Source organism: Streptomyces yerevanensis (genome assembly GCF_000716805.1).
Classification (GTDB): Bacteria; Actinomycetota; Actinomycetes; order Streptomycetales; family Streptomycetaceae; genus Streptomyces; species Streptomyces flaveus.
Genome location: NZ_JNWJ01000007.1, coordinates 226510 through 283549, shown reverse-complemented (window position 1 = coordinate 283549; position 57040 = coordinate 226510). Strand labels below are relative to the sequence as shown.

At 68.1% G+C, this 57040-nt stretch carries 55 protein-coding genes and 4 tRNA genes (2 of these 59 running past the window's edge); 16 read left to right on the top strand and 43 right to left on the bottom strand.

The window, feature by feature from the left end:
- The 3 genes in view from fusA to rpsL are tightly spaced (at most 39 nt apart) and all read right to left on the bottom strand, a layout consistent with a single transcriptional unit that may run on beyond the window.
- Positions 1 to 940, bottom strand: the 5' end (the start) of a protein-coding gene (fusA, locus tag OP79_RS09815; protein ID WP_033319626.1) for an elongation factor G. Its footprint begins 1187 nt before the window's first position; 940 of the gene's 2127 nt are visible here — the first part of the coding sequence; it begins with the start codon at positions 938 to 940; its stop codon lies off the left edge, out of view.
- A gap of 39 nt (positions 941 to 979) precedes the next feature.
- Positions 980 to 1450, bottom strand: a complete 471-nt coding sequence (gene rpsG, locus OP79_RS09810) for a 30S ribosomal protein S7 (protein ID WP_003974303.1) — start codon at positions 1448 to 1450, stop codon at positions 980 to 982.
- Between the two features lie 2 nt (positions 1451 to 1452).
- Positions 1453 to 1824: a 30S ribosomal protein S12 gene (gene rpsL / locus OP79_RS09805; RefSeq protein ID WP_003948652.1), complete on the bottom strand. Its 372-nt coding sequence runs from the start codon at positions 1822 to 1824 to the stop codon at positions 1453 to 1455.
- 411 nt (positions 1825 to 2235) lie between these two features.
- Between rpsL and OP79_RS09800 the strand changes: the two genes are divergently transcribed.
- From OP79_RS09800 to OP79_RS09775, 6 genes are all read left to right on the top strand, one after another.
- Positions 2236 to 2949: a Crp/Fnr family transcriptional regulator gene (locus OP79_RS09800; RefSeq protein ID WP_033319625.1), complete on the top strand. Its 714-nt coding sequence runs from the start codon at positions 2236 to 2238 to the stop codon at positions 2947 to 2949.
- Between the two features lie 131 nt (positions 2950 to 3080).
- A complete protein-coding gene (locus OP79_RS09795; protein ID WP_033319624.1) occupies positions 3081 to 3887 on the top strand; it encodes a hypothetical protein in 807 nt (268 codons plus the stop codon).
- Complete coding sequence (locus OP79_RS09790; RefSeq protein ID WP_063741899.1) at positions 3884 to 6175, top strand: hypothetical protein; 2292 nt, start codon at positions 3884 to 3886, stop codon at positions 6173 to 6175. Before OP79_RS09795 ends, OP79_RS09790 begins: the two co-directional genes overlap by 4 nt.
- Positions 6168 to 7559 carry a hypothetical protein gene (locus tag OP79_RS09785; RefSeq protein ID WP_051744542.1) on the top strand — a complete coding sequence of 464 codons (1392 nt, stop codon included), beginning with the start codon at positions 6168 to 6170 and terminating at the stop codon, positions 7557 to 7559. The genes OP79_RS09790 and OP79_RS09785 overlap by 8 nt, the downstream gene beginning before the upstream one ends.
- Positions 7556 to 8086: a Pycsar system effector family protein gene (locus tag OP79_RS09780; RefSeq protein ID WP_033319623.1), complete on the top strand. Its 531-nt coding sequence runs from the start codon at positions 7556 to 7558 to the stop codon at positions 8084 to 8086. Before OP79_RS09785 ends, OP79_RS09780 begins: the two co-directional genes overlap by 4 nt.
- A gap of 25 nt (positions 8087 to 8111) precedes the next feature.
- Entirely contained in the window at positions 8112 to 9155 is a 1044-nt protein-coding gene (locus OP79_RS09775) for a M48 family metalloprotease (protein ID WP_033319622.1), read from the top strand.
- A 58-nt stretch (positions 9156 to 9213) separates the two neighbouring features.
- Here the strand turns inward: OP79_RS09775 and OP79_RS58010 are convergent, their stop codons facing one another.
- The 14 genes from OP79_RS58010 to OP79_RS09715 form a co-directional block, all read right to left on the bottom strand.
- Positions 9214 to 9345, bottom strand: coding sequence for a hypothetical protein (locus OP79_RS58010; protein ID WP_281193158.1), 132 nt, complete (start codon positions 9343 to 9345; stop codon positions 9214 to 9216).
- Between the two features lie 149 nt (positions 9346 to 9494).
- Entirely contained in the window at positions 9495 to 10703 is a 1209-nt protein-coding gene (locus tag OP79_RS09770; RefSeq protein WP_033319621.1) for an RNA-guided endonuclease InsQ/TnpB family protein, read from the bottom strand.
- Positions 10700 to 11131, bottom strand: coding sequence for an IS200/IS605 family transposase (gene tnpA / locus OP79_RS09765; protein WP_033319620.1), 432 nt, complete (start codon positions 11129 to 11131; stop codon positions 10700 to 10702). Before tnpA ends, OP79_RS09770 begins: the two co-directional genes overlap by 4 nt.
- A 234-nt stretch (positions 11132 to 11365) precedes the next feature.
- Positions 11366 to 11911 (bottom strand): DUF1707 and DUF4190 domain-containing protein, encoded by a 546-nt coding sequence (locus OP79_RS09760; RefSeq protein WP_245685264.1) that lies wholly within the window; start codon positions 11909 to 11911, stop codon positions 11366 to 11368.
- 160 nt (positions 11912 to 12071) lie between these two features.
- Positions 12072 to 15971 (bottom strand): DNA-directed RNA polymerase subunit beta', encoded by a 3900-nt coding sequence (locus OP79_RS09755; protein WP_033319619.1) that lies wholly within the window; start codon positions 15969 to 15971, stop codon positions 12072 to 12074.
- A 97-nt stretch (positions 15972 to 16068) separates the two neighbouring features.
- Positions 16069 to 19557, bottom strand: coding sequence for a DNA-directed RNA polymerase subunit beta (gene rpoB, locus OP79_RS09750; protein ID WP_033319618.1), 3489 nt, complete (start codon positions 19555 to 19557; stop codon positions 16069 to 16071).
- 632 nt (positions 19558 to 20189) lie between these two features.
- Positions 20190 to 20573, bottom strand: a complete 384-nt coding sequence (gene rplL, locus OP79_RS09745) for a 50S ribosomal protein L7/L12 (RefSeq protein ID WP_033319617.1) — start codon at positions 20571 to 20573, stop codon at positions 20190 to 20192.
- Between the two features lie 125 nt (positions 20574 to 20698).
- Positions 20699 to 21226, bottom strand: coding sequence for a 50S ribosomal protein L10 (gene rplJ / locus OP79_RS09740; RefSeq protein ID WP_033319616.1), 528 nt, complete (start codon positions 21224 to 21226; stop codon positions 20699 to 20701).
- A 601-nt stretch (positions 21227 to 21827) separates the two neighbouring features.
- A complete protein-coding gene (locus tag OP79_RS58240) occupies positions 21828 to 21962 on the bottom strand; it encodes a hypothetical protein (protein ID WP_342669512.1) in 135 nt (44 codons plus the stop codon).
- Between the two features lie 282 nt (positions 21963 to 22244).
- Positions 22245 to 22970, bottom strand: a complete 726-nt coding sequence (gene rplA, locus OP79_RS09735; RefSeq protein ID WP_033319615.1) for a 50S ribosomal protein L1 — start codon at positions 22968 to 22970, stop codon at positions 22245 to 22247.
- A gap of 104 nt (positions 22971 to 23074) precedes the next feature.
- A complete protein-coding gene (gene rplK / locus OP79_RS09730) occupies positions 23075 to 23509 on the bottom strand; it encodes a 50S ribosomal protein L11 (protein ID WP_033319614.1) in 435 nt (144 codons plus the stop codon).
- 168 nt (positions 23510 to 23677) lie between these two features.
- Entirely contained in the window at positions 23678 to 24547 is an 870-nt protein-coding gene (gene nusG, locus OP79_RS09725) for a transcription termination/antitermination protein NusG (RefSeq protein WP_033319613.1), read from the bottom strand.
- A 78-nt stretch (positions 24548 to 24625) separates the two neighbouring features.
- Positions 24626 to 24913: a preprotein translocase subunit SecE gene (secE, locus tag OP79_RS09720; RefSeq protein WP_033319612.1), complete on the bottom strand. Its 288-nt coding sequence runs from the start codon at positions 24911 to 24913 to the stop codon at positions 24626 to 24628.
- Positions 24914 to 25021: 108 nt separating this feature from the next.
- Positions 25022 to 25094, bottom strand: a tRNA-Trp gene (locus OP79_RS09715).
- A gap of 203 nt (positions 25095 to 25297) precedes the next feature.
- On the opposite strand from OP79_RS09715, the gene OP79_RS09710 reads away from it, so the two are divergent.
- Positions 25298 to 26524, top strand: a complete 1227-nt coding sequence (locus tag OP79_RS09710) for a pyridoxal phosphate-dependent aminotransferase (protein ID WP_033319611.1) — start codon at positions 25298 to 25300, stop codon at positions 26522 to 26524.
- Positions 26525 to 26648: 124 nt separating this feature from the next.
- The gene (locus OP79_RS09705; RefSeq protein WP_033319610.1) at positions 26649 to 27677 is read left to right on the top strand and encodes an adenosine deaminase; all 1029 of its coding nucleotides are present in this window, start codon (positions 26649 to 26651) and stop codon (positions 27675 to 27677) included.
- Positions 27678 to 27686: 9 nt separating this feature from the next.
- On the opposite strand, the gene OP79_RS09700 is transcribed toward OP79_RS09705, so the two are convergent.
- The 9 genes from OP79_RS09700 to OP79_RS09660 all read right to left on the bottom strand — a co-directional run bounded on the left by OP79_RS09700 (position 27687) and on the right by OP79_RS09660 (position 32938).
- Positions 27687 to 28748, bottom strand: coding sequence for a UDP-N-acetylmuramate dehydrogenase (locus OP79_RS09700; protein WP_245685263.1), 1062 nt, complete (start codon positions 28746 to 28748; stop codon positions 27687 to 27689).
- Between the two features lie 56 nt (positions 28749 to 28804).
- The gene (locus OP79_RS09695; protein ID WP_033319609.1) at positions 28805 to 29182 is read right to left on the bottom strand and encodes a DUF3291 domain-containing protein; all 378 of its coding nucleotides are present in this window, start codon (positions 29180 to 29182) and stop codon (positions 28805 to 28807) included.
- Between the two features lie 87 nt (positions 29183 to 29269).
- Positions 29270 to 30715 carry an MFS transporter gene (locus OP79_RS09690; RefSeq protein ID WP_033319608.1) on the bottom strand — a complete coding sequence of 482 codons (1446 nt, stop codon included), beginning with the start codon at positions 30713 to 30715 and terminating at the stop codon, positions 29270 to 29272.
- A gap of 81 nt (positions 30716 to 30796) precedes the next feature.
- Positions 30797 to 31357: a TetR/AcrR family transcriptional regulator gene (locus tag OP79_RS09685; RefSeq protein WP_033319607.1), complete on the bottom strand. Its 561-nt coding sequence runs from the start codon at positions 31355 to 31357 to the stop codon at positions 30797 to 30799.
- Between the two features lie 125 nt (positions 31358 to 31482).
- Entirely contained in the window at positions 31483 to 31911 is a 429-nt protein-coding gene (locus tag OP79_RS09680) for a MaoC family dehydratase (RefSeq protein WP_033319606.1), read from the bottom strand.
- A gap of 5 nt (positions 31912 to 31916) precedes the next feature.
- Positions 31917 to 32369, bottom strand: coding sequence for a MaoC family dehydratase N-terminal domain-containing protein (locus tag OP79_RS09675; protein ID WP_033319605.1), 453 nt, complete (start codon positions 32367 to 32369; stop codon positions 31917 to 31919).
- Between the two features lie 126 nt (positions 32370 to 32495).
- Positions 32496 to 32660 (bottom strand): 50S ribosomal protein L33, encoded by a 165-nt coding sequence (rpmG, locus tag OP79_RS09670; RefSeq protein ID WP_003948671.1) that lies wholly within the window; start codon positions 32658 to 32660, stop codon positions 32496 to 32498.
- An 87-nt stretch (positions 32661 to 32747) separates the two neighbouring features.
- Positions 32748 to 32820: transfer RNA gene (locus OP79_RS09665), tRNA-Met, on the bottom strand.
- Between the two features lie 45 nt (positions 32821 to 32865).
- Positions 32866 to 32938 (bottom strand) — tRNA-Thr (locus tag OP79_RS09660).
- 254 nt (positions 32939 to 33192) lie between these two features.
- Between OP79_RS09660 and OP79_RS09655 the strand changes: the two genes are divergently transcribed.
- On the top strand, positions 33193 to 34446 hold the full coding sequence (locus OP79_RS09655) for an amidohydrolase family protein (RefSeq protein WP_033319604.1): 1254 nt from the start codon (positions 33193 to 33195) through the stop codon (positions 34444 to 34446).
- A gap of 149 nt (positions 34447 to 34595) precedes the next feature.
- Here OP79_RS09655 and OP79_RS09650 read toward each other — a convergent pair whose 3' ends face one another.
- A complete protein-coding gene (locus OP79_RS09650) occupies positions 34596 to 35684 on the bottom strand; it encodes a hypothetical protein (protein ID WP_245685262.1) in 1089 nt (362 codons plus the stop codon).
- 100 nt (positions 35685 to 35784) lie between these two features.
- Between OP79_RS09650 and OP79_RS09645 the strand changes: the two genes are divergently transcribed.
- Both OP79_RS09645 and OP79_RS09640 read left to right on the top strand, forming a co-directional pair.
- Complete coding sequence (locus tag OP79_RS09645) at positions 35785 to 36441, top strand: SDR family oxidoreductase (RefSeq protein ID WP_033319703.1); 657 nt, start codon at positions 35785 to 35787, stop codon at positions 36439 to 36441.
- A gap of 121 nt (positions 36442 to 36562) precedes the next feature.
- Positions 36563 to 36943, top strand: coding sequence for a nuclear transport factor 2 family protein (locus tag OP79_RS09640; protein ID WP_245685261.1), 381 nt, complete (start codon positions 36563 to 36565; stop codon positions 36941 to 36943).
- Between the two features lie 126 nt (positions 36944 to 37069).
- Here OP79_RS09640 and OP79_RS09635 read toward each other — a convergent pair whose 3' ends face one another.
- Positions 37070 to 37279, bottom strand: coding sequence for a hypothetical protein (locus tag OP79_RS09635; protein ID WP_033319603.1), 210 nt, complete (start codon positions 37277 to 37279; stop codon positions 37070 to 37072).
- Positions 37280 to 37800: 521 nt separating this feature from the next.
- Positions 37801 to 37882 (bottom strand) — tRNA-Tyr (locus OP79_RS09630).
- A gap of 200 nt (positions 37883 to 38082) precedes the next feature.
- Between OP79_RS09630 and OP79_RS09625 the strand changes: the two genes are divergently transcribed.
- Complete coding sequence (locus OP79_RS09625) at positions 38083 to 38571, top strand: YajQ family cyclic di-GMP-binding protein (RefSeq protein ID WP_033319602.1); 489 nt, start codon at positions 38083 to 38085, stop codon at positions 38569 to 38571.
- 87 nt (positions 38572 to 38658) lie between these two features.
- On the opposite strand, the gene OP79_RS09620 is transcribed toward OP79_RS09625, so the two are convergent.
- Entirely contained in the window at positions 38659 to 38925 is a 267-nt protein-coding gene (locus OP79_RS09620; protein WP_033319601.1) for a GlsB/YeaQ/YmgE family stress response membrane protein, read from the bottom strand.
- Between the two features lie 190 nt (positions 38926 to 39115).
- Here OP79_RS09620 and OP79_RS09615 point away from each other — a divergent pair, with 190 nt between their 5' ends.
- Positions 39116 to 40456: an APC family permease gene (locus OP79_RS09615; RefSeq protein ID WP_078491696.1), complete on the top strand. Its 1341-nt coding sequence runs from the start codon at positions 39116 to 39118 to the stop codon at positions 40454 to 40456.
- Between the two features lie 336 nt (positions 40457 to 40792).
- On the opposite strand, the gene OP79_RS09610 is transcribed toward OP79_RS09615, so the two are convergent.
- The 13 genes from OP79_RS09610 to OP79_RS09550 all read right to left on the bottom strand — a co-directional run bounded on the left by OP79_RS09610 (position 40793) and on the right by OP79_RS09550 (position 53517).
- Complete coding sequence (locus OP79_RS09610) at positions 40793 to 41926, bottom strand: barstar family protein (RefSeq protein WP_033319600.1); 1134 nt, start codon at positions 41924 to 41926, stop codon at positions 40793 to 40795.
- Between the two features lie 12 nt (positions 41927 to 41938).
- Positions 41939 to 42337, bottom strand: coding sequence for a YccF domain-containing protein (locus OP79_RS09605; protein WP_033319599.1), 399 nt, complete (start codon positions 42335 to 42337; stop codon positions 41939 to 41941).
- On the bottom strand, positions 42334 to 43197 hold the full coding sequence (gene htpX, locus OP79_RS09600) for a zinc metalloprotease HtpX (RefSeq protein WP_033319598.1): 864 nt from the start codon (positions 43195 to 43197) through the stop codon (positions 42334 to 42336). The genes OP79_RS09605 and htpX overlap by 4 nt, the downstream gene beginning before the upstream one ends.
- A gap of 257 nt (positions 43198 to 43454) precedes the next feature.
- Positions 43455 to 44978: an NADH-quinone oxidoreductase subunit N gene (locus OP79_RS09595; protein ID WP_033319597.1), complete on the bottom strand. Its 1524-nt coding sequence runs from the start codon at positions 44976 to 44978 to the stop codon at positions 43455 to 43457.
- A complete protein-coding gene (locus OP79_RS09590; protein ID WP_033319596.1) occupies positions 44975 to 46549 on the bottom strand; it encodes an NADH-quinone oxidoreductase subunit M in 1575 nt (524 codons plus the stop codon). The genes OP79_RS09595 and OP79_RS09590 overlap by 4 nt, the downstream gene beginning before the upstream one ends.
- Positions 46550 to 46555: 6 nt before the next feature.
- A complete protein-coding gene (locus OP79_RS09585) occupies positions 46556 to 48547 on the bottom strand; it encodes an NADH-quinone oxidoreductase subunit 5 family protein (protein ID WP_033319595.1) in 1992 nt (663 codons plus the stop codon).
- Complete coding sequence (gene nuoK / locus OP79_RS09580; RefSeq protein WP_033319594.1) at positions 48544 to 48939, bottom strand: NADH-quinone oxidoreductase subunit NuoK; 396 nt, start codon at positions 48937 to 48939, stop codon at positions 48544 to 48546. Before nuoK ends, OP79_RS09585 begins: the two co-directional genes overlap by 4 nt.
- Positions 48939 to 49613 carry an NADH-quinone oxidoreductase subunit J family protein gene (locus OP79_RS09575; protein WP_051744540.1) on the bottom strand — a complete coding sequence of 225 codons (675 nt, stop codon included), beginning with the start codon at positions 49611 to 49613 and terminating at the stop codon, positions 48939 to 48941. Before OP79_RS09575 ends, nuoK begins: the two co-directional genes overlap by 1 nt.
- The gene (locus OP79_RS09570) at positions 49610 to 50248 is read right to left on the bottom strand and encodes a NuoI/complex I 23 kDa subunit family protein (RefSeq protein ID WP_051744539.1); all 639 of its coding nucleotides are present in this window, start codon (positions 50246 to 50248) and stop codon (positions 49610 to 49612) included. The genes OP79_RS09575 and OP79_RS09570 overlap by 4 nt, the downstream gene beginning before the upstream one ends.
- A gap of 2 nt (positions 50249 to 50250) precedes the next feature.
- Positions 50251 to 51219: a complex I subunit 1/NuoH family protein gene (locus OP79_RS09565; protein WP_033319593.1), complete on the bottom strand. Its 969-nt coding sequence runs from the start codon at positions 51217 to 51219 to the stop codon at positions 50251 to 50253.
- Positions 51216 to 52454, bottom strand: a complete 1239-nt coding sequence (locus OP79_RS09560) for an NADH-quinone oxidoreductase subunit C (RefSeq protein ID WP_033319592.1) — start codon at positions 52452 to 52454, stop codon at positions 51216 to 51218. The genes OP79_RS09565 and OP79_RS09560 overlap by 4 nt, the downstream gene beginning before the upstream one ends.
- Entirely contained in the window at positions 52451 to 53104 is a 654-nt protein-coding gene (locus tag OP79_RS09555; protein ID WP_033319591.1) for an NADH-quinone oxidoreductase subunit B, read from the bottom strand. Before OP79_RS09555 ends, OP79_RS09560 begins: the two co-directional genes overlap by 4 nt.
- On the bottom strand, positions 53095 to 53517 hold the full coding sequence (locus tag OP79_RS09550; protein WP_033319590.1) for an NADH-quinone oxidoreductase subunit A: 423 nt from the start codon (positions 53515 to 53517) through the stop codon (positions 53095 to 53097). Before OP79_RS09550 ends, OP79_RS09555 begins: the two co-directional genes overlap by 10 nt.
- Positions 53518 to 53874: 357 nt before the next feature.
- On the opposite strand from OP79_RS09550, the gene OP79_RS09545 reads away from it, so the two are divergent.
- From OP79_RS09545 to OP79_RS09535, 3 genes are all read left to right on the top strand, one after another.
- Entirely contained in the window at positions 53875 to 55071 is a 1197-nt protein-coding gene (locus tag OP79_RS09545; RefSeq protein WP_033319589.1) for a sensor histidine kinase, read from the top strand.
- 298 nt (positions 55072 to 55369) lie between these two features.
- Entirely contained in the window at positions 55370 to 56830 is a 1461-nt protein-coding gene (locus tag OP79_RS09540) for a sensor histidine kinase (RefSeq protein ID WP_245685260.1), read from the top strand.
- Positions 56782 to 57040, top strand: the 5' end (the start) of a protein-coding gene (locus tag OP79_RS09535; protein WP_033319588.1) for a response regulator transcription factor. The gene runs 401 nt beyond the window's last position; the window shows 259 of its 660 coding nt (coding positions 1–259); it begins with the start codon at positions 56782 to 56784; its stop codon lies off the right edge, out of view. Before OP79_RS09540 ends, OP79_RS09535 begins: the two co-directional genes overlap by 49 nt.

Genomic DNA, 57040 nt, shown 5'->3' with positions numbered 1-57040 from the left:
GCTTGACGACCAGCTCCGGGTCCTTGACGTCGTGGCCCTCGATGGCCTCGACGTCGAGCGGAGTCGGGAGGTAGCGCACGACCGCGTCGAGCAGGGGCTGGACGCCCTTGTTCTTGAACGCGGTGCCACAGAACACCGGGGTGACCGTGGTGTCGTTGGACTTGCCGGAGGCGATGGTGATGCGACGGATCGCGGCGTACAGCTGCTCCTCGGTGGGCTCCTGGCCCTCCAGGTACAGCTCCATGATCTCTTCGTCGTTCTCCGCGACGGCCTCGAGCAGCTTGCCGCGCCACTCCTCGGCGGCCTCGGCGTGCGTGGCCGGGATGTCGACGGTGTCGTACATCTCGCCCTTCGCCGCCTCGGCGGACCACACGAGCGCCTTCATGCGGACCAGGTCCACAACGCCCTTGAAGTCGGCCTCGGCACCGATCGGCAGCTGCATGACGATCGGCTGGGCACCCAGACGGTCCGAGATCATGTCCACGCAGCGGTGGAACTCGGCGCCGGTACGGTCCAGCTTGTTGACGAAGCAGATGCGCGGCACGCCGTAACGGTCGGCCTGACGCCACACCGTCTCGGACTGCGGCTCGACACCGGCGACACCGTCGAACACCGTCACGGCACCGTCGAGTACGCGCAGCGAGCGCTCCACCTCGACGGTGAAGTCGACGTGCCCCGGGGTGTCGATGATGTTGATGGTGTAGTCGTCGTTGTCCAGCGGCCAGTGACAGGTGGTGGCAGCGGAGGTGATCGTGATGCCACGCTCCTGCTCCTGCTCCATCCAGTCCATGGTGGCAGCGCCGTCGTGGACCTCACCGATCTTGTAGGAGACGCCGGTGTAGAACAGGATCCGCTCGGTGGTGGTCGTCTTGCCCGCGTCGATGTGGGCCATGATCCCGATGTTGCGGACCCTGGCCAGGTCAAGTGAAGTGGTAGCCATAAGGCTTCGGTCTTCTCTCGGTCTCGATGTGGGTAGCGACTACCAGCGGTAGTGCGCGAAGGCCTTGTTGGACTCGGCCATCTTGTGGGTGTCCTCGCGCTTCTTCACAGCGGCACCAAGGCCGTTGGAGGCGTCGAGAAGCTCGTTGAGCAGACGCTCGGTCATGGTCTTCTCGCGACGGGCGCGGGAGTAACCGACCAGCCAGCGCAGCGCCAGGGTGTTGGCACGACCGGGCTTGACCTCGATCGGAACCTGGTAGGTGGCGCCACCGACACGGCGGGACTTGACCTCGAGGGTCGGCTTGATGTTCTCCAGCGCGCGCTTCAGCGTGATGACCGGGTCGTTGCCCGTCTTCTCACGCAGACCCTCCATGGCGCCGTAGACGATGCGCTCGGCGGTGGAGCGCTTGCCGTTCAGCAGCACCTTGTTGATGAGGGAGGTCACCAGAGGAGAACCGTAGACCGGGTCGATGATGACCGGGCGCTTCGGGGCGGGGCCCTTACGAGGCATTCTTACTTCTCCTTCTTGGCGCCGTAGCGGCTGCGGGCCTGCTTGCGGTTCTTGACACCCTGGGTGTCGAGCGAGCCACGGATGATCTTGTAACGAACACCCGGCAGGTCCTTCACACGGCCGCCGCGCACGAGCACGATGGAGTGCTCCTGCAGGTTGTGTCCCTCACCCGGAATGTAAGCGGTGACTTCGATCCCGCTGGTCAGACGCACACGCGCGACCTTACGCAGGGCCGAGTTCGGCTTCTTCGGGGTGGTCGTGAACACACGCGTGCAGACGCCGCGACGCTGGGGCGAACCCTCGAGTGCGGGCGTCTTGTTCTTCTCGACCTTGTCCTGCCGGCCCTTCCGGACCAGCTGCTGGATCGTAGGCACTACTTCTCCGGTTTCTGTGTGCCGAATGGTGAAGCTAACCTGGAACGTCGCCGACCCACGCGGTCGGGTGTGTCGAATGCTGCAGACTCCCGCCGCAAGGCAGAAAGGGCGCAGATTACGGTGGCCGGTCACGGTTCCCGTTGCGGTCTGAAGGCACGCACGGAAGCCAGGGCACACCCCAGGCACAAGGTCTGAGCGTACCTACCTCAGGGACTCCGGTCAAAACAAATGCAGTCCAGCGAGACAGGCCGGACTTCTTGGCCCCGAATCCTGGCCAAAGCGCCCTCCCAGTGCACCCAAAGCGCCCCCTCGTGTTTCCGTTCGTGAGTCCGTCTGGCCCACATTCGGTGTTCATGTCATGCACGCATTCAGTACCTTGATCGGTCCGCTGTGTAACGGATCGGGGGACAGATGATGGAGTCGCGCTTACGGGGCGGTGGCCTGGACGACCAGGTGCCTTTCCTGGCCCGCTTAGAGACCGAGGACCGCTCCGCGCTGCTGGCTCTAGGGCATGAGCTGACTTTCGCGCCTCGTGTCGTGATCCTGCATGAGCACGAACCGTCGTCGCACGTACTGCTCATTGTTCAGGGCTGGTCCAAGGTGACCGCGGCTGCGCCCAACGGATACGAGGCGCTCCTCGCGCTGCGCGGCCCCGGCGACATCATCGGCGAGTCGGCCGCGCTGACCGGGCGACCACGCTCCGCCACGGTCACCGCACTGGAGCAGGTGCGCGGCGTGGCAGTGGAACGCAAGCGCTTCACGGACTTCCTCGCCCACTCTCCCGCTGTGTCGTTCGTTCTGCTCGGACTCACATCCGACCGCACACGGGCAGCCGACCGACGAAGGCTGGAGTTCGCGTCCATGAGCGTGCGGGAGCGATTCGCCGTCCTGCTGCTCGACCTGGCCCGCGCCCATGGGCGTCGTACGGACGAGGGCATCGAGCTCTCCGTTCCCCTGAGCAAGCAGGAGCTGGCCGGGTCCATCGGTGCGTCCCGGGAGATGGTCCAGCGCCTGCTGAAGGACTTGCGCACGCGGCACGTAGTGGTCACCGGACGACGCACCCTGCTCATCATCCGCCCCGACATCCTTCGCCGCATAGCCCGCGCCGAGCATCCGGGCTCCTGAGCCCTTATCCCTCCGGGGCCGGATGCTTCAGTGCACACGGTCACAGTTCGAGTGCGTCATCCTCCCTCACCGCGCCCGGCGCCTCGCCGCCAAGCTGCTGCACGACACAGCTCCTCGGCTGAGAGGTAACCATGACCCACCCCGTGAGCAGGACGATTCTTCTCTTCGACATCGAGAAGTACAGCGGCCGAGACGATGTGGAGCAGGCGTATCTGCGTCGCATGCTCTACGGCATCGCCGACCGCGTTCTGGAAAGCGCCGGCATAGACGAAACACGGCGTCTGCGCGCTGACCGCGGCGACTCGGTCATCGAACTGATCGACGCCGACGCCTCGATGATCGCGCTGCTCCGCGCCCTGTTGGCAGAAGCTCCTGTGGAGCTGCGCGCCGTGAACCGCATGGCGTCGAAGTCCGCGCAGATCAGGCTGCGCGCCGTGCTCGCCACCGGATACGTCGCGATCGACGAACTCGACGGATGGGTGGGCTCCGACCTCAACCACGCCTGTCGGCTGCTCGACGGCGCCATCCTGCGCGCAGCGCTGAAAGAGCGCCCGGACGACTTCGCCCTGTGCGTCTCGGAGAGCGTGCACCACGGAATCGTCCAGCACGACTACCCGGGTATCCCCAAGGACGACTTCCACGAGATGACTGTGTCCAGCAAGAACGGGCCGTTGCGGGCGTGGTTGCACGGGCCGGTGCCAGAGGTCGCTGCAGGCGCGGCCCGCCCGGCAGACGCGGCAGACGCCGAGGAGCAGCCCGCCGCGCCCAGCCGCCCGCCTGCACCTTCCACCCCTGCCTCGGTCAACTTCCTCGGCGGCTCCCCATCTTTCGGCGGCAGTTTCGTGAACGGCGACCAGCACGGCGTGTCCGGCGGAACGGTGCATGGGGACGTGCACCTCGGAGGCAGCAGCACCCCTGGGCAGGGTGAGCGGGAATGACGGCGGGCGAGCCGGGTCCCCCACAGGGAGCGGCAACGGGCGGCGGACCACAGCAGCGCGGAAGCAACAAGGAAAGCGACGCCTCGCAGCAGCACGGCACCGAAGCCCCGGACGCCGAGAACAACGACGACACGGAGAAAGAGCAGGATCGGCCCCAGGACGCGTGGTCCGCCCGCCGGGACCTGGTGGACCACAGCCCGAAGTCCATGCACGTCGACGCCAACTCACGGTTCGGCGGCAGCCTGGTGGCCCGAGACCAGCACGGTGTGAGCGGCGGGCGGGTCGCCGGAGACGTGATCATGGGCAGCAAGACCGAGATCTACCACTTCGGTCTCGGCATCTCCGCGGCGAACCACGGCTCCGGCGAGGTCCCACAGTCGACGCTTGACCGTCTCGCCCCTTACTTCGTCACCGATGAGAGCGTCTTCGAGGACCTGGTGGCACGGCTCCGCAGGGAACGGGTCGTCGTACTGTCCGGACCCGACTTCACCGGTCGGCGCACGGCCGCATTGATGCTGCTCCACCGCCTGGAGGCGTCTCCGGTCCGCATCCTGCTCCGCGACACCACCCCGGCACAGCTCGTCCAGCAGTTGGGCGACGACCAGCACCCGGCCAAGGGGTACGTGCTGTGCGACCTGACCACCCGCCGCGACCAGCCCCTGCGGGAACCGCATCTCCTCGCCGCCCGAGACCAACTGGTCAAGGATGACGCCTACTTGGTCATCACGGTCGGCCCCACGGCGGCCCTCGAGGAGATCGACGACATCCCCTGGGAACCACCGAGCGCCCGTGACGTACTGGCGGCACATCTGAGTGAACTGACCGACGAGGTCACGGCGGAACAGCTGCTGACGCTTCCGGCCGTCGCGGAGTTCCTCGGCCGCGACCACCAGCTGCGCGAAGTCGCGGCCTTCGCGAAGCGCCTCAAGGAGTACGCGGAGGGAGAGGTCGACGAGACGGCTGTCGAGAACTTCTCGCTGCTCAGCCTCGAAAGCCAGGTACAAGAGTGGTTCGCGGAGGACGAGGAGCGGATCCATTTGCGGGACAAGGCGTTCCTCGTCGCCCTGGCCGCCTTCGACGGAGGCCCGTACGCACTCACGGCGGAGCTGAGCGACCTGCTCTACGCCTTCCTTCAGGGCACCGAGAACTCCGCGCTTCGCCCGCAGGTCCCCGTGTTCGGCACACATATCGGCAAGCGTCTGCAGCTCGCCCGCGCCAGGCCGTACCAGGAACAGGAGAACACGGAGTGGGGCCCGGTATTTCAGGCCAAGGCCGCCTTCCGCGACGAACGAGTCTCCCTCGTGCTCCTGCGCGAGGTGTGGACCGGCCACCCATCGGCAAGGCCCGCGCTGGTCCGGTGGCTCCAGCGACTCGCCGACGACGGACGGCCCCTGGTCCGCACCCGCGCCGCATCGACCGTCGCCGTCCTCGCCTATGCGGACCTGCCTTCCACCATGGCTCTTGTCATCGAGCCGTGGGCCATGTCCCACCTGTTCCGCCGTCGCCTCGTCGCCGTCAACGCGCTGACGCTTGCGCACGTGCTCGAGGCACCCAACATCCCGCGCATCCTCGATGCCTGGTGCGCGAGCGAGGAGAAGGGCATGCGCTGGGTGGCCATCCGCGCGTACGGCCTGATCGGTGCGGAGCGACCGAAGCAGACCCTCGCCGCACTGCGTGGGGCCATCCGCAAGGAGTACCGACACAGCGACGGCGAGGAGGATCCCGACGAACTGATGGTCGAGCAGCTCGCCGAGTCGGTGGAGCTGCTGCTTCTCTCCCCTGCCAGAGACGAGGTCCTCGCCGAACTGCTGCACAAGCTCGACGACGACCGGCCGGCCCATGACCTCGCTGTGTGCGGCTTCTTGAGTGCATGCAGGCGGACCAAGGATGGCGAGCTCTACGAACAGCCGCTGCTGCTCGACTGGTACGCCGTCTCGGCGAGGGAGGGCGGACGCGCGGCCGGTGAACTCGCAAAGCTCTGGTGCGAGGCGCTCGACGACCGCAGCCGTACGAGGCTCGCCCTCGAAACGCTGAGCCAGTGGGTTCGTATCGCCGACCGGAATCCCACGACCGAGTGGGCGCTGGCTTCCCTGCTCCGGGCCATGGTCACCACGCCGGCCGAACACCAGCGTCTGAGTCACCTCCTGCGCACCCTGCGGGGCGAGGACGGAGCACCCCGACCTCAGGTTGCGGCTCGTCTGCTGAGCGTGCTGCCGACGACCGCCGAGGGGCCCGAACCGGTCACTCAGACCCTATGGACCGTTCAAGGAGACAAGCGTCATGGCTGACTTCCGCCAGCAGCCGGACTGGCTGCAACCGGCCGACCGCCACACACAGCTGATCGATCCCGTCATCACAGTGCGGCAGCTCTCGCGCTTCGGTTTCGCACGCAAGTCACTGACCCGCATTGACCACGCCCTGGTTTTCTCGACCTCCAAGGGCGAGTACGACGCCTACCTGCCGCCCGTGCGCCCGAGCCGTGGTGAGGCGGCCGCCAAACGCTACACAGCGGTCTACGAGGTGGACATGGGGGTCCATCCCCATCAGGCCGACATCCGTCTGCCGAGCGACAACGACGCCTTCGAGTTCACGGCCACGGTTGAACTGTCCTGGCAGGTCGACGACCCCGCCGCCTTCGTGAGGAGCGGTCACCGGGACGTGCCTACGCTGCTCCTCGGCGAGCTGCAACAGGCAGCCCGGTCTCTCACCCGGCAGTTCGCCATCCACGAGAGCGCGAGCGCCGAGACGGAACTGCTGCGGACCCTGACCGCGCCCCATCGGGCACCGCTCGGCGCTACCGCGGGCCTCAAGGTGATCTGGACCTTGCGTCTGCGTCGCGACGAGCAGGAAATCGAGCACCAGCGACGGCTGCAGTCCATCGACCACGCCTCCGCCGAGCAGATACGCACGGAGCAGCTCGGCCGGGAGTACGACGCAGAACTCGACCGGCGCGCCCGGCACCAGGACGAACTCCAGATGGGGCGGGCCATGGAGTACGGGGAACTGGAGCACGAGCTCACCCTCAAGCGGCAGGAGTGGCAACAAGAACAGGACCAACTACGGGTCCGCCATCAGACGGAACTCCAGCGGCTCGAGGCCGAGAAGATCGCGTTCTACCAGAAGTACCTGGAGGAGGGCGGTGTCGTTGCCTGGGCCATGCACCTCGCCGCCAACCCGGAGGACTCACGACTGATCATCAACAGCATGCGTGAGGACCAACTCAGGCTGACCCAGGCCAAGATGGAAACGGCACGGGAGTTGCTGAGCGGGGACAACGCCGAGGACTACGAGCTGGAAGCGCCCAAGCGACTCGCTCTGGACAACCTGTACGAGATCTTCAATCAGCAGTTGCCGGGCATACCCCGCGGACAGTCGGCCCCTCCCCCGCCCACGACGCTCTCGTCGCCGTCGGACGTGCCGCTCACCAAGAAGAGCGACGACAACCCGCCCGCGAGTGATCCCCAGCCAGCACACCCGAGCCAGGAAGAGACCACCGAGACCACCAAGGCCCCAACGCTCACGGACCAGGATCCCGCCCCCGAAGCGTCGGCCGGAACCTTCCCCGGCTGGCGACCACCCCCTGGCTACGGCAGCTCTCCCGTGCCCACCGCGGACGCGCCGGCCGCGGAACCGAAGCACAACGGCATTGAGCAGGAGGGCCCCAACCCATGACCGGCGTCACCCCGTCACCCCCCGTGCCAGACCCCGAGCCCGGTGTCAGGGCCGCGGAGCGTCTGCTCGCGGACCTGCGCAGCGAGATCGCCCGCGCGGACGCCAAGGCGGCCGTACTCGTGGCGGCTCTCGGTGTGGCAGCAGGCGTCTTCGGCGGACTCATGGCCAGAAGTGAGTGGGCGCCGGCTCGCCTGTCGACGTTCGGCGGCTTGGCGTGGTGGTCAGGAATAAGCGCGCTCGCTCTGGCCCTGATCGCCCTGCTCGTGGCCGTTGTGCCTCGCTACGGCACCAGCACATGGGCCCCCGGCGCCCCCTTGTCGTACTTCGGCGACATCCAACGCGCCGCCCGCGGTGGCCACTTGGCAGACGCGCTGGCGGAGACCGAACGTGTCCCGGCAGCAGGCGCGATTGCGGCCCTCACCGAGACCAGTCGTATCGCCGCTCGCAAGCACCAGTGGATACGTACCGGGCTCATCGCATTCTGCGTCGCCGTGGTGCTGATCCCCGGCTCCCTGCTCATCGGCTGACGTCCCTACTCCCCGGAGACCGATCATGTCTCAACCGACAGACCCACAGTTCCCGGAGGAAACCCCATCCCCTGAGGAAAACCGGCACTCCCAGCAGCCGCCCAACGATGACCTGAACTATCGGCACCGGACAGGCCGCCTCCACTTCCTCGCTCACCAGCGCGGACTCGACGCCACAGCCTTCGGCCAGTTACTTCTGCACCTCCCCGGCACCCTCATGAGCCTGCTGGTGCTCATCCTGATATCCGTCGGCCTCGACGCCTGGCCAGGAATTCCGTTCTGGATACTCCCGCTGACCTGGCTGGCTTCCGGGGCCCTGGTCTTCCATCGCAGCACCGAGGACCTCTTCGCCCGCTACTTCCTGCGGCTGCAGCGCCCCATGCCCGAGGAGTACGCACGGCTGGAACCCGTCTGGCGCGAGGTGACCGCGCGGGCGGGCATCGACGGAAGGGCGTATGAGTTGTGGATCGAGGACAGCGAAGACCTCAACGCGTACGCCGCCGCTGGGCACATCGTCGGTGTCACTCGGTTCGCCCTGGAACATCTCTCGAGCGCTCAGCTCGCCGCCGTGCTCGCCCACGAACTGGGTCACCACACCAGTGGCCACGTCTGGACCTCGCTGCTGGGCCACTGGTACGCGCTGCCAGGTCGGGCCGCTTGGCATGCCATCCGACTGGTCGTCGTCTTCGCCGTGGCGTTCACGAGCTACTTCTCCTGGCTGGCCACCGCGGTGCTGGTGCTCGTGATCGGCATCCTCACGTACTCCACCATCACTCAGCTCTACGGTCTCCCCCTCTTGCTGTTGGTCACCCCGTATCTGATCGCAGCTATGGGACGACGGGCCGAACTGCGTGCTGACCAGCACGCAGCCGCGCTGGGCTTCGGCCCCATGCTCGCCCAGGTGCTGCAGACCATGCACACGGCCGAAACCGAGGCCAAGCGGCAGGCCCTGGCCGCCGCCAGGGCAACGCCCACCGACCCCGGGCTGTTTGCCCGGCTGCTTTCGACGCATCCCGACTACCCGACCCGGCTGCATCGTCTGAGGCCGTACCTACAGCCGAGCCGGTAGCAGCAATGCCGAAGGGCGGTCACCCCATAGGTGACCGCCCTGCAACAGACGTACGGCCTTACTGGTTGTACCGACCGTAGTCGTAGTCCTCCAACGGAACGGCCTGGCCGGGGCCCGTGCCGAACGGCGAGTAGTCGATGTCGTCGCAACCGGCAGCCGAGGTGATGACGTCCTGGGAGACGTCGACCAAACGACTCCCGAGTCAGCGGTACGCAGAACCGTGTCCGTCAGGCCGCAGACCGAGACACACGGCGGCGCCGATCGGGCGGGCGCGCGGCGCTGCGGTCAAAACAAGTGACTCCGCCCACGCATGAGCGCGTGGCTTCCTGTATCGCTGAACTAAGCAGCGCCACAGAGGACCAGCCCGGCCCTGTCGAGGACGTTCAGTGCGCCGACGTGGTCGGCGTGAGCGGTGAAACCACACACAGTGCACTGGAACTTCGCTTGGGTGGTGCGGTTCTCCACGCTCGTGTGCCCGCACTCGGGGCACTCGCGGGAGGTGTTGCGGGCATCCACCGGGATCACTCGGCGACCGGCGCTCTCAGCCTTGTCCGCCAGGATTCCGAAGAACAACCCCCAACCCGCATCCAGGATGCTGCGATTCAGCCCAGCCTTGGCGGCGGCGCCGTTCGGCAGGAACGCGCCGTCGTTGTCCGGGTCGGGCTTGGGTACGGGTGCTTTGCTCATGCCCGCAGTGTTAAGTCGCTCGTGGGCGATCACGTCGTGAGCGCGGATCAGTTCGTTCGCGGCCTTGTGGTGGTGGTCGAGTCGCTGACGCCGGATCTTCGCGTGGATCTTCGCGACCTTGCGGGCGGCAGCCCGGTGCTTCTTCGTGCGGCGCCGGGTCCGCTTGGGGAACGTATCCAGATGCCGCTGAGCCGCCGCCAGCTCCTGCGCCACCGTCTGGAGGAAGCGCGGGTTCTCGATGTGCTCACCGTTGGAGTCAGTGAAGAAGTGCACCGTGCCCATGTCGATACCGACGATCGACCCGGTGGCAGGAAGCGGCTCGGCGGGTACCTCGTCGCAGGCGAGGATGACGTACCAGCGTCGGCCTTCCCGCTTGACGCTGATCGTCTTGACTCGGCCCTTTACAGGTCGGTGCTGGTGTACTCGGACATGCCCGACGCCTTGCAGGCGTACGCGGGTCTGAGAGTCGTGCGGGGTGGAGTCCCAGCGGCAGCCGTCGCCGTCCTTGGGGAACTGAACAGTGTCGAAGTGCCCGGCGCCCTTGAACCGCGGGTAACCGGGCTTCCCACTGGCCTTCACGCGACGGAAGAACGCAGCGAAGGCCTTGTCCAGCCGCCTGAGCGTGGCCTGCTGCGAGGAGAACGACCAGCGGCCCTGACGCTCCGGGTCGAACGCCCGGATCTCCTTCAGCTGAGCGGACTGATCCCCGTACCGGATCGTGGTCTTCGAGGCGTGCCGGAAGGCATCCCGCCGCTCCTGGAGGGCGCCGTTGTAGAGCGAGCAGTGGTCCCGCAGCATCTCGCCGAGCGCCTGTTCCTGGCGGACGGTGGGACGGATAAGGAACTTGTAGGCGCGCATCATGAGCGCAGCTCCGTGCCCTTCCCAGGGCGTTCCCCCTGGGTGTTGATGTACTTCTCCACCGTGGCCGCCGAGACGGAGCCAACTGATGCGGCGAAGTACGACGACGACCACAAAGTAGGCATCCGCGACTTCAGGTGCGGGAACTCCGACCGCAGCACGCGGGAGGTGAAGCCCTTGAACTGGTTGGCCACGTACGAGGCAGACGACTTCGGGTCGTGCTTGACGAGGAGGTGCACGTGGGCGGGCATCACCTCGAGCGCGATGATCTCCCACCCGCGTTCTTCAGCCTTCTGCCGGACCAGTTCCTCCAGGCGTTCCGCGACCCGCCCGCCAAGGACCGGACGACGGTACTTCGGGCACCACACCACATGGAGCCCGAGGTCGTAAATTCCGCCGGAGAATCGGCGAACCTTCCTGGTCACAGCCACGTGATCATTATACACGCGCGACACGTCTAGCGGCTCTTGCGAATGAATGACCTACGCCAACAGCACAGATCTGTAGAGATAACTGATGTCAAAGCCGTCGAGACAAGCGATTCCTGCACGGATTAGAGCCAAACGACCCCTTGCTGAACCCTTGATGGAGCGCCCCGGCATTCCTGATCGGGACATGCCAAGAATTTATGTGTGCACGATCTTCGGCCGACCGCTCCACGACCGTCAGGCGCCCGAGGCTCCCGCCACGATCATGAGCATCAGGAACAGGCCCCAGCCCGCGACGGACAGCCAGCCGAGGATGAGTCCGGCCATGGCGAAGCCCTCGCCGCTCTCGCCGGTGCGGCGTATCTCGGTGCGTGCCGTGTGCCCCAGGATCACGGCGGGCAGGCCGGTGACACCGAAGGTCATCGTGGTGAGCACACCACAGACCATGGAGCCGACGGCCTTGCCGTTGGTGGGTGGCGGCTGTGCGGGCATAAAGGTCCGCGGCACGGGCGCTGAGGCGGCCATGGGAACGGGCACGGGACCCTGTGGCAGGTCGGCGACGAGCAGGGCCAACTCACCGACCGTACGGGCCTCGTAGGCCCTTGCGATGCGCTTCTCGAGCTCGGCCTGCTGCAGGCGTCCCTCGCCGAAGCCCGCTCTGAGCACGTCGACTGCGCGCTCTCTGTCGGCGTGGGAAGCCAGCATCGACGAGCCGTTCTGGCCCTGCCAGGGCTGCGGGCTGTTGCCGCCCTGCCACGGCTGCCACTGCGATGGGTACGACACGGACACCTCCCCCGGGGCTGAATGCCTCCATCATCCTCTAACGCGCCAATATCGGCATCGGTTCCCTGGCCCGCTTTTTCGTTTCCGTAGAAGCACGCAGCACGCCGAAGGGCGGTCACCCCGAACCCGGGGTGACCGCCCTTCAACTCAAGCTGCTCGCTTACTGGTTGTACGGACCGTAGTCGTAGTCCTCCAGCGGAACGGCCTGGCCGGAGCCCGTGCCGAACGGCGAGTAGTCGATGTCGTCGTAGCCGACGGCCGAGTACATCGCGGCCTTGGCCTCCTCGGTCGGCTCGACCCGGATGTTGCGGTAGCGGGACAGGCCCGTACCGGCCGGGATGAGCTTACCGATGATGACGTTCTCCTTGAGGCCGATCAGGGAGTCGGACTTGGCGTTGATCGCCGCGTCCGTGAGGACCCTGGTCGTCTCCTGGAAGGACGCCGCCGACAGCCACGACTCGGTGGCCAGCGAGGCCTTGGTGATACCCATCAGCTGCGGACGGCCGGAGGCCGGGTGGCCGCCTTCCTGGACCACGCGACGGTTCTCGGTCTCGAACTTCGAGCGCTCCACGAGCTCGCCGGGCAGCAGTTCGGCGTCGCCGGACTCGATGATCGTCACCCGGCGCAGCATCTGCCGGATGATGATCTCGATGTGCTTGTCGTGGATCGACACACCCTGCGAGTTGTAGACCTTCTGCACCTCGCCGACCAGGTGGACCTGAACGGCCCGCTGACCGAGGATGCGCAGCACGTCGTGCGGGTTGGTGGCACCGTAGGTGAGCTTCTGGCCCACCTCGACGTGGTCGCCCTCGCGCACCTGGAGCTTGGCGCGCTTCGAGATCGGGTACGCCGTCTCGTCGCTGCCGTCGTCCGGGGTCACGACTAGCTTCTTGGTCTTCTCGGTCTCCTCGATCCGTACGCGGCCGGAGGCCTCGGAGATCGGGGCGACACCCTTGGGCGTACGAGCCTCGAAGAGCTCGACGACACGGGGCAGACCCTGGGTGATGTCGTCACCGGCCACACCACCGGTGTGGAAGGTACGCATCGTCAGCTGCGTGCCGGGCTCACCGATGGACTGGGCGGCGATGATGCCGACCGCCTCACCGATGTCGACCAGCTTGCCGGTGGCCAGCGAACGGCCGTAGCACATGGCGCAGGTGCCGACGGCGGACTCACAGGTCAGGACCGAACGGGTCTTGACCTCCGAGACGCCGTGCTTCACCAACTCGTCGATGAGGACGTCACCCAGGTCGGTGTTGGCGGGTGCCAGCACCTTGCCGTCGGCGACGATGTCCTCGGCCAGCGCACGTGCGTACACGGACGTCTCGACGTTGTCCGCCTTGACCAGGTTGCCCGCCGCGTCCCGGTCCGCAATCTGCAGCCGGAGGCCACGGTCGGTGCCGCAGTCCTCCTCGCGGATGATGACGTCCTGCGAGACGTCGACCAGACGACGGGTGAGGTAACCCGAGTCGGCGGTACGCAGAGCGGTGTCCGCCAGACCCTTACGGGCACCGTGCGTGGAGATGAAGTACTCCAGCACGGACAGACCCTCACGGAACGACGCCTTGATGGGACGCGGAATCGTCTCGTTCTTGGCGTTCGACACCAGACCGCGCATACCGGCGATCTGACGCATCTGCATCATGTTTCCTCGGGCACCCGAGTCAACCATCATGAAGATGGGGTTGGTCTTCGGGAAGTTCGCGTTCATCGCCTCGGCGACCTCGTTGGTCGCCTTGGTCCAGATCGCGATGAGCTCCTGCGTGCGCTCGTCCTTGGTGATCAGACCGCGCTCGTACTGCTTCTGGACCTTCTCGTCCTGTGCCTCGTAACCCTTGACGAGCTCCTTCTTCGCCTCGGGAACGACGATGTCGGAGATGGCCACGGTGACGCCGGAACGGGTCGCCCAGTAGAAGCCGGCCGCCTTCAGGTTGTCGAGCGTCGCCGCCACGATGACCTTGGGGTAGCGCTCGGCGAGGTCGTTGACGATCTCGGAGAGCTGCTTCTTGCCGACCTCGTAGTCGACGAACGGGTAGTCCTCGGGCAGCAGCTCGTTGAAGAGCGCGCGGCCCAAGGTCGTCTTCAGGCGGAAGGTGTCACCCTGCTGCCACTCCGGCTCGCCCTCTTCCCGCGCCGGCGGAGTCCAGCCACGGGGCGGGATGGTGCCGACGGGGAAGCGGATGTCGACCCTCGACTGGAGCGAGAGCTCGCCCGCGTCGAACGCCATGATCGCCTCGGCCGCGGAGCCGAAGGACCGGCCCTCGCCCTTGACGTCCCGCAGCTCGCCGTCGGTGGTGAGGAAGAACAGACCGAGGACCATGTCCTGGGTCGGCATCGTCACCGGACGGCCGTCGGCGGGCTTGAGGATGTTGTTCGAGGACAGCATCAGGATGCGGGCCTCGGCCTGCGCCTCCGCGGACAGCGGCAGGTGCACGGCCATCTGGTCACCGTCGAAGTCCGCGTTGAACGCGGTGCAGACGAGCGGGTGGATCTGGATGGCCTTGCCCTCGACCAGCTGCGGCTCGAAGGCCTGGATGCCGAGGCGGTGCAGGGTGGGAGCACGGTTCAGCAGAACCGGGTGCTCGGCGATGACCTCTTCGAGGACGTCGTACACGACCGTACGGCCGCGCTCCACCATGCGCTTCGCGCTCTTGATGTTCTGCGCGTGGTTCAGGTCCACCAGGCGCTTCATCACGAACGGCTTGAAGAGCTCCAGCGCCATCGCCTTCGGCAGACCGCACTGGTGCAGCTTCAGCTGCGGACCGACGACGATCACGGAACGCGCCGAGTAGTCGACTCGCTTACCGAGCAGGTTCTGCCGGAAGCGACCCTGCTTGCCCTTCAGCATGTCGCTGAGGGACTTCAGGGGGCGGTTACCGGGACCGGTCACCGGGCGACCACGACGACCGTTGTCGAAGAGAGCGTCAACGGCCTCCTGAAGCATGCGCTTCTCGTTGTTGACGATGATCTCGGGCGCGCCGAGGTCGAGAAGCCTCTTCAGACGGTTGTTGCGGTTGATCACACGGCGGTACAGGTCGTTCAGGTCGGAGGTCGCGAAGCGGCCACCGTCCAGCTGCACCATCGGGCGAAGGTCCGGCGGGATGACCGGGACGCAGTCGAGGACCATGCCCTTGGGGCTGTTGGAGGTCTGCAGGAAGGCAGACACGACCTTCAGCCGCTTCAGTGCACGGGTCTTCTTCTGGCCCTTGCCGGTACGGATGATCTCGCGGAGGCGCTCGGCCTCCTCGTCGAGGTCGAAGGACTCCAGGCGCTTCTGCAGAGCAGCCGCACCCATCGAACCGTCGAAGTACGTGCCGAAGCGGTCACGCAGCTCGCGGTAGAGGAGCTCGTCGCCCTCCAGGTCCTGGACCTTGAGGTTCTTGAAGCGCGTCCACACCTCGTCGAGACGGTCGATCTCGCGCTGCGCACGGTCACGCAGCTGCTTCATCTCCCGCTCGGCGCCTTCGCGCACCTTGCGGCGTACGTCGGCCTTGGCGCCCTCGGCCTCGAGCTCGGCCAGGTCGGTCTCGAGCTTCTTGGCGCGGGCCTCGAGGTCGGCGTCGCGACGGTTCTCGACCTGCTGACGCTCCACGGAGACATGCGCCTCCAGGGAGGGCAGATCGCGCGTACGGCGCTCCTCGTCCACGTACGTAATCATGTACGCGGCAAAGTAGATGACCTTCTCGAGGTCCTTCGGGGCGAGGTCGAGGAGGTAGCCGAGCCTCGACGGAACGCCCTTGAAGTACCAGATGTGGGTGACGGGCGCGGCCAGTTCGATGTGGCCCATCCGCTCACGACGCACCTTGGCGCGAGTGACCTCGACACCGCAGCGCTCGCAGATGATGCCCTTGAAGCGGACGCGCTTGTACTTGCCGCAGTAGCACTCCCAGTCCCTGGTCGGACCGAAGATCTTCTCGCAGAAGAGTCCGTCCTTTTCGGGCTTGAGGGTGCGGTAGTTGATGGTCTCCGGCTTCTTGACCTCACCGTGGGACCACTGACGAATGTCGTCAGCGGTAGCAAGGCCGATCCGCAGCTCGTCGAAGAAGTTGACGTCGAGCACTGGTCGTCAATCCCTCTTTCGGGGTCGATTCTTCACTGGTCTGACTGGGGTCCGGGGTTAGCCGGGGCTCTTGTTCAGGGAGCCCCGGCCAGACCCGTCAGACCTCTTCGACGCTGCTCGGCTCGCGCCGGGACAGGTCGATACCGAGCTCCTCCGCGGCGCGGAAGACGTCCTCGTCCGTGTCGCGCATCTCGATGGACATACCGTCCGAGGACAGCACCTCCACGTTGAGGCAGAGCGACTGCATCTCCTTGATGAGCACCTTGAAGGACTCGGGGATGCCGGGCTCGGGGATGTTCTCGCCCTTGACGATGGCCTCGTAGACCTTCACGCGGCCGGTGACGTCGTCGGACTTGATGGTCAGCAGCTCCTGGAGGGCGTACGCGGCGCCATAAGCCTCCAGCGCCCACACCTCCATCTCGCCGAACCGCTGGCCACCGAACTGGGCCTTACCACCCAGCGGCTGCTGGGTGATCATCGAGTACGGACCGGTCGAGCGGGCGTGGAGCTTGTCGTCGACCAGGTGGTGCAGCTTGAGGATGTACATGTAGCCGATCGAGATCGGCTCCGGGAACGGTTCGCCGGAGCGGCCGTCGAACAGTCGCGCCTTGCCGGACGGGAGGACCATGCGGTCGCCGTCGCGGTTCGGGACGGTGTGCTCCAGCAGACCGGCCAGCTCGTCCTCGCGGGCACCGTCGAAGACCGGGGTCGCCACGTTCGTACGCGGGTCGACCTGGTCGGCGCCGATGACCTGGAGGCGCTGCGCCCACTCGTCGCCGAGTCCGGAGACGTCCCAGCCCTGGCTGGCGAGCCAGCCGAGGTGGATCTCCAGTACCTGTCCCGGGTTCATTCGGGACGGCACACCCAGCGGGTTGAGGATGATGTCGACCGGGGTGCCGTCCTCCAGGAACGGCATGTCCTCGATCGGCAGGATCTTCGAGATGACGCCCTTGTTGCCGTGACGGCCGGCGAGCTTGTCACCGTCGGTGATCTTGCGCTTCTGCGCCACGTACACGCGCACCAGCTGGTTCACACCGGGGGGAAGCTCGTCGCCCTCCTCGCGGTCGAAGACGCGGACGCCGATGACCTTGCCGATCTCGCCGTGCGGCACCTTCAGCGAGGTGTCGCGCACTTCGCGCGCCTTCTCACCGAAGATCGCACGGAGCAGGCGCTCCTCCGGCGTCAGCTCGGTCTCGCCCTTGGGCGTGACCTTGCCGACGAGGATGTCGCCGGCGACGACCTCGGCACCGATACGGATGATGCCGCGCTCGTCGAGGTCGGCGAGGACCTCCTCGGAGACGTTCGGGATGTCCCGGGTGATCTCCTCGGGGCCCAGCTTGGTGTCACGGGCGTCGACCTCGTGCTCCTCGATGTGGATCGAGGAGAGGACGTCGTCCTGCACGAGGCGCTGCGACAGGATGATCGCGTCCTCGTAGTTGTGGCCCTCCCAGGGCATGAAGGCGACGAGCAGGTTCTTGCCCAGCGCCATCTCGCCTTCCTGGGTGGCCGGTCCGTCGGCGAGCACCTGGTGCTCGACGACCCGGTCGCCCTCGTGGACGATGACCTTCTGGTTGACCGAGGTTCCCTGGTTGGAGCGGGAGAACTTCGCGACGCGGTACGTGGTGTACGTGCCGTCGTCGTTGGCGACGGTGACGTAGTCCGCGGAGACCTCCTGGACCACACCCGCCTTCTCGGCCTTGATGACGTCACCGGCGTCGACGGCGCAGCGGTACTCCATGCCCGTACCGACGAGGGGGGCCTCGGCGGTGATCAGCGGCACGGCCTGACGCATCATGTTCGCGCCCATGAGGGCACGGTTGGCGTCGTCGTGCTCGAGGAACGGGATCATGGCGGTCGCGACCGACACCATCTGGCGCGGGGAGACGTCCATGTAGTCGACGTCGTCACCGGGGACGTAGTCGACCTCGCCACCACGGCGGCGAACCAGCACGCGGGACTCCTCGAACCGCATGTCGTCCGACAGCGGCGCGTTGGCCTGCGCGATGACGAAGCGGTCCTCCTCGTCGGCGGTCAGGTAGTCGACCTCGTCGGTGACGAAACCGTCGGTGACCCGGCGGTACGGCGTCTCGACGAAGCCGAACGCGTTGACCCGGCCGTACGAGGCGAGCGAGCCGATCAGGCCGATGTTCGGGCCTTCCGGGGTCTCGATCGGGCACATGCGGCCGTAGTGCGAGGGGTGCACGTCACGGACCTCGAAGCCGGCCCGCTCACGGGAGAGACCACCCGGGCCAAGAGCCGACAGACGGCGCTTGTGGGTGAGACCCGACAGCGGGTTGTTCTGGTCCATGAACTGCGACAGCTGGCTGGTGCCGAAGAACTCCTTGATGGAGGCGACGACCGGCCGGATGTTGATCAGTGTCTGCGGCGTGATCGCCTCGACGTCCTGAGTCGTCATGCGCTCACGGACAACGCGCTCCATACGCGCCAGACCCGTACGGACCTGGTTCTGGATGAGCTCGCCGACGTTACGCAGACGACGGTTGCCGAAGTGGTCGATGTCGTCGGTCTCGACGACGATCGACGCGCCGTTTTCACCCATGACGGTCTCGGTCTCACCGGCATGCAGCTTCACCAGGTACTTGATCGTCGAGATGATGTCCTCGACGGTCAGGATCCCGGCGTCCAGCGGGGCGTCGCCGCCCAGCTTCTTGTTGACCTTGTAGCGGCCGACCTTGGCGAGGTCGTAACGCTTCGGGTTGAAGTAGAGGTTCTCGAGCAGCGTCTGCGCGGCCTCACGGGTCGGGGGCTCGCCCGGACGCAGCTTGCGGTAGATGTCGAGCAGTGCGTCGTCCTGGCCCTGGGTGTGGTCCTTCTCCAGGGTGGCGCGCATGGACTCGTACTCGCCGAACTCCTCGAGGATCTGCTCGGTCGTCCAACCGAGAGCCTTGAGCAGAACGGTCACGGACTGCTTGCGCTTGCGGTCGATGCGCACACCGACCATGTCGCGCTTGTCGATCTCCATCTCCAGCCAGGCACCCCGGGACGGGATGACCTTCGCGGAGAAGATGTCCTTGTCGGACGTCTTGTCGATGGAGGAGTCGAAGTAGACACCCGGCGAACGGACCAGCTGCGACACCACGACACGCTCGGTGCCGTTGATGACGAAGGTGCCCTTGCCGGTCATGAGCGGGAAGTCGCCCATGAAGACGGTCTGGGACTTGATCTCGCCGGTCTCGTTGTTGGTGAACTCGGCGGTGACGAAGAGTGGGGCGGCGTACGTGAAGTCGCGCTCCTTGCACTCGTCGATGGAGTTCTTCGGAGGCTCGAAACGGTGGTCGCGGAAGGTCAGCGACATCGACCCGGAGAAGTCCTCAATCGGAGAGATCTCCTCGAAGATCTCCTCCAGGCCGGACTTGGTGGGGACGTCCTGTCCACTGTCCAGAGCCGCCTCGACACGAGCCTTCCACGCGTCGTTACCGAGCAGCCAGTCGAAGCTCTCGGTCTGCAGCGCAAGAAGGTTCGGAACCTCGAGGGGCTCCTTGATCTTTGCAAAGGAGATGCGCAGCGGGGCGGTGCTGGCGCCGTTGTTCGTATTCGCGGTCGAGGCAGTGCGCGAGGCGGCCAAGAGGGGGTCCTTCCGAGGGCTCGGACTCACTACGCGCGTACCGGTCCCAAGCCGGGCACAGAGACAGACGTTTCCCGAATCAGCCGAAGAAGGCCAGGTCAGAACCGTTTCAATCCACAGTGCTCAAGCGAGGGCATGCCCCTGGTGACGGGCAGGAGGCAGCTAACAGGCAGCGCAAAGGGTCAGTGTAGCCACTAGGCCCACTGATGTCCAGTGCGGGTTTTTGAAGACCCTCGTTGTTCTCAACCCCTGCTGCAAGCCACGCCCTCAATGCACATCGATACTTCCCTCTTCGCCGTCGATCCATGCCTCGGATGCGGATCGTTGTGACGACGCGTCCTGAGAATTGCGCGCTGCGTGCGGTTCGTCAAGGCCCCCCATGCCCAAACCGGATGCTGCCATCGTCACTTGCAGCCCGGTCTGCTGCCCGTCACCGGGGCGGCGGGAGGCACTACGAAGATCACCCTACCCACCGCGACCTACAGCGCAAGGCAGCCGCCACGGCACCCCCTCGAACGCCGAAGAGCGACCACCCAACTGGGTGATCGCTCTTCAGTGCGTCCGCGTTACAGCCCTACGGGAGAGCCGTGGGTCACGGAAGTCGCCGCGCGGCCGTAGCCGCACACGGAGACTTACTTGACCTCGACGGAGGCGCCGGCGCCCTTGAGGGACTCGGCGGCCTTGTCAGCGGCCTCCTTGGCGACCTTCTCGAGGACGGCCTTCGGGGCGCCGTCCACGAGGTCCTTGGCCTCCTTCAGACCCAGGGAGGTCAGCTCACGCACGACCTTGATGACCTGGATCTTCTTGTCGCCGGCGCCGGTGAGGACGACGTCGAACTCGTCCTGCTCGGGCTCGGCCTCGACCGGGGCGGCCGGGCCGCCCGGGACGGCGACGGCGGCCGGGGCGGCAGCGGTGACGTCGAACTTGTCCTCGAACGCCTTCACGAACTCGGAGAGCTCGATGAGGGTCATCTCCTCGAACTGCGCGAGCAGGTCTTCCTGGCTGAGCTTCGCCATGATGGGCGATCCTTCCACTAAATCGGCTGGTGCCGGATGTACATGTCGGCGGGCGTACGTTGGGCCCGCTTCGACCGTCGCCTCAGGACTGCTGCCTTGAGACCGCGGTCAATGTGCGAGCCGAATTACTCGGCACCGCCCTGCTCGGCCTTCTTGGCACGAAGCGCCTCCGCGGTGCGGACGAACTTCGAGGGAAGCGCCTGGAAGACCGCGGCAGCCTGGGACGGCTTGGCCTTCATGGCACCTGCCAGCTTGGCGAGCAGAACCTCGCGGGACTCGAGGTCCGCAAGCTTCTTGATCTCGTCGGCGGACAACGCCTTGCCCTCAAGGACACCGCCCTTGATGACGAGAGAGGGGTTGTTCTTGGCGAAGTCGCGCAGACCCTTCGCCGCCACGACCGGGTCACCGGTCACGAAGGCAACAGCGGTCGAGCCCTCGAGGTGCTCGTCCAGCTCGACCCCGGCCTGCTTGGCCGCGATCTGGGTCAGCGTGTTCTTCACCACTCGGTACTGAGCGTTCTCGCCGAGAGAACGGCGGAGCTCCTGGAGCTGCGCCACGGTCAGTCCGGTGTACGAAGTGACGACAGCGGCGTTGGAGTCACGCAGCTTCGTCGTGATCTCTTCAACGGCTGCGACCTTGTCGGACGTCGCCATGAGCCTCGGCCTCCTTCCGGGGTGATGATCCTCGACTGACCTCTCGATCAGCCGCACGTCGCCGGACCGCCTGAATCAGGCACGCGAAGAAGGGGCTCGTCTTCAAAACGAAACGCCCCGGCGCAGGCGCACGGGGCGTGAACTCGACCGGACGTCCTTGCGGACACGGGAGCTCTTCCACAGTCACCTGCGCGGGCCGTCCGCAGTTCAGCGGATCCTTCGGCCACCGTGTCCTCGTACGAGCACACGGCAACGACCAGCGGTCTTTGGCTTCCGGGGAAGAGTACGCGACCGGCCGAGCGTCAAGCAAATCCGCCGTCTGGCGAACGGGACGCCTGCACCCCCAGCGACCCTTGCGGAGCGTTCACGCCGTCGGCTGAGTCTCCACCAGGCCCTTGAAGTCCGTGGTGTCGGCAGCCGGCGGCTCCTCCGCGGAGACCTCCACCCCGTAGTCGCTGCAGTACGCCGTGGAGGACAGCGGCCCACCCCAACTTCCGCTTCAGGTCAGCCAGTTGATCCTCGCTGAGACTCGAGTTCCGCACCGCGAGATCCGCGACGTCCACCGTCCCCGAGTAGTACGTGGTGTTCTGCATCTGATCCTTCAGATACGCCCCGAGCCACCCGCGAGGCCCGCAAGATCGTCGTACACGTACTTGATCCAGTGCTTGCCACCCGACTGCGCGGCGAACTGATCGCCCACCTTGGCGGAGTCGGCCTTGTCGGTGGTCGTCTCCACGGAACGCAGGGCCGCCATCGGGCTGACACGGGCCGCGCCCTTGCCGGCCGCCTTGTCGCCGTCCCCCGAGCCCTGGCCGGAGTCCGAGCCGCTACAGGCCCGCCAACGCGGCCACCACCGGCCCGCAGCCTCATCACCGCACTTCCAGCGGAGCGCTTGACGCAGGCCACTGACACCCGGCTCAGGAAATCCACAACCACCAAAGGGACGGGCCCCGCACCTCGAAAGGTTGCGGGGCCCGCTGACAAGAACGCGTACGCGACTGCCGGGTGAGCGTCGGACTCAGACGGCTGCCCGGTCCTCCTCGACGAGGAGGTTGCGGGTGCGGTTCGGGTCGAGCGGAATGCCGGGGCCCATCGTGGTGGTGAGGGCGGCCTTCCTGATGTACCGGCCCTTCGCGGCGGACGGCTTCAGACGGAGGATCTCCTCCAGCGCGGCGCCGTAGTTCTCCACCAGCTTGGTGTCGTCGAAGGACGCCTTGCCGATGATGAAGTGCAGGTTCGAGTGCTTGTCGACGCGGAACTCGATCTTGCCGCCCTTGATCTCGGTCACGGCCTTGGCCACGTCCGGGGTCACGGTGCCGGTCTTCGGGTTCGGCATCAGACCGCGCGGGCCGAGGACCCGGCCGAGGCGGCCGACCTTGCCCATGAGGTCCGGGGTGGCGACGACGGCGTCGAAGTCCAGACGGCCCTTCGACACCTCGTCGATCAGTTCGTCGGAGCCGACGATGTCGGCGCCCGCGGCGGTCGCGGCCTCGGCACGGTCACCGGTCGCGAAGACCAGGACCCGGGCGGTCTTACCGGTGCCGTGCGGGAGGTTCACGGTGCCACGGACCATCTGGTCGGCCTTGCGCGGGTCAACACCCAGGCGGAAGGCGACCTCGACGGTGCCGTCGAACTTCGTGGTGGAGGTCTCCTTGGCGAGACGCACGGCTTCGAGCGGGGCGTACAGCTTCTCCCGGTCGATCTTGGCGTCCGCAGCGCGGAGAGACTTACTGCGCTTGCTCACTGCTGCTCCTGATGTCTTCTAAAGGAGTCGTGGTCCGGGCCGAGCAGGCCCTTCCACGTGCCCGGATGCGGTTGTCACCGCACAGGCCTTACGGGTGGTGGAGGTCAGCCCTCGACCGTGATGCCCATGGAACGGGCGGTGCCGGCGATGATCTTCGCCGCGGCGTCCAGGTCGTTCGCGTTCAGGTCGGGCATCTTCGTGGTGGCGATCTCGCGGACCTGCGCCTGGGTGATCTTGGCGACCTTGGTCTTGTGCGGCTCGCCGGAGCCCTTCTGCACGCCCGCGGCCTTGAGGATCATCTTGGCGGCCGGCGGCGTCTTGGTGATGAAGGTGAAGGAGCGGTCGTCGTAGACCGTGATCTCCACCGGGATCACCGAGCCACGCTGCGACTCGGTCGCGGCGTTGTAGGCCTTGCAGAACTCCATGATGTTGACGCCGTGCTGGCCCAGCGCCGGGCCGACCGGCGGAGCCGGATTGGCGGCACCGGCCTGGATCTGGAGCTTGATCAGCCCCGTGACCTTCTTCTTCTTGGGAGGCATTCCGGGTCCTCTGCCTTTTCTTGTCTGTCTTGCCTGTCATGTTGCCGCGAAGGCAACCGCACCACGATAACGGTCAAGGTGGCACAGCCTGAAACCGAGCAGGTCAGACCAACTGTGAAAGCCGGTCTGACCTGGACGAAACTGGGTGTTCCAGAAGGCTCCGAGGAGCTAGTTCTTCTGAATCTGGTCGAAGGACAGCTCGACCGGCGTCTCACGCCCGAAGATCTCGACGAGGCCCTTGACCTTCTTCGAGTCGGCGTTGATCTCGTTGATGGTCGCCTGGAGCGTCGCGAACGGGCCGTCGGTGACGGTGACCGAGTCGCCGACCTCGAAGTCCAGCACCTGGACCTCCATCTTGCGGCTCGGAGCCGGCTTGCCCTCGGCCTCGGCGGCCTCCCGGGCGGCCTTCTCCTCGGCCTCCGGGGCGAGCATCTTGACGATCTCGTCCAGGGTCAGCGGGTACGGGTCGTAGGCGTTGCCCACGAAGCCGGTGACACCGGGCGTGTTGCGGACGACTCCCCAGGACTCGTTCGTCAGATCCATGCGGACGAGAACGTAACCGGGCAGTTTGTTCTGCCGGACGTTCTTGCGCTCGCCGTTCTTGATCTGGACGATCTCTTCCTCGGGGACCTCGGCCTGGTAGATGAAGTCCTCGACGTTCAGCGAGACGGCGCGCTGCTCCAGGTTGGCCTTCACGCGCTTCTCGTAACCGGCGTAGGTGTGGATGACGTACCACTCACCGGGCAGCCCACGAAGCTCCTCGCGGAGGGCGGTGACCGGGTCGACCGGCTCAGCCTCTTCCTCCGCTGCCTCGGCTTCCTCCGGGACTTCTTCCGTGGCTTCCTCGGCGACGGCCGCGTCCTCGTCCGACGCGTCCTCGGCAGCCTCGGTCAGGGCAGCGTCTTCGGTGTTCTCAGTGTTCTCGACGTCGTCGGCGTTCTCGACGTTCTTCTCAGCATCCGCAGCCTCGACGATGTCGAGCTCGTCCTCAACGGACTCCGCCGACTCGATGGCGTCGTTCAGGTTCGGGTCAGACACGGTGGCTGCTTCTTCCTGGATACATGGGGGTGGAACACGCGAAAGGGGGCGCCGGGTACGGCGCCCTTCGCGCTTGGCTCAGCCGAAGACGTACTTGGCCGCCTTGTCGAGTCCAAAGTCAATCACAGTCACCAGACCGATCATGACGACAACAAAGACGATCACCACAGTGGTGTATGTCGTCAGCTGACTGCGAGTCGGCCAGACGACCTTGCGGAGTTCCGCGACGATCTGGCGGTAGAAGAGGGCGAGACGCCTCAGCGGGCCTTTCTTGGCGCGCTTGCCGCCCTTGCGGCCCTTCTTCTTGGACTCCGGCACCTCATCCTGGGCATCAGGCATGTCGATGGAGCCCACGGCGTCCGTCACTCGTCCTCACCTGATTCCGGGTCGTGGCCGTGCCGCGCCCGGTCGAGCCGCACGGCGGGTGCATTGCAGTACGTACATGCGCACACATCCTGACGAAGGAGTGTGTAGCAGGGCCGGAGGGACTTGAACCCCCAACCGCTGGTTTTGGAGACCAGTGCTCTACCAATTGAGCTACGACCCTTTGTTTCCCTTCAACGTACCGCATCCGTCCGGGTGCTCGGTGTGCACCCGGGGCGTGCGGCCGCTGAAGGCCAACGAGGTGAGAGTGTACGTGGTCGGCGGCCGGTCGTCGAACAGAAAGCGCCCGTACGGGCCTTGGCGGAGCCCGCTCAGTCTGTGAAACCCGTGTGCCGTGGACGTTTCGGGTCTGGAACGATGGGGCCCATGAGCGCTGCAACCCCTCCCACCGAGCGCCGGGTCTCCGCCCGAGTCGGTGCGATCTCCGAGTCCGCCACCCTCGCTGTGGACGCCAAGGCCAAGGCCCTGAAGGCCGCAGGACGTCCGGTGATCGGCTTCGGCGCCGGTGAGCCCGACTTCCCGACGCCGGACTACATCGTCGAGGCCGCCGTCGAGGCGTGCAAGAACCCGAAGTACCACCGCTACACGCCGGCCGGTGGCCTTCCCGAGCTGAAGGCCGCGATCGCCGCCAAGACGCTGCGCGACTCCGGCTACGAACCCGAGGTCTCGCAGATCCTGGTGACCAACGGCGGCAAGCAGGCCATCTACGAGGCGTTCGCCGCGATCCTCGACCCGGGTGACGAGGTGATCGTTCCGGCTCCGTACTGGACGACGTACCCGGAGTCGATCCGCCTCGCCGGCGGCGTCCCGGTCGAGGTCGTCGCCGACGAGACCACCGGCTACCGCGTCTCGGTCGAGCAGCTGGAGGCGGCCCGTACGGAGAAGACCAAGGTCGTCCTCTTCGTGTCCCCGTCCAACCCGACCGGCGCCGTCTACAACCTGGCCGACACCGAGGCCATCGGCCGCTGGGCCGTCGAGCACGGCCTGTGGGTGATGACGGACGAGATCTATGAGCACCTCGTCTACGGAGACGCGGCCTCCGTGTCGCTGCCGGCCCTCCTGCCCGAGCTGCGTGACAAGTGCGTCGTGGTCAACGGTGTGGCGAAGACGTACGCGATGACGGGTTGGCGCGTCGGCTGGATCATCGGCCCGAAGGATGTGGTCAAGGCCGCGACGAACCTCCAGTCGCACGCCACCTCCAATGTGTCGAACGTGGCGCAGATCGCCGCGCTCGCCGCCGTCTCGGGCGATCTGGAGGCCGTCGCCAAGATGCGTGAGGCCTTCGACCGGCGCCGCAAGACCATCGTGCGGATGCTGAACGAGATCGACGGCGTCGTCTGCCCCGAGCCCGAGGGCGCCTTCTACGCGTACCCCTCCGTGAAGGCCCTCATCGGCAAGGAGATCCGCGGCAAGCGTCCGAAGGACACGGTCGAGCTGGCCGCCCTGATCCTGGAGGAGGTCGAGGTCGCGGTCGTTCCGGGCGAGGCCTTCGGCACTCCGGGTTACCTGCGGCTGTCGTACGCCCTCGGGGACGAGGACCTCGTCGAGGGTGTCTCCCGGATGCAGAAGCTGCTGGCGGAGGCACGGGCCTGAGGTCTCGCGGAGGACCACCGCCCCGGAACGTTCCGGGGCGGTGGTCCTCTGTCGTTTGTGCGAGCAAGACCACGTTCGGGGAAAGCGCTACCGACTCGACAGCGACGTACGGCAGGATCTTGGGATGGAGCACGTACGTGATGTCTCTGAGTTGCCGAAAGCCCATCTGCACCTGCACTTCACCGGGTCGATGCGGATCACCACCCTGCTGGAGCTGGCCGACAAGCACGGGATCCATCTTCCCGACGCGCTGACCAGCGGGGAGCCGCCGAAGCTGCGCGCCACGGACGAGCGGGGCTGGTTCCGTTTCCAGCGGCTGTACGACGCGGCGCGGTCTTGCCTCAGAGAGCCCGAGGACATTCAGCGGCTGGTGCGCGAGGCTGCCGAGGAGGACCTCAGGGACGGCTCCGGCTGGCTGGAGATCCAGGTCGATCCGACGTCGTACGCGCCTCGCCTGGGCGGGCTGATTCCGGCCCTGGAGGTCATCCTGGACGCGGTGGACTCGGCCATGCGCGAGACCGGGCTCGGGATGCGGGTCCTGGTGGCCGCGAACCGTATGAAGCACCCGCTGGACGCCCGCACGCTGGCCCGTCTGGCCGTGCGGTACGCGGACCGCGGCATCGTCGGCTTCGGGCTCTCCAACGACGAACGCCGGGGCATGGCACGGGACTTCGACCGGGCCTTCGCCATCGCGCGCGAGGGCGGGTTGCTGGCCGCTCCGCACGGCGGCGAGCTGACGGGTCCCGCGTCGGTGCGCGACTGCCTGGACGACCTGGACGCATCACGGATCGGGCACGGGGTGCGGGCCGCCGAGGACCCGCGTCTGCTGAAGCGGCTCGCGGACCGCGGGATCACGTGTGAGGTGTGCCCGGCGTCGAACGTGGCCCTTGGGGTGTACGAAAAGCCGGAGGACGTCCCCTTGCGCACGCTTTTCGAAGCCGGGGTCCCCATGGCACTGGGTGCGGACGATCCCCTTCTCTTCGGCTCGCGCCTGGCCGCCCAGTACGAGATCGCGCGCCGCCATCACGGTTTCACCGATGCGGAACTGGCCGAACTGGCACGGCAGTCGGTACGGGGATCGGCTGCGCCCCGGGACGTCAAGGAGAAGCTTCTCTCCGAGATCGACGCCTGGCTCACGGCTCCGGCTGGGTGAGAGGGCCGGTCAGAGGCTGACGCCCACCATCACCGGCTCGTTGACCAGTGTGATCCCGAAGGCGGCGTGGACTCCGGCGACAACCTCGCGGGCCAGCGCGAGCAGGTCCTCGGTGGTGGCCTCGCCGCGGTTGGTGAGGGCGAGGGTGTGCTTGGTGGAGATGCGTGCGGGGCCGGTGCCGTAGCCCTTGGTGAAGCCCGACTTGTCGATCAGCCAGGCCGCGGAGGTCTTGGTGTGGCCATTGCCCGCCGGGTACGCGGGCGGGGTGGCGTCCGTGCCCAGACGCGCCTGCACGCGTGCGTGGAACGCCGCGAACTCCTCGTCCGTGAGGATCGGGTTGGTGAAGAAGGACCCTGCCGACCAGGTGTCGTGATCCTCGGGGTCCAGGACCATGCCTTTGCCGGAGCGCAGCTTCAGGACGGTCTCGCGGGCGGCCGCGAGGGGTACGCGCTCGCCGGCCTCGACACCCAGGGCGCGGGCGGTCTCGGCGTACTTGATCGGCGCGGAGAGCCCGTCCGCGTCCTCCAGCGCGAAGCGGACGCGCAGGACGACGAAGCGCTCGGGGTCGGCCTTGAAGCGGCTGTGGCGGTATGAGAAGGCGCAGTCGGCGTTCGGAACGGTGACCGTTTCGCGGGTCTTCCGGTCGTATGCGATCACTTCGGTGATCGTCGACGACACTTCCTGGCCGTACGCGCCTACGTTCTGGATGGGTGTCGCGCCCGCGGAGCCGGGGATTCCGGCGAGGCACTCGATGCCTGCGAGGCCCGCTTCGACGGTGTGGGCGACCGCGTCGGTCCATACCTCACCGGCGGCCAGCTCCAGCTTCGTACCGTCGAGTTCGAAGCCGGGCGTGGCGATGCGCAGGGCGGTTCCCGCGAAGCCCTTGTCGCCGATGACCAGGTTGGAGCCGCCACCGATGAGCAGCAGCGGCGTACCGGTGTCATCGGCCTCGCGGACGGCGGCGACCACCTCGGCGTCGGTCGTCGCGGTGATCAGCCGTGCGGCGGGACCGCCGAGCCGGAAGGTGGTCAGAGGGGCGAGTGGGGCGTCGTGGAGTTCCTGCACGGGCACAAGGGTACGAGAACGGCCCCGCCGGTCAGGGCGGGGCCGTTCTCCGTGTGGCTCGGCTACAGGCGCCGGAGCGCGTCCGACCAGTCCAGCGGGAGGTCGTCGGTGGTCACCGTCCAGGTGGCGAACTTCGCGTCTCGCATCTGAGGGCCGAGTCCTCGGGCTGTCGGCGCATGGGTGCCGGAGCGGGCGAAGGCCTTGAGCGCCGCGGGTGACTCCCAGGCGGACAGCGTCCAGAAGGTCCGCCGCATCGGCGCCGCCTTCAGGGAGACCCCGTACGCGCCCGGAGCCTTGCGCACCTGCTGCCAGACACCCGGCGTCCTGGCGAGGAACTTGAGCGCTCCCCAGAGGGTGCGGGTTTCGAAGCGGGAGGCGAAGACGTGCGCTTCGGTGCGCTCCGGTGGGATGTTCGGCACGGTCCAGGGAAGGGTGGGCATGACCAGTCTCCTTCTAGGGTTTGATCTCCGAACTCGTGTGGGTTTGCTGTCTGAACTCGCGACGAACCGAGGGTTCGGTTTCCGAATTCAGCGCGAGGCCGTCTCCAGTACCGGCGCGGGCGCCGCCTCGTCGTCCCGTGTCCGTACCTCGGCCGTGCGACGGCGAGCCGGGATGAGCAGTGCGGCGACGCCTGCCACGGCCACGGCGGAGGCACCGACCCACAGTGCGGGCCTGAGTCCGTCCACGAAGGTCTGGCCGGTCTCGTAGCCACCCTGCGCGGAGAAGATCGAAGCCATCACCGCGATGCCGAGCGCGCCGCCGACTTCGCGCAGTGCGTTGTTGGCACCGGACGCGATCCCTTGTTCCTGCCCCCGGACGCTGGACATGACCAGGCTGGAAGCCGGGGCGAAGAAAAGCGACATGCCGACGCCGCTGATGATCAGGGCGGGCAGCTGCGCGGCGAACGAAGTGTCGGTCTCGACGATCGAAGCGAACCAGCCCAACCCGGCAGCCTGCAGGAACAGTCCCGCGGCGACGACCGGCCGCCCGCCGATCCGGTCGGACAGATAGCCGGCGACCGGCGCGATGAGCATCGGCATACCGGTCCAGGGCAGCATCCGCAGTCCCGCCTCGGTGGGCGAGTAGCCGAGAACGCCCTGCAGGTACTGGCTGAGCAGGAAGATCGAGCCGAACATCCCGAGGAACATCAGCAGGCTGGCCGCGTTGATTCCGGCGAAGGCCCGGTTGCGGAAGAGCCGCATCGGCAGCATCGGATGCTTGGCATGGCTACCGTGGTGTACGAAGCCGGCGAGCAGGGCCGTACCCCCGAACAAGCCCAGAAGGACGAGTCCGTCGGTCCAGCCGACGACAGGCGCGCGGACCAGGCCGTACACGATGCCGAACAAGCCGCCGCTGGCGAGCAGAGTGCCGGCGATGTCGAGCGGGGCACCCGAGCCGTACGACTCCGAGAGGCGCAGCCGGGCGAGCGGAAGCAGGGCCAGGCCTAGCGGCACGTTCAGCCAGAAGATCCAGTTCCAGGAGACGTGTTCGGTGAGGCTGCCGCCGATGAGCGGCCCGGAGGCGACCGCGAGCCCGTTGACGGCGCCCCAGATCCCGTACGCCATTCCGCGTTTTGCGGCGGGCACGGCGGCCGTCAGCAGGGTCAGCGTCAGCGGCATCATGATCGCGGCGCCGACACCCTGCACCGCGCGGGCGGCGATCAGCGAGTCGATGCCGGGCGCCATGGCCGCGGCGGCCGAGGCGCCGGTGAAGATCGTGATGCCGACGAGGAAGAGCCGACGCCGGCCGTACCGGTCCCCGAGCGCCGCACCGAACATCAGCAGCACGGCGAAGGTCAGCGTGTACGCGCTCACGGTCCATTCCAGGTCGTCCATCCCTCCCCCGAGGTCCTCCCGGATCGACGGCAGAGCGGTGGTGACGACGAGGTTGTCGAGCGCCGCCATGAACCCGGCGACGCTGGTGATGACGAGGGCCCAGGCTGCTCCCCCGCGACGTGGTGTCTCCTGTGACATCTCTCCCCCAGAGAGCTGGTTAGTTATTGATGACTAACTTTCGCGGGCACAGAGAAGGCACCGATCTACGCCACTGCGGTTTCAGTGTTCGAGCCGACCCTTGGTCCGGGCCGATGGGTAGAGCCCCTCCCACACCCGGTGTTCGGGCGGAAACCCCATGGCCACCAGGCAGTTGACGAGCATGCCATAGGCCAAGAAGGTCGTGGTTTCGTTCACGTCAGCGCCAAGCGGTACGTGGACGGTGTCCCACAGGCGCATCCAGCCGGCCCGTACCGCCTCACCGAACTCGTGGTCACCCGCCTCCTCGGCAGCCCCCACCGCGGCATACATCTGCATCTGCATCAGCAGCAGCTCTGGCTGCTCCGCGATGAGCTTGGTGTACGCGTCCGCCATGGAATGCAGGGCCTCTTCGCCCTCCAACCCCTTGGCGGCCTCCTCGAAGGTACGGCGGGTGCCCTCGGTACAGCGCTCCGCCGCCGCGAGGAAGATCGCCTTCTTGCCGGGGAAGAGGCGGAAGAGATACGGCTGCGAGACACCCACCCGCTTGGCGATCGCCTCGGTGGACGTGCCGTAGTAGCCGCCCCGGGCGAACTCGCCCACCGCCGCACGGATGACGCTCTCGCGCCTCTCTTCTGCACTCATCCTGACCACGAGAATGAAGTTAGTGGCCAATCACTACCTACGTCAAGGGCTGCCCTGGGAGCCATGCAGAGCACATGAGTAAGGGGCACGCCTCCATTGAGGGTGCCCCTTACTCTGCGGTGTCATCAGGCCAGTCGTACGACCGCCCGCGACATCCCCAGGACCTTCTGTCCCGCGCTCATCGCCGTGAGGTCGACGCGGACGGTGTTGTCGTCCAGCTTGGCCGCGACCTTGGCGCTGACCTCGATCGTGGCCCCCTTGTCGTCGTTCGGGACGACCACGGGCTTGGTGAAGCGCACGCCGTACTCGACGACGGCGCCCGGATCGCCCACCCAGTCGGTGACGACCCGGATCGCCTCGGCCATGGTGAACATGCCGTGCGCGATGACATCGGGGAGACCGACCTCGACCGCGAACTTCTCGTTCCAGTGGATCGGGTTGAAGTCCCCGGAGGCGCCCGCGTACTGCACGAGCGTGGCGCGGGTCACGGGGAAGCTCTGAGCCGACAGTTCCGTGCCGACCTCGATGTCGTCGTACGCGATCTTCGCCGCCATACGTCTCAGCCCTCCTCTGCCGCGCGGGCCACGAGCTTCGTCCAGGCGGTCACCACATGCTCGCCCGCCTCGTCGTGGACCTCACCCCGGATGTCCAGGATGTCGTTGCCCGCCATGGACTTGATCGCCTCGATGGTCGAGACGACCGTCAGCCGGTCCCCCGCGCGCACCGGGCGCTTGTAGGCGAACTTCTGGTCGCCGTGCACCACCCGGCTGTAGTCGAGGCCCAGTTGGGGGTCCTGGACGACCTGCCCCGCGGCCTTGAAGGTGATCGCGAACACGAAGGTGGGCGGGGCGATCACATCGGCGTACCCGAGCGCCTTGGCGGCTTCCGGGTCCGTGTAGGCGGGGTTGGGATCCCCCACTGCCTCCGCGAACTCGCGGATCTTCTCCCGGCCGACCTCATAGGGATCGGTGGGCGGGTAGGACCGCCCCACGAAGGACTGGTCGAGCGCCATGGCCCGGTACCTCCTGATGGTCGCTGTGATGGCCCGGAACAAGCATGCGTGCGGTCGGCCCTGCCGGCCGACAACGACGCGAGGCCGCCCCCGTTAGCTGGGGACGGCCTCGTGTACGAGCCTGTTTTATCGCGTCTCGCGGTGCGCGGTGTGCGCATTGCAACGCGGGCAGTGCTTCTTCATCTCAAGACGGTCCGGGTTGTTACGCCGGTTCTTCTTGGTGATGTAGTTCCGCTCCTTGCACTCCACGCAGGCCAGCGTGATCTTCGGGCGGACGTCGGTGGCAGCCACAGGAGTGCTCCTTGACGAACGGATAGGACATTAACGCACAGAAGAGTAGCCGATCGAAGGACCGACCCCACAATCGGCTACTGTCAGTAGCGGTGACCGGACTTGAACCGGTGACACAGCGATTATGAGCCGCTTGCTCTACCGACTGAGCTACACCGCTGTGATGCGATCGGCCCCGCCTTGCGGCGGGGACCTCTCACACCAGAGCCCCAATACGGAATCGAACCGTAGACCTTCTCCTTACCATGGAGACGCTCTACCGACTGAGCTATTGGGGCGAGCGATGAAGACATTACACGCTCGGCCGCCGTTCGCCCAAATCCGTTTCGCCGTACCTGTCCGGCCCCGCTCGCGGCGTTCTGCGCAGCTCCCAGGGGCTCCACAGGCGTTCCAACAGCCCCATATGCACGGCGGACCACACCGGTACGACTATTCCGCTCCTCCTCGAAGCGCACTGTCAGCCACCCTAGGCTCGACTCACGCTGCGTGATCACTCGTTCCCCTGCGCAGCCGCCCGAGACCCAGGAGCGCGATGCCCGACAGCCGGCCGCAGCAGCCCCCTTCCTCGTCGTCGGGTTCCTCGTCGGGCCGGGCCGATGGCTCCGCCCTGCTGCTGTGCGGTGCGCGGCTCACCGACGGCCGGACCGTGGACGTGCGGCTGGGCGGCGGGCGCATCGAGGCGGTCGGCACGGCCGGCAGCCTCAGCATGCACACCACGCGCGTGGATCTCGCCGGCTATCTGCTCCTGCCGGCCCCCGCGGAGCCGCACGCCCACGCCGACACGGCCCTGTCGGCCGACGGCGACGGTCCGATCCCGTACGACGATCAGGACGTCCAGCGCCGCACGACCGAGGCGGCGTTGCTGCACCTCGGGCACGGGGCCACGGCGTTGCGTTCCCACGTACGCATCGGCGATGTGCAGGGGCTCGGCGCGCTGGCGGCGGTGCTCCAGGCGCGGCGCGCGCTGCGGGGACTCGCCGAACTGACGGCGGTGGCGATGCCGCGGGTGCTGACCGGGCTCGCCGGGGCCGAGGAGCTGGCGATGCTGCGGGACGCGGTGAAAATGGGTGCCTCCGTAGTGGGCGGTTGTCCGGATCTCGACCCCGATCCGACGGGGTATGTGGAGACGGTCCTGGAGGTCGCTTCGGAGCATGGCTGCCCGGTCGATCTGCACACGGACGGTGACGATCCGGCGCGGCTCGCGCGGCTCGCGGCGTTGACGGGCGGGCTACGGCCCCGGGTGACGCTCAGCCCGTGCGGCGGCCTCGGGCGGCTGCCCTCGGAGGTGGCGTCGCGGGCCGCGGACCAGCTCGCCGCGGCCGGGGTGACCGTCGTCTGCCTGCCCCAGGGCGGCTGTTCGGGCGTCGACCGGCGCGGGACGGCTCCGGTACGACTGCTGCGGGCGGCCGGGGTACGGGTCGTTGCGGGCAGCGGCGCCCTGAGGGACGTAACGAACCCTGTGGGGCGCGGAGATCCGCTGGAGGCGGCGTATCTGCTGGCCTCACGCTACGGGCTGCAGCCCGAGGACGCGTACGACGCGGTGAGTTCGTCGGCGCGTGCGGCGCTCGGGCTGCCCGAGGTGCGGGTGGAGGCCGGCTTCCCGGCCGAGCTGCTCGCCGTGCGCGGGGACCGGCTGGCGGGGGCGCTGTCGCTGGCGTACAGCCGGATCGTGGTGCACCAGGGCCGGGTGGTGGTCCGGACGAATGCGGTGCGGGAGTTCTGCGGCTCGGCTGCGGCTGTGGCCTTGGATCTGCCCCGGCAGGGGCGGGTGGGGGAGCCGTCCTGAGGCGAGGGCGTTGGGCGGGCTGGGCTGAGGCGGGATCTTGAGGGTCCACGCGCGCGTGGACGTTTTTGAGATCCACGCGCGCGTGCCGGTGTTTTCACCTGTACCGATGGCTTTGGGCGCCGACGGTCTCTCGCCGAGGACTTCGGCCGTCAGAAGCCGCCGCTCAGCATCCCGCTCGTGAACGGATTGCCGGGGCCCGCGAACTCTCCTGCGGGCACCTCGGTGGCGTCGGACGGGGCGCTGACGTCGGATGCCTTGCCGAAGGTGAGGACGAGCGGGAGTCGGGCGCCCTTCGGCTTGTCCGCGAGGGCGGCGAGGTTGACCGAGACGCGAGTCAAGTCGCCGTTCTTCAGGGAGAAGTTGACGGCGATCTTCTTGTCGGGGGCTTCCTTCAGGTCCTTGTCGGTGGGCAGTTCGGTGCCTGCCGGAAGATCGTCGGCCAGCGGCCGGAGCTTGTCGAAGACACCCGTGAGCAGGTCGCGGAACGAGGCTTCGGCGACGATCCGCTCGGTGCCGTCGCTGCCGCCCTTGTTGCTGAACGTGACCTCGCGCGCGACGACACCGCGTACGGCTTTGAGGATCTTCTGCTGGGTCTTGGTGTCGATCTCCTCGGAGCCCGAGGTGCCCTTGCCGGACTGCTTGAGTTCGGAGTTGTCGACCTTGACCCACTCACCTTCAAGGACCTTCCTGAACTCCTTCTCGCTCTCGGGGAGTTCATCGGCCGTGGGGAACGGGACGCCCGTCACCTCGCCGAGCGCCTCCATGTCGGCGCGGTAGTACGTGAAGTCCCCGACGACCCGGAACTCGGCCAGGACGCCGTCGGCTCCCGAGACCCGCATGCCCACACCGACGAGGTCCTTCTCGCCCGAGTCGGCGAGCGGCTTCTTCGACTCGACGGACAGCTTGACGCGCAGCCCGGTGAAGAACTTCGCGAGCTCGGGCGGCAGTTCCTCGCCCGGCTCCGCCTCAGAGGCCAGTTTCGTGAGCGCGGACGGCTTGGCGTGGAGCCCCAACTCGAAGGAGAGCGACTTCTGTTCGCCGAGTCCCTCGACGGCGCGGTCGACCTTCTGCCCGGCGGTGAGGTTCTCGACCGTGCCGCAGGCGGCCGCACCGGCGAACAGGGCGGCGGCGCAACCGGCCGCGGTGAGGGGCTTGCGTATGGCAGTCATGGTTGCGGTCATGGCGATGATGACGGTCTCCTTTTGACGCCACGCGGCGTCGCCCTCGTAGCTCAGCACTCAGCGAACGTTGTCGTAATTCGTTGATCGCTCAGGAGACTCATGAGTTGTCCACAGGGTTGTGCGGCGCGTGTCAGTGTCCGGGCGTACGGTCGAAGACATGCGCATTGTCATCGCTGGAGGTCATGGTCAGATCGCGCTGCGGCTGGAGCGCCTGCTCGCCGCGCGCGGTGACGAGGTCGCGGGCATCATCCGCCGACCCGAGCACGGGGACGATCTGCGGGCGGCCGGCGCCGAGCCGGTCCTGTGCGATCTGGAGTCGGCCCCGATCGAGGAGGTCGCCGCACATCTGCAGGGCGCCGATGCCGCCGTTTTCGCGGCAGGCGCGGGTCCGGGCAGCGGCGCGGCCCGCAAGGACACCGTGGACCGGGGTGCCGCCGTGCTCTTCGCGGACGCGGCGGTACGGGCCGGGGTGCGGCGTTACGTGGCGGTGTCGTCGATGGGCGCGGACCCGTCGCATCCCGGGGACGATGTCTTCGATGTGTACTTGCGTGCCAAGGGCGAGGCCGATGCGTACATACGCGGCTTCAACAGCCTGGACTGGACGATCCTGCGCCCCGGGATGCTGACGAACGACGCCGGCACCGGTCTCGTACGCCTGGAGGCGTCCACCGGGCGCGGGCCCATACCGCGCGATGACGTCGCGGCCGTCCTCGCGGAGCTGCTGGACACTCCGGCGACGGCCGGGCTGACGCTTGAGCTGATCAGCGGATCGGCGCCGGTTTCCGTGGCGGTGAAGTCAGTGGCGGGGAACTGAGTCGATGACGGAGGCTGAGTTCGTCGGGCCCGTGCTGTTCGCTCACGACGCAAGGGGCGGCGGCGGACGTGGGCCGGTGGTTGCCTGAGGACGTCCTGTCAGCCCGAGTCGAGGAGTTCCCGTGCCCGCCGCCGAGGTTCCCGCCGCGCAGAAGGCCCTGCTGCGGAAGATGTACGAGGTCTTCAGCACCGCTGAACGCGACGCGTTCGTCCCGCACTGCCTGACCCCGGACGTGGACTGGCCGAACGTCGCCGACGGGATCCGGCTGCACGGCCACGACGAGGTACGCGCCTACTGGGCGGCGCAGTTCGAGGCCGCGCATCCCCTCGTACGGCTGGAGGGGCTGCGCCTCGACGAGGACGGGCAGCGGGTGGTCGCCACCGTGCGGCCGGGGCTGCGGGATGATGCGGGCGATCACTGGGCGCAGGAGCTGGTCGAGCATGTGTACCGCTTCGGCCCGGAGGGTTTGGTGAGCCGGATGGACGTACGGCCTGTCTCCTGACGTCTGGCTGTTCCGGCTGGTCTCTGGCTCGGAGGGCTGTCTGACTGACCTCTGGCTCAGAGGGGCGGAGCTGGTCGGAAGAGGTCCGCGGGAGCCGGTCGGCCCAGGAGTGAGTGCAGGAGCTGGTCAGAACAGAGGGAGCTGGCCGGGGAAGTCCGGCACGACGTACTCGTCCAGCCCCGGCTGGACTGCCCCGAGCTGCGCCTGCCGACGCGACCCGGGGCACGACATGAGCTGCCCGCTCTCGCGCCCCGGCGGGTCGTGCCGTGCGAACCGCCCGGCGACGACGGCGATCTCGCGACGGCACTCGGGGCAGTTCCTGCGGCGTGACGACATACGGACCAGCGTACGAAGCCGGACGGCGGCGCGCGGTGCGACTTGTTCCCCAGTCCGCAGCGTGTTCCTTCTCCGAGGTCAGGTTCCTGCTCTGCGATCCGTCGCCGAAGGACGCGTCCAGGCGCTGCTGGTTGGACCGGCGGCGAAGCCGTCCAGCGAGACCGTGAGGTTGTGTACGCGCAGCCTGGCATGACATTCCCCTTGTTCCGTCTCGAAGCGGATCACCGGGCGGTCACGTCTCATGACTCTCGACCGGCAGAGCATGGCTGTTCCCCGCTCTCACCCATGCGTCGAACGGCAACCGGCCGGATCGACAGCCTCTGCCGGATTCTTCTGCGCCGGTTCCACACTCACCACCGGCGTACTCCAGCTACGTGAAGCGGCTTGCTCAACCCTGGAGGAGAGAGGGGCCGACGCAACAGCTCAGGCCGGTGGGTGGCACGGCATCCGGTCGGGGAGACGACATGAAGAGACCCTCTTGGGCCTGCTTTCTCGCAGGCCCAAGAGGGTCTCTCTCAAAGTGGCGGCGCCAGGATTCGAACCTGGGAAGGCTGAGCCGGCAGATTTACAGTCTGCTCCCTTTGGCCGCTCGGGCACACCGCCGGGGGTTGCTGCCCTTCGAACCGCCTTTCGGTGGTGCTCTGTGGCAACGACGTAAACGATACCCGATGCCCAGGGGTGCTTCGCCACCCGATTGATCGCCGCTCGGAGGATGGGGGTGGCTAGGCTTATACGGATGCGGCCGGGACCGATGCCGGGCTCGACGGCCGCCCCACACACCCCGATACAAGGAGCCACAGGACATGGCCGACTCCAGTTTCGACATCGTCTCGAAGGTCGAGCGGCAGGAGGTCGACAACGCCCTCAACCAGGCCGCCAAGGAAATCTCGCAGCGCTACGACTTCAAGAACGTGGGCGCCTCCATCTCCTGGTCCGGCGAGAAGATCCTGATGGAGGCGAACTCTGAGGAGCGGGTCAAGGCCATCCTCGACGTCTTCCAGTCCAAGCTGATCAAGCGGGGCATCTCACTGAAGGCCCTGGACGCGGGCGAGCCGCAGCTCTCCGGCAAGGAGTACAAGATCTTCGCCTCCATCGAGGAGGGCATCTCCCAGGAGAACGCCAAGAAGGTGGCGAAGATCATTCGCGACGAGGGACCGAAGGGCGCGAAGGCCCAGGTTCAGGGCGATGAACTGCGGGTCAGCTCGAAGAGCCGCGACGACCTGCAGGCCGTGATCGCACTGCTGAAGGGCAAGGACTTCGACTTCGCGCTGCAGTTCGTGAACTACCGGTGACATCGTGCTTGTTGCGCGCACGGGGAAGGGTGGGCACCGACGGTGCCCACCCTTCCCGCCTGCTGGCTGCGGTTTGAGGGTGCGTACTCAGTTGCGCGAGTGGCCGAACAGGACGCGGTAGCCGACCAGCAGGACGAGCGAGCCGCCGATCGCGGCGGCCCAGGTCGCGCCGTCGTAGAAATCCTTGCTGATCGGGTGGTCCAGCCAGCGGGCGGATATCCAGCCGCCGATGAACGCGCCCGCGACGCCGATGAGCGTCGTGCCGATGAAGCCGCCCGGGTCACGGCCCGGTAGCAGGAACTTGGCGATGGCGCCGGCCAGCAGCCCCAGAATGATCCAGCTGATGATGCCCATACCGTGAACCTGCCCCTCCGTGCTGTACCCGTGCTGTGATCTTGCTCCCGCCAGGCTGTGTTCATGCCGCTCATGTGCTGCTGTTCGCGGCTTCGCCTGTGCTGCGGTTCTTGCCGTTGTTCGTGTGTTGTTGCTGGGGAGGACGCCCGTGCGGCGTCGGCCGGTTGCACTGATCAGTAGGGTGCGGCTCATGACACAGTCCGGTTCTGGCCGCCCCGGCTCGTCGCCGTCCGGTCCGGGTGCCTCCCGTGCGGGGCAGCCCGGTTCGCCGCAGCCCGAGGCGGGGCTACGGAGGACGCTCGGCGTCGGCGACGCCGTGGTCATCGGCCTCGGGTCGATGGTCGGCGCCGGGATCTTCGCCGCCCTCGGGCCCGCGGCACATGCGGCCGGGTCCGGGCTGCTCCTCGGCCTGAGCATTGCCGCCGTCGTCGCGTACTGCAACGCGATGTCGTCGGCGCGCCTCGCCGCCCTGTACCCCGCCTCGGGCGGGACGTATGTGTACGGGCGGGAGCGGCTCGGGGAGTTCTGGGGCTATCTGGCGGGCTGGTCGTTCGTCGTCGGCAAGACCTCCTCGTGTGCGGCGATGGCGCTCACCGTGGGCGCGTACGTGTGGCCAGGGCAGGCGCACGCGGTGGCGGTCGGGGCCGTGGTGGCGCTGACCGCCGTGAACTACGGCGGTGTGCAGAAGTCCGCTTGGCTGACGCGGGCGATCGTGGCGGTGGTTCTCGCGGTACTCGCTTCCGTGGTGGTCGTGTGTCTCTCCTCCGGGGACGCCGACGCCGGGCGACTCGACGTGGGGGTCTCCGGGGGCGCGGGTGGTGTGCTTCAGGCGGCCGGCCTGCTGTTCTTCGCCTTCGCCGGCTACGCGCGGATCGCGACGCTCGGCGAGGAGGTACAGGATCCGGCGCGCACCATTCCGCGCGCGATCCCTCTGGCGCTGGGCATCGCGCTGCTGGTGTACGTGGCTGTGGCGGTGGCTGTCCTTTCCGTGCTGGGCGACGGCGGGCTCGGGCAGGCGACGGCGCCGCTGGCGGACGCGGTACGGGCGGCCGGTGTGCCCGAGCTCGTCCCGGTCGTACGCGTCGGTGCCGCCGTGGCGGCGCTCGGCTCACTCCTCGCGCTGATCCTGGGGGTGTCGCGGACGACGCTGGCCATGGCCCGCGACCGGCATCTCCCGGGCACGCTTGCCGCCGTGCATCCGCGCTTCCAGGTGCCTCATCGGGCGGAGCTGGCCGTCGGCGCGGTGGTCGCCACGCTGGCCGCGACGGTGGATGTGCGAGGGGCTATCGGCTTCTCCTCCTTCGGCGTGCTCGTGTACTACGCGATCGCCAACGCCTCGGCTTGGACGCTCCGTTCGGACTTCGTGGCGCGCGTCGGGCCAGCGGTGGGGGCAGTCGGGTGCGTCACGCTGGCGTTCGCCTTGCCGGGGGTGTCGGTGGTTGTGGGCGTAGGTGTGCTGGGTGTGGGGACAGCTGCGTATGGAGGGCGGAAGTGGCTGGCCTCGCGCCGGCGCGGGCGGGACTCTGGCTAGCGCGGGTCGGCTGAGCGTACGAAGGGCGGCGCGTGGCGCTCGTCGTACGACCGAACAGGCGGCGGGCGGCAGGGCAGCACTTGCCGTCGGCCGAGCGCAGGCTTGTCCTGACCCTGACAGGACGAACGACACCCGGAGTAGATGCCTTGCAGCGCACACTACGGAGGTGCGTTCGCGGGCTCGGGGAGTGAAGGTCGTCGCCAGGGCCTTGAGTTGCGGGCCTCAGCGGCGACACTCGTCATCAATTGCTCGATCTCGGTCATGGGTTCATGATGCAGGGCGCCACTGACAATCGGGCGGGCTGTGGATAACCGGGCTGTGGACGAGCGGGACGGCCTAGGCGAGGCGGACGTCGATGCCTTTGGCCGCAAGGAATTCGAGGAGTTCCTCGAAGGTCCAAGGCCGGTTGTCGATACGCGGCGTGAGGCCGAGGCAGATGCGGGCGACCTCCGCGTCGTGCCAGACCAGCTTGAAGGGCCACACGGCTCCCCAGCCGCCGCAGAGGCAGTCGGCCAGTGCGTCGAGACTCCAGCCGAAGTAGCCCCCGGGTCCGTTCACCGCCTCGCCGAGCGCGCAGAAGAAGCCGGGCTCGTCGGTGATGTGACGGCCGTCGAGGTGGTACGTGCCGCCGGGCGCAGCGTCGGGTTTGTGCGCGATGTGATTGTCCCGCACCGTGTCGAGCCAGTAGCGGCGTCCCTCCGTACCGCACCGCGCCCAGGAGTTGGGCAGGGCCGGGCGTCCGTCGTCCCACAGCTCCCAGACCTCCTGGGCCGCGGTCGGCGGTCGCTCGGACCAGGGTTCCAGCGTGAGGTCCACCAGGCCGCGGCCGGATGGGATCCAGGCGATGAGCTCGCCCTCCACGGCGGTCTGAACGGTGCGGCCGGATGCGTCGAGGCGGATCAGCTTGGCGTGTCCCAGGTCCTCTTCGCCCGCGTCGAGCGCCGTACGCAGGGCTCCTTGCGGGGAACAGCCGAGCAGCCGCACGGACGGTTCGACCAGGTCCGGCCGACTGTTCTCGACGTACGCCAGGTCCCGGCAGCTGCCCCGTGCCTCGTCCTCCGCACCGAGCAGCCGGTAGCCCGGGGAGAGCGGCGGGCACTGCGGATAGTCGAACGAGTTGTGCGGGGACTGGCGCGCCTCGATCGTGATGTCGAGCAGTGACATGTCACGCGCGCACGGACGGTCACTGAGAACACGTACGTCCTCCAGACACCACTCGTCGACCCGCTCGCCCTTCTTGTCGAGGATCTGCAGAGCGAGGAAGCCGAGCGGTGCCGAGCCATCGGCACGCGCACATGCCAGGGCGGTACTCAACGCCCCTTCGGGCGCGCAGCCCAGCAATTCGTACGTCCCGCGCGCGGGAGGACGCGGATCACCGAAGAGGTTCTCGGCGTCCGCACACAGGGCCCAGATCTCGTCGTCCTCGGCCTCGACGTCGTAGGCCGCCAAGGCGTACTTCGGCTGCCGCACCCCCGCGCCGCTCTACCAGCGCGACGTCGCGAACGGCTGGTCCGTACGCACGATTTCGCGCCCCAAGGGGACCAGCGAAACCGGGATCAGCTTGAAGTTGGCGATCCCCAGGGGGATGCCGATGATCGTGACGCACTGGAGGACACCGGTGACGATGTGAGTGAGGGCGAGCCACCAGCCCGCGAGGATCAGCCACAGGATGTTGCCGATGAAAGAGGCCGCGCCCGCACCAGAACGCTCGACCGTGGTATGCCCGAACGGCCACAGGGCGTAGACGCCAATACGGAAGGCCGCGATGCCGAACGGGATGCCGATAATCGTGATGCACAGCAGCACGCCCGCGAACAAGTAGCCGAGGAACAGCCAGAAGCCGCTCAGTACGAGCCATATGACGTTCAGGATTGTCTTCACTGGTGGTGACCTGCCATCTGCTCGAGCCGGGCAATGCGCTCCGCCATCGGCGGATGCGTGGAGAACATCCTGGACATCCCCTGGCCCGGACGGAAGGGATTCGCGATCATCATGTGGCTTGCGGTCTCGATGCGCGGCTCGGGGGGCAGCGGAAGCTGCTTCGTACCCGCTTCGAGCTTGCGCAGGGCGCTCGCGAGGGCCAGCGGGTCACCGGTGAGCTGGGCGCCGGACGCGTCGGCCTCGTACTCCCGGGAGCGGCTGATGGCGAGCTGGATCAGGGACGCGGCGAGCGGGCCCAGGATGATGATCATCAGCATCCCTAGAAGTCCGGGGCCCTCGTCGTCGTCGGAGCGGCCGATCGGGATCAGCCAGGCGAAGTTGACCAGGAACATGATCACGGAGGCGAGGGCGCCGGCGACCGACGAGATCAGGATGTCGCGGTTGTAGACGTGGCTCAACTCGTGGCTGATGACGCCGCGCAACTCACGCTCGTTCAGGATCCGCAGGATGCCGTCGGTGCAGCACACGGCCGCGTTGCGCGGGTTGCGGCCCGTCGCGAAAGCGTTGGGCGCCTCGGTCGGTGAGATGTACAGGCGGGGCATGGGCTGGCGGGCCTGTGTGGAGAGTTCGCGCACCATCCTGTAGAGGGCCGGGGCCTCGAACTCGCTCACCGGGCGCGCGCGCATCGCGCGTAGCGCCAACTTGTCGCTGTTCCAGTACGCGTACGCGTTCGTGCCGATCGCGATGAGCAGCGCGACGACGAGGCCCATACGCCCGAAGAAGCTGCCGATGACGATGATGAGTGCGGACAGTCCCCCGAGGAGTACGGCGGTCCTGAGCCCGTTGTGCCGGCGGTGCACGGTACGCCCTCCAAGTTGTGCCGCAGGGGAACCCTTTGCTTGCTGATCTCTGTCACTGATTCCGTGCTTCCACGGTCCAGTGGACCCTCCCTTACTGGTCAACGCCAGGCGGGAAGCCCTAGTTCCCTTGTGCGCGCGGCTGCGCGGGTGGGCCGTCCGGGTGAGTGCGGCAATGCCTGGCACGCGCGCGTGCGGTTCGGATGCCCTACGCGCGTGCCGGATGCCGTCAGCGGCTCAGAAGGGGCTGGTGCCGCGGCTCAGAACAGGCCGGTGTCCGAGAAGCGCAGGACCAGCTGGGGTGCTCCGGAGAGGGCGACTCCCAGGACCGCGGTCAGTGCGATCGCGGCGGTGAGCGGGGCCGGGACGCGGTGCCTTTCGGGCTCCCCTTCGGGGGCGCGGAACAGGAGCGTCGTCCACTGGAGGTAGTAGAAGAGCGCGATCACGACGTTGACGGCCATGACCACGGCGAGCCAGCCGAGGCCCGCGTCCACGGCCGCCGAGAAGACGGTGACCTTGGCGAAGAGGCCGATGATGCCCGGCGGCAGGCCCGCGAGGCAGAGCAGGAAGAAGCCCAGTACGAGCGCGGAGAGAGGGCGCGAGGCGTACAGACCGCGGTAGTCGCTGATGCGGTTGAGCGGCTTCGTGCGGGCCACGAGGGCGGCCACGGCGAAGGCGCCGAGGTTCACGGCGGCGTACATCAGGGCGTACGCGACGGTGGAGCCGATGGCCTTCTCGGCGTCCTGGGAGTACGCGGCGGCGGCGATCGGCACGAGGAGGTAGCCGGCCTGGCCGACCGAGGACCAGGCGAGCAGCCGTACCGCGCTGTACGCGCGCGTGGACTGCTGCCGCAGGGCGCCGACGTTGCCGATCGTCATGGTGAGAGCGGCCAGGGCGGCGAGTGCCGGTCCCCAGACGTCGGCGTACGACGGGAGAGCGATCACTGTGACGAGGATCAGCCCGGAGAAGCCGACCGCCTTGCCGACGACCGACAAGTAGGCGGCTACCGGCAAAGGTGCCCCTACGTAGGTGTCGGGCACCCAGAAGTGGAAGGGCACGGCGGCCGTCTTGAAAGCGAAGCCGACGAGGGTGAGGACGACGCCCGCCTGGGCGAGCGTGTGGAGTTGTCCGTCGACGTTCTGGATCTCGTTGGCGATCTCGGTGAGGTACAGGGTGCCGGTGGAGGCGTAGACGAAGCTGACGCCCATGAGGCTCACGGCGGTCGCGGTGACCGAGGACAGGAAGAACTTCAGGGCCGCTTCGGAGGACTTTCTGTCGCCGCGTTTGATACCGACGAGGGCGAAGGCGGGCAGTGAGGCGACTTCCAGGGCGACGATCAGGGTCGCCATGTCGCGGGAGGCGGGCAGCAGGGCGGCGCCGGCGGCCGAGGAGAGCAACAGGAACCAGAACTCCCCTTCGGGGAGTTCCCTGTTGGCGTCCTTCAGGGCGGTGACGGAGAGAAGGGCTGCCAGGAGGGCTCCGCCGAGGACGAGGAACTGGATGACGAGCGTGAACCGGTCCGCCGTGTAGCTGCAGACGTTCGCGTCACCGGTCAGGCAGAAGGTGGAGCGGTCGCCGTCCAGGAGGGGCAGCAGCATCAGCGTGGACGCGGCGAGTCCGGCGACTGAGAGCCAGCCGAGCAGCGCCTTCTTGGCGTCGCCCACGAAGAGGTCGACGACGAGCACCACGAGGCCGACGACCGCCGCGATGGTGGGCGGCGCGATCGCGAGCCAGTCGACGGACTGGACCACGGACTCGGCCAGAGGTTGGGCCAGGGAGCTCATCGGGTGCCTCCTGCGAGGAGCTGCTGCACGGCCGGGTCGGTCAGACCGAGGAGAGCCTTGGGCCAGAGTCCGGCAAGGACGGTGAGGGCGACGAGCGGGGTCCAGGCGGCGAACTCGTACGTCTGGACGTCGGCGAGCCCGGGGCTTTCCTGCGGAGCGACGCCCATGCAGACGCGGCGTACCACGATGAGCATGTACGCGGCGGTGAGCAGGGTGCCGAACGCGGCGATCGCCATGAAGGTCAGGAACGCGGGCCGGCTGAGGTCGTCGGCGGGATCGAACGCGCCGAACAGCGCCAGCATTTCGCCCCAGAACCCGGCGAGGCCCGGCAGCCCGAGCGAGGCGACGGCAGCGAAGGCGAGCAGGCCGCCCAGGCGCGGGGCCTTGCCGTAGAGGGCGGCGCCGGTCTTCTCCGCGAGTGTGTCGAGGTCGGTCGTGCCCGTACGGTCCTTGAGCGCGCCGACCAGGAAGAACAGCAGGCCGGTGATGAGGCCGTGGGCGATGTTGGCGAACAGCGCGCCGTTCACGCCGGTCGGGGTCATCGTCGCGATGCCGAGGAGCACGAAGCCCATGTGGCCGACGGAGGAGTACGCGATGAGGCGCTTGAGGTCGCCCTTCGCGCCCTGCTTGGCGAGGGCGAGGCAGGCGAGGGATCCGTAGATGATCCCGACGACGGCGAAGGCGGCGAGGTAGGGCGCGAAGGTGCGGAAGCCGTCGGGTGTGATCGGCAGCAGAATTCGTACGAACCCGTACGTACCCATCTTCAACAGGACACCGGCCAGCAGGACGGAGCCGACGGTCGGCGCGGCGGTGTGGGCGTCCGGCAGCCAGCTGTGCAGCGGCCACATCGGCGTCTTGACCGCGAGCCCGATTCCGATCGCCAAAACGGCGATGACCTGCACGGATGTGGTCAGCGACCGGCCGTTGTCAGTGGCGAGTGCCATCATGTCGAATGTGCCGGACTTGAGCCCGACGAGGAGCAGGCCCAGCAGCATGACGACGGAACCGAGCAGTGTGTAGAGGATGAACTTCCAGGCGGCGGCCTGCCGTTCTTCACCGCCCCAGCGGGCGATGAGGAAGTACATCGGGATGAGCACCATCTCGAACGCGAGGAAGAAGAGCAGAAGGTCGAGGACGGCGAAGGTCGCGAGGGTGCCGGACTCGAGGACGAGCAGCAGTGCGACGAAAGCCTTCGGGGTCGGGCCCGAAGGCATCTTGAAGTAGGAGTACAGCGCGCACAGGAAGGTCAGCAGCGCGGTCAGGACCAGAAGGGGGAGGGAAATGCCGTCGGTGCCGAGGTGGATCCGCACGTCGAGTGCGGGGATCCAGCTGATGTCCGTCGTGGCCTGCATCTTCGACGGCTGGTCATGGTCGAAGCCGAGCGCGAGGACGATCGCGGCGATGAGCACGGCGCCGGTGACGGTGACACCGTGGCGCAACACGGCATGCTCGGGGGACTTCCCCTTCAGTCCCGGCGGGGCGGGCAGGAGAGCGGCGGCGGCGCCGAGGAGCGGGGCGACGACGATGAACGCCAGAAGGAACTGCATCACGGACTCGTTGATATCGACCACGCCTGCTCACGCTCCCGTGGCGACTAGGAGGGCGGCGACCGCCAAGACGACGGTGCCGGCGAGCAGCGCGCTCACATAGGTCTGCACATTGCCGGTCTGAGCGCGCCGGACAGCCTCGCCGAGCAGGCGGGGCAGGGCGCCCGCGCCGCGTACGTAGGCATCGACGACCTCACGGTCGAGGAACCGGACGAGTGTCGCTCCGGCCTGGACCGGACGGACGAAGAGAGCCGTGTAGACGGCGTCGAGGTGGAAGCCGACGGCAGCGTGCCGGTGCAGCGGCCCCAGGAGCAGGCGTCCGGGGTCCGCCGGGTCGGGCGCGGAAGCCACGTCACCGTAGGCGGGGGTGTGTGTCGCGATGGCTTCGGCCTCGACGAGTCCGGCGTCGCCCTCGGGGTGGGCTGCGACTGCACCTATCGGTACGCGGGCCGCGAGCGCGGTGGTGTGCCGCCAGGCGCCGTACGTGACGATGCCGCCGACGAGGGCGACTCCCGTACCGAGTACGGAGGTGGCGAGGGTCGGGGTCAGGTCGTGCCCGTCGAACCAGTCGGGCAGCAGGCCAGTGGTGAGCCCGAAGGCGAGCGACGGGACGGCGAGGATCCACAGCACGGCGTTCATGGCGAGGGGCTGCCTGCCGTGGTCGGGGGCCTCGGCGCCATGGCCGCGGAAGGCGAGCAGCCACAGGCGCATCGCGTACGCGGCAGTGAGCAGGGCCGTGACCAGGCCGGCGACGAGGACGATCCAGCCAGCGGCGCCGGGGATGTCCTCGGCGTGACCGGTGGCGGCGTGCTCGGCGGCGCCCAGGACGGCTTCCTTGGAGAAGAAGCCGCTGAAGGGAGGGATCGCGGCGAGGGCGAGGAGCGCCACGGTCATCGTCCAGTAGGCGTCGGGGACCCGGGCGCGCAGGTCCTTCATGCGGGACATGGCGGCCAGCGAGTTGGTGCCGGCGGCGTGGATGATCACGCCCGCGGCGAGGAACAGCAGCGCCTTGAAGGCGCCGTGGGAGAGGAGGTGGAAGACGGCGGCACCGCGGTCACCGACAGCAAGGGCGCCGGTCATGTAGCCGAGCTGGCCGATCGTCGAGTACGCGAGGACACGCTTGATGTCGTCCTGGGCGAGCGCGGCGAGCGCCGAACCGGCCATCGTGACGGCCGCCATGACGGCGAGGACGAGCAGCGCGGCCGAGGAGGCGGCGAAGACCGGAAGGAGCCGGGCGATGAAATAGACACCGGCGGCGACCATCGTCGCGGCGTGGATCAGCGCGGAGACGGGTGTGGGGCCCGCCATCGCGTCGGGCAGCCAGGTGTGCAGCGGGAACTGCGCCGACTTGCCCGCCACACCGGCGAGGAGCAGCAGGGCGATCAGCGTCGGATGGTCGAGTCCGCCGCTCGCGACCGTGCCGAGGACGGTCCTGATGCGGAAGGAACCGGCGTCGGCGGCGAGCGCGAACAGACCGATCAGAAAGGGGACATCGCCGAGCTTGGTGACCAGGAAGGCCTTCAGGGAGGCGGCGCGTGCTTCCGGGGTCTCCCAGTAGTGGCCGACGAGGAAGTACGAGCAGATGCCCATGATCTCCCAGCCGACCAGGAGCACCATCAGGTCGCCGGAGTAGACGACGAGCAGCATCGCGGAGGTGAAGAGGGAGACGAGAGCGGCGTACGAGGGGTAGCGCGGGTCGTCGCGCAGATAGCCCGTCGAATAGATCTGCACGCAGGAGGCGACGACGCCGACCAGGACGGCGACGAGGGCGGCGAAGCCGTCGATGTGCAGGGCGAGTTCGATGGGAACCGAGCCGGTCGGGGTGAGCTCGGTGGCGGCGTCGACGGCCTGGTCGCCGCCCTGGCGTACGGCGACGAGGACGGCGAGCGCCAGGGAGAGCACCGAGGGCAGGACGGCGAGGGGCCGTACGAAACCGGGGGCGGTGCGGCCCAGAAGCAGGCCGGCCGCGGCGCCCAGGAACGGAAGGAGGGGGACGAGGACGGCGAGGGTGGTCGTGGTCACGCGGTGGCCTCAGCCTTCTCGGCCGACGCGTGCGCGGCGGATCCGGGGGCGTCGTCGCTGTCGTCGCCGTCGTCGGTCTCGGCGGTGTCGCGGAGCTTGTCGATGTCCGAGGTGCCGCGGTTGCGGTAGACGGCGAGGACGATCGCCAGGCCGATGCCGATCTCGGCGGCCGCGATGGCGATGGTGAACAGGGTCAGGGCCTGGCCGGAGTGCAGGGTGTCCTGGGCGGTCTTGCTGAGCCAGACGTCGAAGGCGACCAGGTTGAGGTTGACGGCGTTGAGCATCAGCTCGACAGACATCAGGACCAGGATCGCGTTGCGGCGCGCGAGGACTCCGTACAGGCCCGTGCAGAAGAGGAGGGCGGAGAGCACGGCGGGATAGGCGAGATGCATCAGCGGGCGCCTTCCTTGCCCTGGCGCGAGGGCTGCTCGTCGGAGGTGGCCGGGTCCGTACCCGCGGGCTGCTTGCCCAGGGCCGTATTGCCCGTGGGCCGGTTGGCGGCGGCCTTGCGGGAGAGAACGATCGCGCCGACCAGGGCGGCGAGCAGCAGGACCGAGAGGGCTTCGAAGGGGAGCACCCAGTTCTGGAAGAGGCTCGCGCCGGTGACAGCCGTGGAGCCGGCGGCAGCGCCGTCCAGATCGATCCAGGTCGTCCGAAAGGCGTCGACGACGACCCAGACGAGGGCGGTGGCCGCGGCGATCGCGACGGTCAGGGCGGCCCAGCGGTTGCCGGAGTCGGCGTCCGGGGACCGGCCGATGGGGGCCTTGGTGAGCATCAGACCGAAGAGGAGGAGTACGACGACGGAACCGACGTAGATGAGGACCTGCACCCAGGCGATGAACTCGGCGGTGAGCAGAAGGTATTCGACGGCGAGGCCGCCGAGCGTCACGACCAGCCACAGGGCGGCGTGGACGAGTTGCTTGGTGGTTACGGTCACGACGGCCGCGCCGAGGGTGACGAGGCCGACGAGGAGGAAGGCGATCTCGACGCCGGTCGGGGAGAGGAAGCCGTTGGTTTCGGCAGCGGTGGTCGTCGCCGGTGATGCGGCGACGGCGGCGAGGCTCACGCTTCTCCCTCCTGCGGCGCGGTCGGCTCCGCCTGGGCTGCCTGTTCGTCCGCTTGAGCTGCCTGCTCGGCGGCGAGCTTGTCGGCGGTTTTGCGGGCGGCGGTGAGCTCCTTGGGTTCCTCGGCGGAGGCGTCGAGGGCGGGTGGGGCCGGGACGGTCCACATCCACTCGCGGAGCTTGTCGCGTTCGTGGGTGAGTTCGTGGATGTCGGTCTCCGCGTACTCGAACTCCGGGGACCAGAACAGCGCGTCGAAAGGACACACTTCGATGCAGATACCGCAGTACATGCACAGGGCGAAGTCGATGGCGAAGCGGTCGAGGACGTTACGGCTGCGCTCGCGGCCTCCGGGGGCGGCGGGCGGGACCGTCTCCTTGTGGGAGTCGATGTAGATGCACCAGTCCGGGCACTCGCGGGCGCACAGCATGCAGACCGTGCAGTTCTCCTCGAAGAGGCCGATGACGCCGCGGCTGCGGGGCGGGAGTTCGGGCTGGGCGTCCGGGTACTGCGCGGTGTGCGCGCGCTTCGTCATCGCGCGCAGGGTGACAGCCAGGCCCTTGGCGAGGCCGCTGCCGGGAATGCCGGGTCGGGCGGGCGGGAGAGAGCTGCGCCGAGTGGGCGGGAAGGGCTCAGCCATGGCTACTGGATCACCACCTTGACGATGCCGGTGAGGGCGATCTGAGCGAGAGAGAGGGGGACGAGGAGGGTCCAGGAGAGTTTCTGGAGCTGGTCCTCGCGGAGACGGGGATAGGTGACGCGGAGCCAGATCACGAGGAAGGCGAGGACCGCGGTCTTCAGCAGGGTCCAGACCCAGCCGAGGCCGTCGGCACCCCACGGGCCGTGCCAGCCGCCCAGGAAAAGGACGGTGGTCAGGCCGCACAGGACGATGATTCCGGCGTACTCGGCGAGGAGGAAGAGAGCGAAACGCAGACCGGTGTACTCGGTGTACGCGCCGAAGATGATCTCCGAGTCTGCGACGGGCATGTCGAAGGGAGGGCGCTGGAGTTCGGCGAGGCCGGCCACGAAGAAGACGAGCGCGCCGACGATTTGCCAGGGCAGCCACCACCACTCGAAGGCGTCGAGGATGCCGGGGAGTGAGACCGTGCCCGCGGCCATCGCGACCGAGGCCGCGGTGAGGAGCATCGGGAGTTCGTATGCGAGGAGCTGGGCGGCGGTGCGGAGGCCGCCGAGGAGGGAGAACTTGTTGGCCGAGGCCCAGCCCGCCATGAGTGAGCCGAGGACGCCCACGCCCATCACGGCGAGGACGAAGAAGATGCCCGCGTCGATGACCTCGCCGACGGCTCCTTCGCCAGGACCGATGGGGATGGCGAGGAGGACGAGGAGGTACGGGAGGAGGGCGACGGCGGGGGCCAGCTGGAAAATACGGCGGTCCGCACCCGCGGGGACCACGTCTTCCTTCTGGGCGAACTTCACACCGTCCGCGACGAGTTGGGCCCAGCCGTGGAAGCCGCCCGCGTACATGGGGCCGAGGCGGCCCTGCATATGGGCCATCACCTTGTGCTCCGTCTGGCCGACGATCAGCGGGAAGGTGAGGAACACGACGAAGACGATCAGGAGTCGCAGGGCGACGTCGAGCACGTCGTTCACTGCGGGCCTCCTGGGGGGTCGTCGGTGGGGCTTTGGGCTTCGGGGACCTCGGAGGGTTTCGCCTGCGCCTCCTTGGGAGCCTTGGGTTCGTCGGGTGCGTTGGATTCGTCGTCCGGTTGCCGCTCGGGCGAGGTTCGCTCCTCAGCGGGCGGCTCCTCAGTGGGCGACTCCCCAACCGGCAACTTCCCCGTGGGCGGCTTCTGATCGGCGTCGTCGAAGGCGGGGCGCGCGTGGTGCCAGGGGGCGTCCGCACTGCGGGCGCGCGCCGGGCGGGTGGGCTGCTCACCTCCGGGCTGCTGCTCGCCTCCGGCTTCATCGGCCGGGGCCGCAGCGGACGCCTCGCGCTGCGACGCCGAGCCCTCGTCGGCACTGCGGGCGCGACGCGGCGCCACGGGCGGCGTTTCGGCACCCGGAGCCGGGGCCGAAGGAGCACCCGCCGAGCCCGCCTCCGCCCCCTCCGTGCGCTGTGTCGCCGAGCCCTCGCTCACGCTGCGCGCCCGGCGGCCCGCAGGCCTGCCCTCCGCCGCCGCGCCCGTACCCGGCCCCGCAGCGGGCGTACCAGAGGCCGGGGCCTGGCTCGCCGAGCCCTCCCCTGCTGTGCGAGTCCGCCGGGCCGGGCGTTCGCCCGCCGCCCGGGCCGCACCGCGGGCCGGGCGGGCCGGAGCAGGCGGGAGCTGACCCTTCAGAGGACCCCACTCGTTCGGGTCGGGAACGCCCGGTGGCAGCATCTGTCGGCGCTTCGGGCCGCCGTGTTCCGACTCCCCCGGTTCCTTCGCGCCAGGCCAGGCCTTGGCGACGCGGGCCGCCAGGACGAAGTCCTTGCGCAGCGGGTGCCCCTCGAAGCCCTCCGGGAGGAGTAGCGGCGCCAGCCCGGGGTGGCCTTCGAAGGTGACGCCGAACATCTCGTGGGTCTCGCGTTCGTGCCAGGCGGCGCCCGCGTAGACGTCGACGGCGGAGGGGAGTACGGGGGCGTCGTGCGGGACGGTCGTACGTACGAGAAGGCGGCGCACCGGAGCGAGTGCGACCACGTGGGCCGAGACGCGGAACCCGGTGCCGGGTTCGTCGACGGCGCTCAGCCAGTCGAAGTACGTGCAGCCCAGCTCGCCGCGCGCGGTCTCAAGGGCGGAGATCCAGGCGGCGGGCGGCACGTCGACGGTCAGGAGCTCGTACGACTCCTCGGCCGTGGCCTCCGTACCGAAGAGCCCCTCCACAGAAGCGGGCAGCCAGCCGGTCACCGCTCGCCCTCCTCCCCGGCCGGAACCGGCGGCTTCACCAGCCCGCTCTGCAGCGCGCCCGTGGAAGGCCGGGCGCCGGCGGACGGCCCGTACCGCTCAGACCCGTAATCGGACCCGTACCGCTCCCCCAGCGACTCCCGGGCGATCTTCTCCTGAAGCTTGAGGATGCCCTGGAGCAGCGCTTCGGGCCGGGGCGGGCACCCGGGGACGTACACATCGACCGGGATGATCTGGTCGACGCCCTTGGTCACGGAGTACGAGTCCCAGTAGGGCCCGCCGCAGTTGGAGCAGGCGCCGAAGGAGATGACGTACTTGGGCTCGGGCATCTGTTCGTACAGCCGCTTCACCGCGGGCGCCATCTTGTCCGTCACCGTCCCCGAGACCACCATCAGGTCGGCCTGACGGGGCCCCGGAGCGAACGGAATCACCCCCAGGCGGATGAAGTCGTGCCGGGCCATGGAGGCGGCGATGAACTCGATGGCGCAGCAGGCGAGGCCGAAGTTGAAGACCCAAAGGCTGTAGCGGCGGCCCCAGTTCAGGACCACCTTCATCGGCTCGGGGGCGAGACGCGCGAGCGCACCCAGGCGCTTCGGCTCCGGAAGCAGCACAGGCCCCGGCTCGGACACGGGCTCGGGCTGGGTCACGTCCATGTGAGGACGCCCTTCTTGTATGCGTACAGCAGTCCCACGGCCAGGAAGCCGAGGAAGATGAACATCTCCACGAGCGTCGTCGCCCCGTAGCCCGGCGCGGCGAAGACCGTCGCCCAGGGGAAGAGGAAGATCGAGTCGACGGCGAAGATCACGTAGAGGAAGGCGTAGACGTAGTAGCGGACCTGGGTGTGGGCCCAGCCCTCACCGACGGGGTCGACTCCGCACTCGTACGTCAGGAGTTTCTCGGGTGTCGGGACGACGGGCCGCAGCAGACGCCCGGCTCCGAAGGCGACGGCGACGAACAGCACGCCGACCACGGCGAGCAGTCCGACGACCGAGTAGGACTGGAAGTAGTCCGCCGCGGCCGTGATCCCGGCGGTCCCGGTCCCCGCGCCCCTGGTCGCTTCCGGCACGTCCGCCCCTCGCTCCCTGACCTCGTATGACCTCGTGCGCGCCTTGTTCTGCGCCGTGCGATGCGCCGTGCTCGACGATCTGTACGCACCGGAGTCTAGGCCCTGCTAAAGAAACGGTAAGCAGCCCGTCACGCCTTGGCATGCGCGGAGGTCGCCGACAGGCGCCGGGCAGGGACCTGGCAGGATCCCGCCAGACTCCCGGCAGGATCCCGACAAGCACCCGGCAGGCACCCGCAGCTGTTCCATGTGCGCCCGGAGCGCGGGTCTGACGGCGGGCCCAAGGGTGGGGTTTTCCCCAGGGGATACCGGCGGTCCACCTCATGGCGCTCCAGCGCGCGGCCCGGCACGCTAGCCGTTATGACCGAACGCATCATCGCCACCGACACCCGGGACGTCGGCGACCGACCGCCGCCCGCGCGCTTCGCCTACGACCGGCACACCTGGAAAGAGATCGCGCATCTCCTGGCGAACCTGCCGGTGTCGCTGATCGGTTTCACGTATGTGGTGACGGTGTTGTCCACCGGCGCCTTCCTGAGCCTGACGGTGATCGGTCTTCCGCTGCTCGCGGGCGGGCTGATGGGCGCGCGTCTGCTGGGCCAACTTGAGCGGGGCCGGGCCAGGGCTCTGCTCGGGGTACGGGTGGAGGAGCCGAGTCCGCTTCCGTTCCGCGGCCAGAGCGGGTTCCTCTCCAGGCTGTGGATGGCGCTGAGGGATCCGGTCGGCTGGCGGACGGTGCTGTACGACTTCATGCGGTTGCCCTGGGGCATCCTCACCTTCACCATCACGCTGACCTCGCTGTTCGTGCTGTGGCCGGTGCTGCCGTTCATCGCGCGCGGGCTCGCCAACGCGGACCGGGCTATGGTCCGCGGGCTGCTGTCGCCCTCCGACGAACTGGAGCGGCGTGTAGCCGAGCTGGAGTCGGACCGGGGGGTGGTCGTCGACACGGCCGCGGCCGACCTGCGGCGTATCGAGCGGGATCTGCACGACGGGGCGCAGGCGCGCCTCGTCAACCTCGCGATGGGGCTCGGTCTGGCCAAGGAGAAGCTCCTGGAGGACCCCGACACCGCGGCATCGATGGTCGAAGAGGCGCACGGCGAGGTGAAGCTGGCGCTCCAGGAACTGCGCGACCTGGCCCGGGGCATCCATCCCGCCGTCCTCACCGACCGCGGACTCGACGCCGCCCTGTCCGCGGTGGCCTCCCGCTGCACGGTCCCCGTCAAGGTGACGGCCGACCTGCCTATGCGCCCCGCCGCGGCCATCGAGGGCATCGCGTACTTCACGGTCTCCGAGCTCCTCCAGAACGTCAGCAAGCACAGCGGGGCGCGGTCCGCCTCCGTCGACGTCTGGCGCTCGGACAACCGCCTGCTCATACAGGTCTGGGACGACGGCCGCGGCGGCGCCTCCCTCGACGGCGGCACGGGAATGGCGGGCCTCGCGGACCGGCTCGGCGCGGTCGACGGCCTGTTCGTCATCGAGTCCCCGGTAGGCGGCCCGACGACGATCACGGCGGAACTCCCGTGGCGGGACCGGACGGAGGAGCCGGCGCGAGGGTAGGCGTACGGCTGCGGGTCGTACGGCCCTTCCTCTCGTGCACCCCTTCCGTACGGCCCTTCCTGGCGTACGGCTACTTGTCCCGGCCGTACTGCGCCCCATGTCACCCCGCCGCAATCCGAGCCGCCGGCCCACCACTTGCACCACCCCGCGTACTCCCGAGGCGGCCCAGAGGTAGGGAAAACCCCCGCCTCAAGACGCCGACGTACTCCATGGTCCGCGGACCTGGCACCGAGCAGTGTGGAACTACGACAGCGGACAACCAGGCCGAGTTGGAACCGAGCAGAAACGGACGGCGACCATGGCGACGGAGTACGGACAGGGATACGGGCGTGACGGTGGGCCCGGATTCCTCGGGGAGGGCGTCGAGGGGCGGCGGAACCGGCTCCCGGCCGCGCTGCGGGCGCCGATCGAGGCGCGTAGCTGGAAAGAGTTCGGCTATCTGATGCTGAGCCTGCCGGTCGGCATCCTGATGTTCACCTTCGCCGTGACGATGGTGTCGCTGGGCGCGGGCCTGCTGATCACGTTCCTCGGCATTCCGGTGCTCGCAGCGGCGCTCGCGGGCTGCCGCGGGTTCGGCGCGCTGGAGCGTGCGCGGGCGCGCGGGCTGCTGGGTCTGGAGGTCGCGGCGCCGGAGCCGTTGCGGGTCCGGAAACAGGGCGCGATGGCGTGGATGGGCGCGATGCTCAAGAGCGGGGCGTCCTGGCGGCACCTGCTGTACGCGGTGCTGCACTTCCCGTGGGCCGTGTTCGCGTTCGCGGTGGCGATCAACTTCTGGGCGTACGGCTGGGCAATGCTGACGTATCCGCTGTGGTTCTGGCTCTTTCCGGTGTACGGCGGTCAGGGCGGGCTTCAGCTGTACGGGGACGAAGCGCACCGGATCTACCTGGACAACCCCTTCGAGATCACCGTGACCGCGATGCTGGGGCTGCTGCTCACGCTGGCCACGCCGTGGATCGTGCGGGCGCTGACGCTGGTGGACCGGCTTCTGGTGCACGGGCTGCTCGGGCCTTCGCGGCTGGCGACGCGGGTCGTGGAGCTGGAGTCGGACCGCGGTGTCGTCATCGACACGGCCGCCGCCGACCTGCGGCGTATCGAGCGGGATCTGCACGACGGGGCGCAGGCGCGGCTGGTGGCGCTGGCCATGGACCTGGGGCTGGCCAAGGAGAAGCTGACGGAGGATCCGGAGGCGGCGGCGCGGATGGTGGGCGAGGCACACGGTGAGGTGAAGACAGCGCTCCAGGAACTGCGGGACCTGGCCCGGGGGATCCATCCCGCCGTCCTCACCGACCGCGGACTCGACGCCGCCCTGTCCGCGGTGGCCTCCCGCTGCACGGTGCCGGTTCAGGTCGAGGTGGATCTGCCGTCCCGGCCGGCGCCCGCCATCGAGGGCATCGCGTACTTCACCGTCTCCGAGCTCCTCCAGAACGTCAGCAAGCACTCCCGGGCGACCCGGGCCTACGTCGACGTCTGGCGCTTAGCTCCGGTCTCGGAGAACCCGCACCCTGTACCAGCCCAGGGGCGTACGCCCGCCCTGCGACGGGCTGACGCACCGGCCCACGACCCCGCACCCACCACCCACCCCAGGGGCGCGGGGAACGGCGCGACCAGCCACACTCAACCCGCACCCGCCCAACCGCCGGAGGTGAAATGCTGGACCCCTTACGCGCAAGCCTGCGCCAGGCTGGGGGGCCAGAGATCGTGGAGGACAGGGTGCAAGTGGTCATCGCCGAGGATTCAGTGCTGCTCAGGGAGGGACTGACCCGGCTGCTGACCGACCGCGGGCACGACGTGGTCGCCGGGGTGGGCGACGGCGAGGCGCTGATCAAGACCATCACCGAACTGGCAGCCCAGGGCACACTGCCGGATGTCGTCGTCGCGGACGTACGCATGCCGCCCACCCACACCGACGAGGGCGTCAAGGCCGCGGTGCAGCTGCGCAAACACCACCCGGGACTCGGCGTACTCGTGT

Excerpts from the sequence above, each read along its gene's own strand:
- rpsG (WP_003974303.1), bottom strand. The coding sequence starts at position 1,450 with ATGCCTCGTAAGGGCCCCGCCCCGAAGCGCCCGGTCATCATCGACCCG.
- OP79_RS09800 (WP_033319625.1), top strand. The coding sequence starts at position 2,236 with ATGATGGAGTCGCGCTTACGGGGCGGTGGCCTGGACGACCAGGTGCCT.
- OP79_RS09795 (WP_033319624.1), top strand. The coding sequence starts at position 3,081 with ATGACCCACCCCGTGAGCAGGACGATTCTTCTCTTCGACATCGAGAAG.
- OP79_RS09790 (WP_063741899.1), top strand. The coding sequence starts at position 3,884 with ATGACGGCGGGCGAGCCGGGTCCCCCACAGGGAGCGGCAACGGGCGGC.
- OP79_RS09785 (WP_051744542.1), top strand. The coding sequence starts at position 6,168 with ATGGCTGACTTCCGCCAGCAGCCGGACTGGCTGCAACCGGCCGACCGC.
- OP79_RS09780 (WP_033319623.1), top strand. The coding sequence starts at position 7,556 with ATGACCGGCGTCACCCCGTCACCCCCCGTGCCAGACCCCGAGCCCGGT.
- OP79_RS09775 (WP_033319622.1), top strand. The coding sequence starts at position 8,112 with ATGTCTCAACCGACAGACCCACAGTTCCCGGAGGAAACCCCATCCCCT.
- OP79_RS09770 (WP_033319621.1), bottom strand. The coding sequence starts at position 10,703 with ATGATGCGCGCCTACAAGTTCCTTATCCGTCCCACCGTCCGCCAGGAA.
- rplL (WP_033319617.1), bottom strand. The coding sequence starts at position 20,573 with ATGGCGAAGCTCAGCCAGGAAGACCTGCTCGCGCAGTTCGAGGAGATG.
- rplJ (WP_033319616.1), bottom strand. The coding sequence starts at position 21,226 with ATGGCGACGTCCGACAAGGTCGCAGCCGTTGAAGAGATCACGACGAAG.
- rplK (WP_033319614.1), bottom strand. The coding sequence starts at position 23,509 with ATGCCTCCCAAGAAGAAGAAGGTCACGGGGCTGATCAAGCTCCAGATC.
- OP79_RS09710 (WP_033319611.1), top strand. The coding sequence starts at position 25,298 with ATGAGCGCTGCAACCCCTCCCACCGAGCGCCGGGTCTCCGCCCGAGTC.
- OP79_RS09705 (WP_033319610.1), top strand. The coding sequence starts at position 26,649 with ATGGAGCACGTACGTGATGTCTCTGAGTTGCCGAAAGCCCATCTGCAC.
- OP79_RS09695 (WP_033319609.1), bottom strand. The coding sequence starts at position 29,182 with ATGCCCACCCTTCCCTGGACCGTGCCGAACATCCCACCGGAGCGCACC.
- OP79_RS09690 (WP_033319608.1), bottom strand. The coding sequence starts at position 30,715 with ATGTCACAGGAGACACCACGTCGCGGGGGAGCAGCCTGGGCCCTCGTC.
- OP79_RS09685 (WP_033319607.1), bottom strand. The coding sequence starts at position 31,357 with ATGAGTGCAGAAGAGAGGCGCGAGAGCGTCATCCGTGCGGCGGTGGGC.
- OP79_RS09680 (WP_033319606.1), bottom strand. The coding sequence starts at position 31,911 with ATGGCGGCGAAGATCGCGTACGACGACATCGAGGTCGGCACGGAACTG.
- OP79_RS09675 (WP_033319605.1), bottom strand. The coding sequence starts at position 32,369 with ATGGCGCTCGACCAGTCCTTCGTGGGGCGGTCCTACCCGCCCACCGAT.
- OP79_RS09655 (WP_033319604.1), top strand. The coding sequence starts at position 33,193 with ATGCCCGACAGCCGGCCGCAGCAGCCCCCTTCCTCGTCGTCGGGTTCC.
- OP79_RS09645 (WP_033319703.1), top strand. The coding sequence starts at position 35,785 with ATGCGCATTGTCATCGCTGGAGGTCATGGTCAGATCGCGCTGCGGCTG.
- OP79_RS09635 (WP_033319603.1), bottom strand. The coding sequence starts at position 37,279 with ATGTCGTCACGCCGCAGGAACTGCCCCGAGTGCCGTCGCGAGATCGCC.
- OP79_RS09625 (WP_033319602.1), top strand. The coding sequence starts at position 38,083 with ATGGCCGACTCCAGTTTCGACATCGTCTCGAAGGTCGAGCGGCAGGAG.
- OP79_RS09620 (WP_033319601.1), bottom strand. The coding sequence starts at position 38,925 with ATGGGCATCATCAGCTGGATCATTCTGGGGCTGCTGGCCGGCGCCATC.
- OP79_RS09615 (WP_078491696.1), top strand. The coding sequence starts at position 39,116 with ATGACACAGTCCGGTTCTGGCCGCCCCGGCTCGTCGCCGTCCGGTCCG.
- OP79_RS09595 (WP_033319597.1), bottom strand. The coding sequence starts at position 44,978 with ATGAGCTCCCTGGCCCAACCTCTGGCCGAGTCCGTGGTCCAGTCCGTC.
- nuoK (WP_033319594.1), bottom strand. The coding sequence starts at position 48,939 with ATGCATCTCGCCTATCCCGCCGTGCTCTCCGCCCTCCTCTTCTGCACG.
- OP79_RS09570 (WP_051744539.1), bottom strand. The coding sequence starts at position 50,248 with ATGGCTGAGCCCTTCCCGCCCACTCGGCGCAGCTCTCTCCCGCCCGCC.
- OP79_RS09555 (WP_033319591.1), bottom strand. The coding sequence starts at position 53,104 with ATGGACGTGACCCAGCCCGAGCCCGTGTCCGAGCCGGGGCCTGTGCTG.
- OP79_RS09545 (WP_033319589.1), top strand. The coding sequence starts at position 53,875 with ATGACCGAACGCATCATCGCCACCGACACCCGGGACGTCGGCGACCGA.
- OP79_RS09540 (WP_245685260.1), top strand. The coding sequence starts at position 55,370 with ATGGCGACGGAGTACGGACAGGGATACGGGCGTGACGGTGGGCCCGGA.